This window comes from Rickettsia endosymbiont of Thecocarcelia acutangulata, assembly GCF_964263195.1.
In the GTDB taxonomy this organism is placed as follows: domain Bacteria; phylum Pseudomonadota; class Alphaproteobacteria; order Rickettsiales; family Rickettsiaceae; genus Rickettsia; species Rickettsia felis.
This window is the reverse complement of sequence record NZ_OZ181652.1, coordinates 1-57,671: the sequence shown is the minus strand read 5'-3', so window position 1 is coordinate 57,671 and position 57,671 is coordinate 1. Positions and strand designations below refer to the sequence as shown.

Genomic DNA, 57,671 nt, shown 5'->3' with positions numbered 1-57,671 from the left:
TTTATATTGGTAAAACCGAAATCTTTATAAACTTCAGTAAGTAGCTTACAGAAACTAACCGTTTCATCGGTAATTTGCTCCTCCGCACAAAATATATGGGCATCATCTTGCACTAAACTCCGTACTCTCATTAAACCGTGCAAAGCACCGGACGCCTCATTACGATGACATAAACCAAACTCCGACATACGAAGCGGCAAATCACGATAGCTCTTGATACCTTGCTTGAAAATCTGCACGTGGCAAGGACAATTCATCGGCTTCAAAGCAAGAATCTTGTCGTCTGTTTCTAACGCAAACATATCCTCGCGGAACTTTTCCCAGTGTCCGGAAAGCTCCCAAAGGCTTTTATCGACTAAAACAGGCGTCTTAACCTCAGTATAACCGTTCTTACGAATCTTTTTCCTAATATACTGCTCAATGGTATTATATATACTCCAGCCTTTATCATGCCAAAATACCATCCCTTGAGCTTCTTCTTGGAAGTGGAATAAATCAAGCTCACGCCCAAGCTTTCTATGATCACGCTTTTCGGCTTCTTCCAGCATAAAAAGATAATTGTCTAATTGCTCTTTCGTAGCCCACGCCGTACCATATATACGCTGCAACATCTCATTACGACTATCACCTCGCCAATAAGCTCCTGCAACTTTCATCAACTTAAAATGCTTAACAAAACCTGTAGAGGGAGCATGCGGACCTCGGCATAAATCAATAAAACTACCCTGCCTGTATAAAGTAATTTGCTCACCTGCCGGAATTGAAGCAATAATTTCGGCTTTATAATGCTCTCCTATCGACTTAAAAAACTCTACAGCTTTATCCCTATCCCATAGCTCTCTTGTTACTTTCTCGTTCTTCTTTGAAAGTTCTTGCATTTTAGCTTCTATAACGGCTAAATCTTCAGTGGTAAAAGGCTTATCACGAGCAAAATCGTAGTAATAACCGTTTTCAATTTCAGGACCGATTGTTACTTGAGTTTCAGGAAATAATTCCTTTACTGCTTCTGCTGTTAAATGTGCTGCATCATGCCTTATTATCTCAAGACATTCAGGATCTTTTGCGGTTAAAATACGAAGCTTGCAATCATTTTCAATTACGGTACTTAAGTCTTTAAGCTCACCGTTTATTTCAGCAACCATTGCTGCTTTAGCAAGCGACATTGAAATTGCATTTGCTACTTCAAAAGCCGTAATATTCGACTCAAACTGTTTTACGCTCCCATCGGGAAAGGAAATATTTATCATTTTTATTCTAACTTGTTTTTTAAAAACTCATAATTTTAAGGATTATAGTATAATAATAATCTATTTAAAAGGATTAAGGTAGGCAATTTTAAAAATTAATAGATGTGATATTTTTGCTTCTATTGAAAAATATGTTGCTTTAAGTAACGTTACTATCAGCATTAATATTTATAAAATTTAAAAAAATATATATGCACTAGTAAATATTTTTATATTTATAGCATTTCAACTTTTTGTGTAATTTTACACTTGCATATTATGCTGGTTTAAGTTATTAATTATAAATCAATAACAGCATATAGGAAGCATAAAAATGAAAAAACAACCATTGTGTTTTAATTTTACTAAAAATAATCTTTTAAAAATCGAACCCCCTAGAGAAAAAAGAACTCTTTACAAAGATACTAAAGAAAAAGGATTGGTACTTATAGTATCTTACGGCGGCAGTAAAACTTTTTACCTAGCCCAAATGGTAGAAGTTAAATATAAAAGGCTCAAACTATGTCGTTTTCCTGATTTACCTGTTGAAGAAGCAAGATTAAAAGCAGCTAAACTTAAATATCAAATAGCTATGGGTGAATATCCCACTAATAAAACATATTCTTCAATTAAAAATGTTAAGAAAAATTTCAAGACAAACCTTAAAGCGTCTATTGCTAAGCCTGCCGAATATCTACAACTTAAGTTGGGAGAAACGGAGATAGAAAAAAAGAGTTTACCTTTTCATAATAAAGTTTTTTCGCTTCAAGTGTATAAAAAACTGAAAAAACTTTCTGATGATTTTTCAGATAAAAAAGACTTTGCAGCAGGAAAAAAATTAGCTGATAGTATAAATACATCAATTGAAGAGGAACTATTAGAAATAAAAATACACAAACCTAAGAAAAAAACTGACAAAAGATATTTAACTCTTGAAGAATTACCTATCTTTCTTAATATATTGAAAAAGACAGCTATTTCTCAAGTGCAAGATCTTTTTCTACTACTTATTCATACGTCGGAAAAACTAACTACTTTATTATCAATGGCATGGGGTGATATCGATTTACAAAATAAGATATGGAATATATCAAATATTAAAAAAGAAAAATCACGTTCTTTATCTCTTACTGATGAGGCAATTCAGATTTTATATAGAAGAAAACAAAAAAGTAATAGCTTATGGGTATTTCCTGCAAAAAATAAAATCAATCATATGGTAAAACCTACTCCAACACTACGGAGAATTGTTAAAGAAACAGGCTATAAAGGCTTAACATTTAATAATCTGAGTAAAACCCTAGAAAAATTGACGGATCCATTAAGAGCATCAATCAAATTATAACTTAATACAATAGACTTCTTTTGAAACTCTACGTCTAGGGGTAATTTATACGTCGAGTAGGTAACCAAGTCTTCACGTACGTTTTTGTATATGCTGCGGTTCAAGATGAAGTGTCTCTTTCAAATTCCTAATTATAAGCGAATGAGTGTTCACAGATTTTTCACTGCCACCCCACGGCTTAACCATGGGTTCCAGAAAAATGGCTTCAATATTGATATAGAAGTTACATATTTGATAAAATAAATCTATAAAAAACAAGCTTTTTATAGGTTTTACTGGATTCTCGCTTCTAGCCAAGAATGACATAAAACGATCCACGCAACAATGTCGATTAAGTTAGCTAGGATGACAATTTCTCTAACTGAATAATACTTTATTATTTACCAACAACTTGTTTTCTTTCTTGCTCTATTTGAGCCATGGCATTCATAAATTCTAATACTCTAGCATCACCAAAAATCTGATCAATAGCTTTATCATTAAAGGTTAGTCCGGTATCTTTACCTTTCACGTCAACTACTAAAGATTCACCGTCTTTTAATTCAGAGTTTTTACTAAAAGCTTCTATTGCCCTAAAGCCGTATTGCTTTATTACTGAAGATTGTTTTCCTAGATTTAAAGCAAATTCCTTAGAATCTTCTATTTTATTAAGCACCGGTATTACGGCATTATCGGTATAATTCACAAAATTATTTATAAACGCATTTGGATCCGATAATTTTATTACGCTTTCTAGATTCATAGGATTCTCTAAATTAGGCATATCAATATCAATAGCAAAATTAAAATTATCCATCACAAGATTAGTTTTACCGGATAATTTTTTTGCTTCAGGATCAAACTCACCTTTTAAATTAAATTCAGAATTATTTATTTTTGCAAAAACACCCATTACTTTTTCTCCGTCTTCTTGAGTAATAGGGCTAGTTAGTTTAAAAATTTTATCTAACTCGGCTCTTTTATTTAAACCGTTACTAAAGTAGCTTCCTAAAGCTTCAACTGCTGTTTTTTGGTATGTTTCAGAAGGTTCTATAGTAGATTTAATATTTAAAGCAAAATCAAAAATTTTATCTTTTTCTATATTTAATTTATATAAATTACTTTCTATTTTTCCTTTTCTTTCAATATCGCAAGAGAATAAAAATGGTTTACCTTTTACTAATTCTCCTAACATCTGCATAAAAATAACAGCATGAATATTTTCATCTTGCTTTTGATTTAGAGAAAAGTTTTGAATTAATAATTTTCCAAGAGCTAATAGCTCATCACTATATTTAAGCTTTAATTTGGAATTGTAAGAAATAGGTAAATTCAATATATCTAACTTTGTCAAACCATACTCAAAGGAAGCAGTATCAGAGTCATTAGCTATTTTATCTCTCAAGAATTCAAAAATTTTATCATATAAATTTCTTCTGTAATTTTCAGAAATAAAAGAAACAGTATTTTCTCCATCCAAAATTAACAAATTAAGGTTATCTGATGTTTTAGTATTAGTAATTACAGAATTGCTAATATCACTTTCTGCTAATTTTTCTGCATCTAAAGAACTATAAAGAGTTGATTTATTGTCACTCAAGCTTAATTTCCAATAATCAGCCTCTCTATTAAATAAAGATTTTCTAAACCAAATTGTTGTATGATGATCAGGTGAGTAAAAAATATTTTTTTCATCTTGAGCGGTAGTAATCTTTACATCATTTCCGTAAGAATCAATTTTTGTAATATTTAAAAACGGTATATGCTTAATAACCACTTCATCATAATAAAAATCTATAGGCTTAAACATTACTTTGTTCAAAGTAACACTAAAGCAATATTTATTAACTTTTATTGAATCATAAGTTATATATTCCCCGTATTCATCAAGAATAGAGATAATATTCTCTTTACTTTGATGTTCAAATTTATAGGCAGCATATCCCCATCCCACTAAGATTAGAGCTATAAAACTTATTATAATAAATCGTATTTTCATCTTTTTTACTGTAAAAAATTATTAAAAATCAAAAATGTTTCCTTGTGTGGATACCAAATCGTCATTGCGAGGAAATTTACAATAGTAAATTGACGAAGCAATCTCAGGAATTTGTTATTATTTCATGAGATTGCCACGTCGCCTACGGCTTCTCGCAATGACGATGAAACCGAACCATGCAACAAAACCGGTACGACATCGGAGTGTTTTTCAAGCCCAAAATAGCATATATCGCTTTAAAAATATATTTATTTTTCTTTTAAACGATCAGCTATTAGCTGATATGATTCAAAAGCTTTATTAGGCTCGTTTTCAAGCAATTCAAATCCCAATTTTTCATTACTGTTAATATGCCATAACCTACAATTATCCGGACTAATTTCATCAGTTAACATAATGATAGATTCTTCACCGTTAAACACACGCCCAAATTCTAATTTACATTCAACAAGACGAATCCCGACACCGATAAACAAGCCGCTTAGAAAATCATATATACGCAAAGCTTGCTCTTTTACCGCTTTAATTTCATCCCTAGTTAACCAGCCGAAATTTAATATTTGATACTCATTAACTATCGGATATTTAAATTCACGACTTCGGACCTTAAAATCAATAATCGGTTTATCAAATACATACCCTTCGTCCATACCGAACTCTTTTACAAATCTACCGCACGCTACCGATGATATTATTACTTGTACCGGAAAAACCTCAACATATTGAATTAATTGCTCCCTCATATTTATTTTTTCAATAAAATGATTTTCAATACCGTTCATTTCCAGTTTATCCATTAGAAAGGAAGAAATATTATTATTAAGTACCCCCTTGCCTGAGACCTCAATAATTTCACCGCTTTCTAAGGTAACATTATCGGAAAAGGCCATTATAAGTAAAAAATCTTCTTCGGCGGAATATAAAATTTTACTTGAACCTTTGTAAAGTTGTGTTTTCATTTGTTATTTTCTTAAAATTCATTTTCATCGTCATTGCAAGCGGGCATTGTGACGTGGACCAATTTTTCCGTCATTGCGAGCAGTCGTAGACTGCGTAGCAATCTCATGAATCAATACTCCTGAGATTGCTTCGTCAAAATTTTCAATTTTTCCTCGCAATGACGGTATCCAAACATAACATTAAAACCCTCTAAGATCATTCGGACCGATAATTGCCGATGTAGTAATACTACTAAATATTTTATTTGCCGTATTAATAATGTCATCGGCTTTTATATTAGTAATAATTTCCATAATCTCTTCAGGAGGAATATATTTACCGAAAGCTGCATAATTTTTACCAATTTCTTCTGATTTATAAGCTACTTTTTCTTGTGCCATCAACAAATTACTTCGTAGTTGCGTTTTAGCTCTAATCATCTCTTCTTCATTAACTTTCTCAGTCATCTTGGTTATTTCGGTTTTAAGCTCTTTGTATAATAACTCCAATTTATCATGTGCGGTACTTGCATAAATAGTAAATACCCCGCTATCAGAATATGTACTATTATAACTACCCACCGCATATGCAAGACCTAATTTTTCACGAATATGCTGAAATAAACGTGAAGACATACCACCTCCGAATATTATAGCAAGTAACTGGGTTCGGTAAAGCCTTTCTAAGTTAATATAAGGCGTTCCTTCAAAACCAAGGATTAAAGTAGTCTGCTCCAAATCCTTATTGATAAAGCTATTACCTCCTATATATTTTGCAGGAAGAAAATTACTTTTTTCTCCTTGCTTTAAAGAAGAAAACAATCGCTCTGCACTACTTACTATTTTATCGTGATCAACATTACCGGCAACCGATAAATACAAATTTCCAGCGTTATAATGTTTATCTATAAAACTCAAAAAATGCTCTTTAGTAAAACTAGATAATGTTTTGCTTGTTCCAAGAATCGGTTTACCGAGCGGCTGATCCTTATAAACACTGCTATAAAACTTCTCATATATTAAATCATCGGGATTATCCTGACTATGGGCTATTTCCTGTAATATTACCTGATATTCCTTTGCTATCTCTTCTTCAGCAAAAATAGAATTTTGTATTATATCGGCAAGTATATTCAGAGCTTTATCGCAATTCTCAGATAATACTCGTGCGTAATATATTGTTTTTTCATGACCTGTATAAGCGTTAAAATGACCGCCTATTTCATCAAATTCTTCGGCTATTTGTTTTGCCGTTCTTGTTGTTGTACCTTTAAAAGCCATATGCTCAAGAAAGTGGGATATCCCCTCCTCTTCCGAATTTTCATAACGGCTTCCGACTTTAACAATTAAATTTATTGCTACCGAATTAACATAAGGCATATTATAGGTTAAAATTGTCAAGTTGTTTTTTAATTTACTAACGTTAAAATTTTCTTTCATAATTTATTTTTTATTTTTATTTCATTGTCATTGCGAGGAGGTGTTGTTGCGTGGATACCGCCCCGTCATTGCAAGAAAAAACTGTAAGTTTTGATGAAGCAATCTAGTAAAAAATTCTGTATATCAGAATTTTTTTAATTATTTTTCTGGATTGCCGCGTCGCTTCGCTCCTCGCAATGACGACTTGGTGTCCATGCAATAATGCCTATAGTCGCTCGCAATGACGTTTTTTGATTTAAGCAACGACTCTCTTAACTTAGCAAGACGTAAAAACCTTGCAAAGGCAAAAATCATTGAATCTACAAAACCGTCAAAACCGAATACAAAATAGCGTCTGATAAAAAACGCTTTAAAAAACCACCATATCATTTCAGTTGTTAAACGAAAATTTGAAAGTTTTTTTCCTTGCTTAACTAAATCTTTTGCTTGCTCGCTAGAATAAAAATTTGCTTTAGTTACCAACTGCTCAATTGAAGTACCGGAATAATGATAAGCAGCTTCATTTAATAGATAAATTTTACCTACAAAATCAACATCTTTGTTAAATACCACCGAATCATGAGTAGTACTATTTACGGTATTTGCAAAACTTGCAAATTTTTTATTATACAACCGAGTACATTTATTAAACGGAGCAAACATTCGTGGCTTTTGGTCATTACGATGCATTATTAACAGCTTTATTTGATAAGCCAAATAACGATCTTGATTATGAGAGGCAAAAATATACTCTATTTCGTCTTGTAACTCTTTAGACAACTCCTCATCGGCATCAATATTAAGAATCCAATCATTTACGCAAAGGCTCTCGGCAAAAGATTTCTGTCCTACATAGCCAAGCCACGGCTTTACTATTACCTTTGCTCCTAATTGTTCAGCGATTGCTACCGTATCATCAGTACTTTCGCTATCGACTACTATCACTTCATCAGTAATATTTTTTACACTATTTATAGCTCTTGCTATCCTTGCCGATTCATTTTTGGTAATAATAAATGCTGAGATTTTTGTCATATACTTAATAATGTCATTGCAAGAAACTTAAACCTTGTTACATATATCGAAAAACATATCTGGTGTCATTCCGTGGCTTGACCACGGAATCCATAAAAATAATAAACAAATACTAATAATTTTAGTATTTTAACTGGATCCCGTGGTCAAGCCACGGGATGACAGAGGTAAAATTGGTCCATGCAACAATGCCTAGCGGGAATGACATTACTGCACTGTAATAACAATAATTTTACCCTATCATCCTAAACACCAACTTAACTATATAAGTTAAAAGTAGCGTGGATAATAATCCGCTGAGCCATAGAATAATAAACCATTGCCACCCTTTTAGACAAGAGGTTATTTTTTTAATATATCGGATGATGAGATGATTTGCCACGGAATATATAATAACAATAGAAAGTATAGCCAAGTATGACAGGTAGGAATATCCCAGCCCCTATTAATAGTAAAGACTGTGACTCCGGTGCTGCTACTGCGGTTTCGAGCGTAACTTTATAAGGAACGATATATGGCCATATACTTATCGCAAGCCCTAAATATCCTAATAAAAATAACAAGATCGTATAAATAAACGGCTTTACTTCTTTTTTTTGCTTAACGGCTTTAATTAACTTAATAAATATTAAAGCAGTTACAATAGGTACAATCGATAAATAGTAAATATTAGGCACACTAAACCAACGATGATTTATGTGGTTATTTAAGAAAGGAACCCATAAGCTTACAATCCCCATAAAAAGTGCAACGTAAAATAAAATATATAAGGCAGATTTATAAGCCCAATCTTGTGTTTTCTTTTCTGTTTTCAGAATAAGCCAAGTAGCACCTAAGAGTGCATAACCGAATATTAATGCTATCCCCGTCATAACGGAGAAGGGAGTAAGGAAATCAAAACTCCCTCCTGCAAATTCTCGTCCTTCTATCTCTATTCCTTGGACAAACGTACCAAGCATTAAACCTTGACAAAAAACAGCAAGCATAGAACCAAAATGAAAAGCGTAATCCCAAATATAACGATGACCTATATGAGCCTTAAAACGAAACTCAAAAGCTACACCTCGAAAGATTAAGCCAAGTAACATCAATGTAATAGGAATATATAAAGCCGGCATTAATAGCGAATATGCCAATGGGAAAGCTGCAAATAAACCACCACCGCCAAGTACTAACCAAGTTTCGTTACCGTCCCAAAAAGGAGCAATAGAATTGATCATTTTATGACGGCAATCATCGGTAGGTGCAAACGGAAATAAGATTCCTACTCCTAAATCAAAACCGTCTAATAAAACATATAAACAAATAGCAGTAGCTATAAGACCACCCCAAATAAGCGGTAAATCTATATAAGGTGCAAAGTTTAACATATATTATCTTTATGTGTTTAAATATTTTATGTCATCCCCGCATGACATTGTTGCGTGGAACAATTTTATCTCTGTCATCCCGTGGCTTGACCACGGGATCCAGTTAAAATACTAATAATTTTAGTATTTTTTATTGTTTTTATGGACCCCGTGGTCAAGCCACGGGGTGACACAGTTGGTTTTACCGGTCCACACGGGAATGACATAAATCACAACCGATTACTTAATTCGATCTCTCCGTACGTTTCTTTATTATCTATCGCTTCTATACCTTTCTTTATTAAATGCATTATATAATATATACCCGCTCCGAAAATGATCACATATACTACTACAAAAGCAATTAGAGAAATAAATACATATTTGCCGAGTACCGGTGATACCGTATCTGCGGTTTTTAAAATATTATATACTATATAAGGTTGTCTACCTACCTCGGTTACAAACCAACCGGCAAGTACTGCAATAAAACCTGAAGGTGACATTAATATATACCAATATTGAAACCAGTGCGTAGTATATAATCTTTTCTTCAAGTAAAGATATAAGCCCGCAATACCTGTAAATACCATTAAGAAACCGATTCCTATCATAATACGGAAGCTAAAAAATACGACTAGCACAGGCGGGCGCTCTTCTTTTGTCCATTCTTTTAATCCTTTCACTTCACCGTCTAAGCTATGTGTTAAGATTAAACTACTAGCATACGGTATTTCTAAAGCATATTTTGTTTTTTCTTCTTCCCCATCAGGAAAGCCGATAAGATTAAAAGCTGCTCCTTTTTCCGTATTCCAAATACCTTCCATAGCCGAAACTTTAACCGGCTGATATTTAAGAGTATTTAAACCATGCAAATCGCCGATAAATATTTGAATAGGGGCAACGATTAACGCCATTAACACCGCCATAAAAAGCATAATTTCAGCATGCTCTTTATAACGATTATTTAGTAAATAAAAGCTAGCTACACCACCGATAACAAAAGAAGTAGTTAAATAAGCCGCCGTAATCATATGGAAAAAGCGATATAGGAAAGAAGGGTTAAAGATAATTTCTAGCCAATTTAAAGGAAAAAAGAACCCATCGCCTCGCAGTTCAAAACCAGCAGGCGTATGCATCCAGCTACTAGCTGCAAGTATCCAAAAAGCTGAGATTACAGTACCAACAGCAACTATTAACGTAGAAATAAAATGTACTTTTTTACTGACTTTATTAAAGCCGAATAACATTATACCTAAAAAAGAAGATTCGAGGAAAAAGGCAGTAAATACTTCAAAACCGAGAAGCGGACCGAGGACATTTCCAACCTTATCTGAAAAATTCGACCAGTTAGTACCGAATTGATAAGACATTACAACGCCTGAAACTACTCCCATACCGAAAGTAACGGCAAAAATCTTCACCCAAAATTTGTATATTTCTTGATAAACCGGCTTTTTTGTTTTTAACCATAACCCTTCAATTACCGCTAAAAAGCTTGCAAGCCCTATAGTAAAAGCAGGAAATATTATATGAAAACTTATGGTAAAAGCAAACTGAATCCTCGATAATAATACTTGATCAAATTCCATATTTAAGCTGCTGTTTTAAGATTCAACGTCATTGCGAGAAAAAATTGAAAATTTTGACGAAGCAATCTAAGGAATTTCTTATTATTCATGAGATTGCCACGCATCCTACGGCTGCTCGCAATGACGACTTGGTATCACACGGGCAATGCCCGCTTGCAATGACGAAAAAACTGAAGTACACAATAACATCAATACAATATTTGATTTAATCATCCACCTTTGCTATTATTAAATTCTATCTGATTAGTTTTAACAAATTTTCCTTTTTCGGAGTTCCAATTATAATGAACATTTACTATTCTTACTTCTGTAACATTAATATCACCATTGGGCAATTGAGTTACATCATACCCTTTTCGGATAGAATCCGTAATTAATAAACTTGCTTGACAAATATATTTTACATCAAAGAACGGAGAATCGTCTTCCTTAGACTTTTCTTGTTCTTCTAAAAAATTATTAGATAATTCTTTTTCTTGCATTTCTAATGATTTTGAAGTTATTTTCTGAATTTTGTAGCATTATTTAAGGTAAGAAGCAAGGCTTGTTTATTATTTTTCCATAGATTTAATATTTTTAGGTATATTTTTGCAAAATAATTAAATTAAAATATGCTCTGAAATAACACGAATTAATATATTATTTTAAAATTGAGGTACATTATCGTGATAAAATACCCTACTTTATCTAAATCAACATTTAGCTTAGGTATTTATTTTTTAAAATTCGATAAAGTTAAAATTACTTTATTGACTGTAATCTGTATTTTACTCGGTATGATTCCGGCAATTGATAGTATATTACTTCAGAAAATCATTGATCTAATCAAATCTTTCAGTGATAAGAACGCAAATAACCTTTTATCTTCCATGATTTACTGGGCAGTATTTTATGCTCTTTGGTGGGAGAGTATTAATATAGCATATCGTTCATATGATTATTTGTATCTAAAGACTATGCCCGTAATAAAAGGAAAAATACTAAATGAACTTTATAATTATACTCAATATCATAGCCATAAATTCTTTCAGGATAATTTAGCCGGACATATTAGCAATCGTATTACCGAAACCGCAAGATCGTTTGAGATGATTATTTCAATATTCGGTGAAAAAATTCTTCGTAAACTAGCTATTATCGTATTTGCATTAATTGCTTTATATTCCGTACATTACGTTTTTGCTACGATATTTATTTTATGGATTACGGTTTTTTTAGGGCTGAGTGTTCTTTTCTCGGATAAAATCAATAAATACTCATTAAATTATGCTAGAAGCCAATCTTTTGTTGCCGGTAGTATCGTAGATGCAATTAGCAACATTAATGCGGTTAGAATGTTTACAGCCCATAAATTTGAACGTCAACATTTAGAAACAAGGGTAGAAAATGCCGTGGCTGATGAGCAAACTATGCAATTTTTTATGTTCAAATTGCGTTATGCTCTTGGGACTTCTTGTTCAATAATGATTTTTATAATGATTTATTATTTATCTAAACTTCGTAGCGAATTATCTATAAGCATAGGTGATTGCGTATTAGTGCTAACGTTATGTATAAATGTAGCAGACGATATTTGGGATTTAACGCAAGAAATCGGTGATATGTTCGAGCAGGTCGGGGCATTTAATCAAGGCTTATCTTTAATGGCACCGCATATTATAACGGATATTGAAAACGCTACTCCTTTAGATATCAAAGAAGGGGTTATCGAATTTAGAAACGTTACGTTTAATTATCATCATAATAACAATTTATTTTATAATAAATCGGTATTAATACCTAGTAAACAAAAAGTAGGACTAGTCGGGTTTTCCGGTTCAGGAAAAACCACTTTTATTAGTTTACTCACTAGATTACATGATATAGAAGAAGGAATGATTTTAATAGATAATCAAAATATTAAAAACGTAACTCAAGATTCTCTAAGAAAAGCTATTAGCCTTATACCGCAAGAACCGGTACTTTTTCACCGTACTATTTTGGAAAATATCAGATACGGGAAAAAAGAAGCTACTCTTGAAGAGGTTATAATTGCTGCAAAAGCTGCACATATTCATGATGTTATCGATAATCTACCGGACGGTTACGATACTATGTGCGGAGAGCGAGGAAATAATTTATCCGGCGGTCAGCGTCAAAGAATCATTATAGCAAGAGCCATCTTAAAAAATGCTCCTATTTTGATTCTTGATGAAGCAACAAGTAGCTTAGATAGCGAGACTGAAAGCCTGATTCAAGAGTCAATGGATTATTTAATGCAAAATAAAACCGTGATAGTCATTGCTCATAGATTATCTACTTTACTCAATATGGATAGGATTTTAGTTTTTGAAAAAGGTAGTATAATCGATGATGGTAGCCACGCAGAATTACTGAAAAATAGTAAGCTATATCAAAAATTATGGAACTCCCAAGTTAAAGGATTGATAGTGTGAGGATGTGTTGCCTGCGTGGATACCGCCCCGTCATTGCGAGGAGCGAAGCGACGTGGCAATCTTGTCAAGCATCCTGAGATTGCCACGGCGTCCCAAAGAACGCCTCGCAATGACGACCTTTAGTATACACGCAAGCAAACCTTACTTGACATAATACCGACCTCAACCTTTAAACTAAGTCAATATGCCCTTCTGCTTCTCCTGTTACTTGAACTTGAAACCCGTTTTTTTCAGTAAATCCAGTGCAGTATTATACGTTAACTCATCATCAAATGTTATCGTACCTTCAACGCTACCTCTAATAATATCTGCAACTTTTTTTACGATGCATTTTATTAGCGGTTGTTTTATAGACTCCTCTTCCACTTGTTTTGAAAATTTATCTAGTTCTAATAGGCTTTTGATATACTCATCTTTAGAAGCATTTTTTTCAACCGGCAATATTCCTGATTTCCATTGAACAAATGCTACTAAATCTTTCTTATTAATAGATTTAATTTCCTTATAATCATTCTTACGAAATGCGGATTCAAGCGTTAAAAGAGTTCTCAGAGGTTTATAAATTGTTTCATCGTCACGAACCGCTTTACCACCAAGAGTGAGTATATCCGGATTAGCACCATACTGTAAAAATACTTTTATGATATTCATTTTAGCTTGATTACCCGTAGCATTTATAAAATAACCCATTAATCTTTGAAATAGAGGTCTTCCATGTGTTTCAAATTCCATATTAGCACCGTGAGCAAGTAACGTAGTTACTAAAGATACATCTTGTTTTGCAAAAATCGCTATATCTAAACAAGATCTATCGTTCTCTCCAATATTAGGATCAGCATTATTTTCAAGAAGAAATTCTACAATATCTTGGTGCTTATCGTTTATAGCGTCAAATAAAGGCGTTGTATCTCGCGTACTAAGAAAGTTTATATCTGCTCCTTTTTCAAGCAAAAGCTTAGCTATTTGTTTATTATTCTTACGGCAAGCAACTTCTAAAAAGGTGCTATCTGTATGTTTATTAAATTCTGTATTTGGATCAACTTCTAAACTTGTTAATAAAGCTTCCACTAAATTAATATCATTCTTTATGATTGCATTATATATAGCATTTACCGGATCATTTACTATTCTAGAAATTTTAGAATATGCATCGCTATCTACTGAACGCAGTGAATCCCCAGAATTAATTGAATTTTTTACTTCTTGAACAAAGCTCTCTCTTAAAAATTCATATCTTTTTACTTTATCTATAAACCCCATAATTTGTTGTTCTTCTATATCTTTACCGCTTAATATCTCATCAAACTTATTCTTAATTATATCATCGGTTATTTCTATTGTTTCTGCTTGTGCTTTCATAAATATTTCTTTAATTATTCAATTAATAGTATTTTGTATCGTACAGAAAAAAATCATTTTATCAACAAATAATTTATTTATTAGTAAATAATCAATAAACTAAAATATTATATTAAATATCGTAATATGCTGTTATAGTAATTTCTTTAACTGCTAATATTCTATAATGAAACTATCTGATTTTGACTTTAATTTACCAAGCGAGCTTATAGCACAATATCCATCTAGCGAACGTGATAACTCGGATTTACTAATTGCGGCTATGCCGCCTATTAAAATCAAATTCTACAATATAATAGATTACTTAAAAGAAGGGGATTTATTAGTCTTTAATAATAGCAAAGTGATAAAAGCAAAGTTAAATTTAGAGAGAAATATTACAATAAATTTGAATCAAAAATTATCGGATGATAGTTGGTCGGCTTTTGCTAAACCGGCTCGAAAACTTAATATAGGCGATGAGTTTTATTTTGATAATCATAAGGTAATAATTACCGAAAAACTTGCAATGGGTGAGATTAAAGTAAAATTTGAACTTGATAATATTTCGGTATTTGAATTTTTGGACAAATACGGTGAGATGCCGCTACCGGTTTATATTAGACGTTCTAAACGTCATTGCGAGGAAGAAGAGAGTTCTGACGAAGCAATCTCATCACAAAATCCTGAGATTGCCACGGAGTCCAAAAGGACGCCTAGCAATGACGATAAGCTAGACTCTCTACGCTATCAAACAATCTATAGTCAAATAGAAGGTTCGGTTGCAGCACCGACGGCAGGGTTGCACTTTACAAAAGATATACTTGATAAACTCAAAATAAAAGGCGTACATGCCGCTTTTGTAACCTTACATGTAGGAGCTGGAACTTTTTTACCTGTAAAAACTGAAAATATTCATGAGCATAAAATGCATACCGAATATTGCTCTATTACTCCTGAAACTGCTGAAATCATCAATAAAGCAAAGCAAGAAAGGAGGCGTATTATCGCAGTCGGCACTACCACGCTTAGAACTCTTGAGAGTGCTTGCAATAACGGCATTATAAAAGCAGGTAGCTTTGAAACTGATATCTTCATAACTCCCGGCTTTAAATTTCAAACGGCCGATATGCTGCTTACCAATTTCCATTTTCCGAAATCCACTTTATTTATGCTTATATGTGCTTTTGCCGGATTTAAAGAGATGCACGAATTATATAAATATGCTATAAAAGAAAAAATGTGTTTTTTCAGTTATGGCGATGCAACAGTTTTGTATAGGAAATGATAATCACAATCGTCAAGAAAGAGCGAAAGGGGTTGTCGCATGGCTCTTCTATGTCATTCCCGCGTAGGCGGGAATCTAGAAAAAGCATACATACAGCAAACTTTTGAAATTAAAAGCTCGATTTATCTCGCTTTACGCTGGATTCCTGCTTTCGCAGGAATAGCATAAGAGCCATGATGCAATAACACCTTTAGTTAATAAATATTATAATATAAACATGCAACAAACTTTTAACTATTTAAATCAAAGAATTGTACTGCTTGCAGAAGTTATTCATGCTTCTGAAACTAACAAAAACGACTATATGTACGATGCTGCATTATTAAGATTCAGGTTCGTAATAGAACTATTTTGGAAAGTTTTAAAAAAATATTAACTTACGAGGAGATTGATAGTACTAATCCAAGGGATGTAATGAGTAAAGCCTTTCAATTTAACATAATTGATGATGAACAAATGTGGCTCGAAATGCTTAAAGATCGAAATGTTACCTCTCATGTTTACAAATATGAAGATGCAAAACAAGTTTTTCAGAATATAAAGTTATATCTGCCGATTTTAGAAAAAACCTATAACAAATTAGATAAAAAATATTTTGGATGAGCAAATCCTCTACTTCATTAATACTGGACGAAAAACAGACTGCGTTATTAGAAGAACTAAAACAGTTAGCAGCAGAACTTAATAAGCCTAAAAGCTTATTCAAATTCTTTAATCAAAACAATTTAAAAAGCGGAATTTATTTATACGGTCCGGTGGGCAGCGGTAAGACTATGCTGATGAATTCTTTTTTTGAAGAGATAAGCATACCTAAAATCATTATCCATTATCAGAACTTTATGCAGGAAACTCATAAATCTATGCATAAATTACAAACAGAAAATCAAAAAGATATCATCCCTAAAATTGCTAAAAACTATGCTAAACATACTAAACTGTTATGTATAGATGAGTTTGAAATTAAAGACATTACCGATGCAATGATAATAGGTAGATTATTTAATGAATTAATAAAGCAAAATATTTTTATTTTTATAACCTCTAACACGAGTCCCAATAATCTTTACAAAGACGGATTACAACGAGAATCTTTCTTACCTTTTATAAAGATAATCAATAATACATTTTACGTTAAATATCTAGATAATCACCATGATTATCGATTTGATAAAGCATTAGGAGTTAAAGGGGCAAGGATAATTTATCCCTTAACTTTAGAAAACCAAAACAAACTTGAAAAAATTATCACAGATATTAGTGATAATAATCTCGTTTTTCAAAATATACAGGTTCTAGGTAGAGAAATATCCTTTCAAAAAGTACATAAAAGAATATTAGTAACAGATTATAATGAATTATTTACAAGAGACTTAAGCTATATCGATTATGTTAATATTTGTCAAAATTTCAACGTTATTATAGTAGGGAATGTTCATACTATCGATGCTAATGATACAAATACAGCCGTTAGATTTATCAACTTTATCGATAATGCCTATTTCTATAAAATACTTTTATTTATGAGCCTAGAAGATAAGCCGAGTAAAATATATCAAGGTTCAGCACGAGCCGCAGAATTCAAACGCACTATTTCAAGACTAAATGAAATGAATAGCGAATCTTATTTATTAAATAATGATTTTAAGAATTAACTTCCTTAAGAGATTGAAATATGAATATTTTCCCTTCAAAAATCTTATCAATTTTCGCTAAAAAGCTCTTTAATTACTAATTAAAATTTATTTACAGATAGACCTAAGAAATTTAATAAATTCATCAATATTGATTTTTATATCATCTTCTAAATGTTCTTCTGTTGTCTGTTCTACATAGAAAGGATAATAATCACATGACATATAATTTGCCATTCTTTTATAAAAACTTCTAGGAGGAGTTGTGCCGTGATCAATCTCTACTAGTTTACATTTTGGAGCTGCAAAAATAAGATTAGCAAATCCTGATCCATGCGGTCCAACTATTATTTTTGCTTTATTAAAAAGCTGGGCTTGTTCATACGGAGAATATAGCTCTAGATATATTGCCTTAAAACCAAGTTTCTCAATTTTTTCTATTAATTTTTCTTCATTAACTATTTTTCGGGTAGAAGCGTATTTACGAGAAATATATATTTTATCGTATACTTTACTATTATCTTTAATAAAAATATTTCTTAAATCTTTTTTTAACCATAAAGGCAAAATTGTACCTTTTACCGGAATAAACGGTACAGATGGAACAATTAGTCTAGTAGCTTGAATTATACAATCGCTATTTACTACAAAAAGCTTATCTTCCGGTATATTTAAATAATTTAATACTATTTCTAATGACTTAATTTGCCATGAATATTTTAAATTATTAATATAGATACGGTCATATTCAAGATCCGATTCTTTTAATATAATTAATCTAGGCAAAATTTGTAGCAGCCAATGATACCAATTTTCAGAACCAGAAGATGAAATTACTGCTAATTTTCCATTAAAATATAAAGGATTTTCTGTATTAATATCTCGTTTCTTATTTAATAAACGATGTTGATCACCTAAGCTTGTTTGAGTATCTTGTAGAATATAACCTTCTTGAGTTAAAATTCCACCTTCATTAATTACTGTGCCATTTGGTAACTCTAAAATAAATTGTTCAGTATTTTCTTCTTTAAATAACTTTTTAATTTCTATGTTAGATTTTAGCGATTCTATGGAAATAAGTTGATGTTTATTCTTTAATGCATAAGCATTACTAATATAGAAGAGGATAAGAATTATGAATATACAATATCTCATAAAGAGAAAAAAAGATAATTAAAAATTTGCATTGCAAGCTTGGCAGCGACTTACTCTCCCATGCCTTATGACATAGTACCATTAGTGCTATGAAGTTTCACGTTCGAGTTCGGGATGGGATCGTGTGTTTCACTCATGCTATAACCACCAAGCTAGCAATACAAACTTTTAAAAAAATAGATTTGTATGGCTTGCTGTTAATGTTGTTGCATGACTAAATTTGTCATTCCTGCGGAAGCAGGAATCTAAATATTAAAAATTTTTCTAGATACCGTGGCGGGACCACGGTATGACATTATTAGCTGTGCAACAACATTTTTATTCATTGATAAAGCTAATTTAACCTGATAACTTTGTGAGTTGATACTACATTTTTATAGAATTAACACTATATGCATATGTAATCTCACAGCAAAGTAAATCAATCGAGCTATTAGTATCGGTTAGCTACACGCATTACTGCACTTCCACACCCGACCTATCAACGTGGTGGTCTTCCACGGCTCTAATGGGGAAGTCTAGTTTTGAGGTGGGTTTCCTGCTTAGATGCATTCAGCGGTTATCCCTTCCGTACTTAGCTACCCAGCTGTGCCGTTGGCACGACAACTGGTCCACCAGGGGTACGTCCACCTCGGTCCTCTCGTACTAAAGGCAGTTCCTCTCAAACTTCCTACACCCACGGCAGATAGGGACCGAACTGTCTCACGACGTTCTAAACCCAGCTCACGTACCACTTTAATCGGCGAACAGCCGAACCCTTGGGACCTTCTCCAGCCCCAGGATGTGATGAGCCGACATCGAGGTGCCAAACGATTTCGTCGCTATGGACGCTTGGAAATCATCAGCCTGTTATCCCCGGAGTACCTTTTATTCGTTGAGCGATGGCCCTTCCACTCGGGACCACCGGATCACTATGACCGACTTTCGTCTCTGCTCGTCTTGTCAGACTTGCAGTCAGGCTAGCTTATGCCATTGCACTCTAAAAGTTGATTTCCGACCAACCTGAGCTAACCATCGCACGCCTCCGTTACTCTTTGGGAGGCGACCGCCCCAGTCAAACTACCCACCATGCATTGTCTCGGATCCTGATTCAAGGATCTCGGTTAGATGTCAAGAACCAAAAGGGTGGTATCTCAAGGGTGACTCCACAAGGGCTGACGCCTTCGCTTCGTAGTCTCCCACCTATCCTGCACATCTGATTCCTAACACCAGTGCAAAGCTATAGTAAAGGTTCACGGGGTCTTTCCGTCTGACCGCGGGAACTCCGCATCTTCACGGAGAATTCAATTTCGCTGAGTCGATACTGGAGACAGTGGGGAAATCGTTACGCCATTCGTGCGGGTCGGAACTTACCCGACAAGGAATTTCGCTACCTTAGGACCGTCATAGTTACGGCCGCCGTTCACTGGGACTTCAATTCAGAGCTTGCACCCCTCCTTTTAATCTTCCAGCACTGGGCAGGCGTCAGACCCTATACGTCGTCTATTGACTTTGCAGAGCCTTGTGTTTTTAATAAACAGTCGCTACCCCCTAGCTTGTGCCACCTGCACATGGTTGCCCATATACAGGTCATCTTTCTTCCGAAGTTACAGATGCAATTTGCCTAGTTCCTTCAGCATCGTTCTCTCAAGCGCCTTGGTATACTCTACCTGTCCACCTGTGTCGGTTTCGGGTACGGTCTTTATGGACCTCTCACATAACTTATTTTTAGAGACAATTTGTGCGTCACCCCTCAACTCAAATCCTCACGTACGCTTATGTACGCTGCGGTTTTGCGTTTCGTGTCTCCTACAAATTTCTCTCTATAAAGTAAGCTATGTGAGAGGTCCATGTGAAGGTGTTATTTCCTGGAAAATATTCACTGCACAATCAATCCAATAAGACTGTACAATTTACTATTTTCGTCACATCCTTCAGGTTCAGGAATATTAACCTGATTCCCATCGATTACGCCTTTCAGCCTCATCTTAGGGGCCGACTAACCTTGCACAGATTAACTTTACGCAAGAACCCTTGGACTTTCGGCGAGAATGTTTCTCACATTCTTTATCGCTACTTATGTCAGCATTCTCACTTCCGATACCTCCAGCAAACCTTACGGTTCACCTTCGCAGGCTTACGGAACGCTCCGCTACCACTCACGCTTAGAGTGAATCCGCATCTTCGGTACATGACTTGAGCCCCGTTACATTGTTGGCGCAAGAAAACTTACTTAGACTAGTGAGCTATTACGCTTTCTTTAAATGATGGCTGCTTCTAAGCCAACATCCTAGTTGTTTTGGTCTTCTCACATCCTTTAACACTTAGTCATGATTTAGGGACCTTAGATGGCGGTCTGGGCTTTTTCCCTCTCGACTATGGACCTTAGCACCCATAGTCTGTCTGCTATGCTGTACTCGTCGACATTCGGAGTTTGATTGAGTTTGGTAAGTCTGTGGGACCCCCTAGCTCATTCAGTGCTCTACCTTCGACGGTAATCGCTATAACGCTCTACCTAAATAGATTTCGCGGAGAACCAGCTATATCCGAGTTTGATTGGCCTTTCACCCCTAACCACAGCTCATCCCCTACTTTTTCAACAGTAGTGGGTTCGGTCCTTCAGCGGATTTTACTCTGCTTTCAACCTGGCCATGGCTAGATCACCCGGTTTCGGGTCTAATTCATCTAACTAAAACGCCTTATTCAGACTCGCTTTCGCTACGCCTACACCTAACGGCTTAAGCTTGCTAGATAAACTAAGTCGCTGACCCATTATACAAAAGGTACGCCGTCACAAGACATATAAATATGCTTGCTCCGACTGCTTGTAAGCATTTGGTTTCAGATACTATTTCACTCCCCTTATCGGGGTACTTTTCACCTTTCCCTCACGGTACTTGTTCACTATCGGTCACTAGAGAGTACTTAGGCTTAGAGGGTGGTCCCCCTATGTTCAGACAGGATTTCACGTGTCCCGTCTTACTCAAGGACTTCAAACTTTTTACCTATACGGGACTATCACTCTCTATGGTCAACCTTTCCATGTTGTTTTAGTTATTTTTTTGAAGCCACTGGCCTGGTCCGCGTTCGCTCGTCACTACTAACGGAGTCTCGGTTGATGTCCTTTCCTCCAGCTACTTAGATATTTCAATTTGCTGGGTTTGCTTCATATAGCTATGTATTCACTATACAATACCTAATAAATTAGGTGGGTTTCCCCATTCGGAAACCTTCGGATCAAAGTTTATTCGCAACTCCCCGAAGCTTATCGCAGCGTATTACGTCCTTCATCGCCTTCTAATGCCAAGGCATCCACCAAATGCTCTTATTATATTTACTTACGCTTTTTACTTGAGATTACACGATGCATACAGAATTAATTTCACAATTATTTTCAGTATCTACTCACAATATAAATTTTTATTATCGCGGTGTATTTAGTTTTTAGCTTTATCAACTTTTTAAACAGCTACAAAGTTTTACTTATTCAAACTTTGCGTGATGATTTTATATCTATATTTTCAAAGCTTGTCAAACACTAATTTCAAATAATTTTAATTTTATTTCTTACTAGGTGGTTTAAAGTTATTTTAATCTCTTTTTAGAATAGGCTTTGTCGGCTTTTTGTTTAGATTTTCAGTCCCTAATTTTGTATTTACCTTATCGCCTAAATCTTCAAAAAAGAATCTGCCTTTTTGTAAAACATGATTTACCGCTTTCATTTCTCCTTCTCTGTTTATCAAACCGCTTTGAGTTTTAACAAACAATAATTTACCGTCTTTTCTAAAGACTAGATTTTCATCAATTTCAAAATCTTTAGTTATACTTAAATTACCGTTCTTATCAAATTTACCTAAAATATTTTTCTGTAAATCAGCAAATTCGGCATGAGTGTATAATTTTGAAATTTCTTTTATTTGCTTTGGATCGTTTATATGTTCGCCAGCTTTGTTAATAAAGTCGCTAATTTCATATTGAGATGTTTTACCGTGTGGAGTTTTTTTCACAAGAAATTGAGTTTCCGTAAGTAGCTTAGTTTGATTCTCTACTTCATCATCTAATATATTAATTACTTTCCTTTTTATAGAATAAATATCACTATTCTTTTCAAGCTTTAAGATAAATTCCTTAATGTCTAAATCATCATTAAACCTAACTTCTTTTTTATCTTTACCCATAATTAATACTCTTATTTTAATATTGTATCTTTTAAAATATTTGTACCACGTAAAAATTCTTCTATATTCAAAGCTTTTTTACTCTCTTGCTGAAGTTTTTTCACTCGTAATATACCTCTTCCACAAGCTATTTCCAGCTTATCGCTAATAACGGTGCCGGAAGTAAAGTGATGCTCCGCATTTAAATATTCTGCTTCAAGGATTTTAATTATTTTATCATTATAACTAAAATATGCTCCGGGCCAGGGATTCATCCCTCTTATTTTACAATCTATTTTATATGCGGATTCATGCCAATTAATTTTTCCTTCTTCTTTAGTTAATTTATGAGCATACGTAACACCATCACTTGACTGTTTTATCGGTACTATATTATCAATATTTGCAAGTGTTTTTATTAGTAATTCAGCTCCTAAATTAGCACATTTATTGTGCAATTCTTCCAATGTTGTCCTTTCTTCTAAATCAAAATCTTCTTTCATCAATATATCACCCGTATCAAGCCCTGCATCCATACGCATAATACATACGCTACTTTTCCGATCACCCTCTATAATAGTACGCTGCAGAGGAGCCGCTCCTCTGTGACGAGGCAAATCGGATGGATGGATATTAAGACAGCCGTATTTTTTAGCTTCTAATATAGCTTTCGGCACAATAAAACCATATGCAATAACAACTATAATATCAGCATTACTCTTATTAATTAGATTTATTATTTCATCATTACGAAGAGTAGAAGGAGTATAAACAGGAATTTGATGCTCAAATGCTAATTGATGTATTGGAGATTTAGCTAAGTTAAGCCCTCTGCCCTTAGCTTTAGGTTGCTGGGTAAAAACAGCTTTAACTTCATGATGAGTTATAAGTTTTTTAAGAGCGGGAACTGCAAATTCAGGCGTTCCCATAAAGATTACTTTCACACTATATTATTTTTGAGTTTCTTAAGCTTACGAAGCACCACATCTCGTTTTAAATTACTTAAATAATCAATCATGAGCTTACCTTCCAAATGATCATACTCATGCTGGATAACTCTTGCAAGCCAATCATTTGCTTTAAGCTCTTGCGATTTACCATGATAGTCTAAATACCTAATCTTTATAGATTCCGGTCTTGCCACCTCAATACGTTGCTCCGGTACTGATATACAACCTTCATTAGCCGTAATTAGCTCTTCTGATTTTTCTATTATTTCAGGATTCACTATAAAAAGCGGATAAAAATCCTTTGGTCTTTCTACCGGATCATGATCTTTTATATCAATTACTAAAATACGTTTCAATACCCCTACTTGTACTGCTGCAAGCCCTGCACCGTCTTCATGGTACATAGTTTTAAGCATATCATCCATAAATTTTCGTGTTTGATCTGTAAACTCTAAAACCGGCTGAGATTTCTGCTTTAATCTTTCATCAGGTGCCGTTACTATCAGTAATATTGACATAATTAAATCTTAATATTTTATTTTAATATACCATAAAACCACCAAAATGTAAAGAAAGTAAACCCGCCTAATTCCGGCAATAGTTGCATAATAAACTCACCTATTTGCAATAATTTGTCGAATTAATAATTATTTAGTAAAAAATAATAGCAAATATCAGATAACATGTTAATAAATAAGGCTTGCATAAAATTAAGGAGGAATAGCAATGCATTGGGGTGATATTGAAGAAATTGCCGAACAACTCGAAGAACATTGTAGCGATCAGTATAATGAAAAAAAAATTTCATTATTAAAGCTAGAGAAACTGATTAGAGATTTAAAGGACTTTGAAGATGAAGAGAAAAAAGTCGAAGAAGTTACATTAGAAGAAATTTTAGACAAATGGGAAGAATTACGGGAAAAAATTAGAGAAATCGATTAAGTAGCTTTTGAGTTATTTTCAGGCATTTATAAATTAACTTTATAAAAATATATTATAATCAATAACAATATAGCAACTGCCTGAAAAAAAACTCTTAAAGTCATTAACTTTGAACTAAATTTCTTATCAAACTTTCCTCCGATAGCCATCGACACTACCCCTATAATAAGAACCGAAACGGTTAAACCAATAGCAATTAATAACCACATCATAATTTATTACTCAATATATAATTTCCTACACAAAGATTATATGCTTTTTCTCTTTTAAATCAATTATCTAATTAATATTTGAGATCCAGTTCAAAAATTAACTAATTCTTCACAAAAAATAACAATTCTAGGGACACAAATATCTCATTTATTAAATATAGATAATTCAACAATTACTTTAAAAGAAAAAGAGATATTAGGTTCTTGCGTTCTTATTAATTTCCGCTTAAAAATATCTAAAAATACAAATAATTTAATTTTCCGCACGCAAGAACCTAGAGTATTTTGAGAAACCTAATCTAAGCTTTCTGAGTTATACTATATATATTATCTATCAGTTTAACAAAAGCACCATTTCCTAAAACATTAGCACAAGTGATTACAGGATCAAACAAGATATAAAGAGCTGTAATCAGAGACATCATATTAGTATTAAAACCTAGATATTGTTCAAGTATAGGAAGCATTACAATAATTCCTCCACCTGGTATAGCTGCTACTAAAAATTTTGCCAATACAAAATAAAAAGTAAAAATAAGATAATTAAATAAAGTAGGCTCAGCTAATCCATAACTTTTTATTATAGCATAAGCCAAAATTGGTATAGCGAAACAATCGCCCACAAGATGAATATTTACTGTTATTGGTACAACGGTACGAGCGAGTACTTTATTATTTGTATTATTTTCCGCTCCTATTATACTAAGTGGCATACTTATAACACTAGACATAGCACTAAATACACTTATAGATGCTGGCATCATATTACTGAGGCTAGCTATGAATTCCTTAACTCGACAGTTACTTAAAATAAAATAAGCAAGAAAGATATAGCCAAACTGAGCAAATGCGATTGTCCCAAAAATGAACATATAATCTTTAATAATTATACCTAATACTTCATCAAACTGTAGTTTTACGATAAAGCCCATTATAAATAAGGGAATTATATAGATAAACAATCGCAATATTTTTGCAACAAATGCTTCTATCTTGAAAGCCAATCCAATTGCAATCTCAGCACAAAATTTTGAGGATATAAAGCCTAAGATAATACTACTAAATACGATTTTATCATTAGAAATAATATTAGGAAAATTAAGCAACCATAAAGGCTTTAAACTATCATTTTCTATAGGAGAGATCATTGATAAATTGAATTGATATATGTATATACCTACATAATGACTTATGAAAGTAGAACAAAAATTAGACCCACATACTAGTAATAATATTAAGAAAACTATACGTGTTGCATCTTTGGCTAGCATTACAACAGATTTAAAAAGTAAGCCAAAAATAATTAAAGGAAGAAATAATCCAATTATAGATTTAATAGATAGACTTATTGAATATAATAACCTTTTTACTTCTAAACTCATTAGTGGGTTGAATAATATGATAGCTATGATAATAGCCATTAAAATAAGTGGCATTTTACGAAACATAAAACTTACCTAATAATAATTAGTTAATTTAAAGTGGTGGATATAATTAAAAGAAAGATATAGAGATATTGTTACCGGCTTGAACCGGTTGTAGTAGTAAAGAAAGACTGAAAAGTTAATATGTGCATATTCATAAATTCAATATACAGTTATTATAGAGAGAAAAATTAGTGTTGCAATACTTCTCTAGAAGTTCTTTGGGAGGTATTGCTAACTAAAAGCAGAGTAGTTAATAAATTAACGTCATTGCGAGGAAAATTACGAAATAATTCGACGAAGCAAGGAAGAAAAAAATTCTAGTTTACAGAATTTTTTTATTATTTTTCTGGATACCACGATCAAGTCGCGGTATGACACTGAGTAGGTTTGCCGATCCACGCAACAACGCCTTAACTAAAAACAACATCACCATTATACTTCAAAGTAAAATGAACAGTAGTATACGAAGATCAACTTCAAAAAGAGCAAGGAATCCACAAAGCGAGGAGCGGAGTGTATACTTAATACGTGAGCACCACAGCTCTTGTAGGATGACGTAGCCAATTTTTGAAGTTGATCAAGTATACACCTCTTCAGATTGTTCTAATCCCTCTTCCTCTAACTCACTATCTTCTTCGCTTTCAGAAGTTTCAGCAATTAAAGAGACAGATACGACTTTTTCACCGTCATCTAGCTTAAATAGGATTACGCCGCTAGTGTTACGTCCCGTAATACGCACTGACTCAAGTTTACAGCGAATTAACTTACCGCTATTGGTGATCAGCATTAGCTCATCATCCATTTTAACTGGCATAACACCGACGACTAAACCGATTTTGTCGTTAATATCCATATTGATTATACCGCTGCCACCACGGTCAGTAATTCTATAGCCATAAGCCGAGCTTCTTTTACCAAAACCGTTCTCTGTAACCGTCAAGATAAATTCTTCGGAATTTGCCATTTCTAAAATAGAATCTGCAGTCAAAGTTACACTTAACTCTTCAAGGTTAAACTCCTCACCTTTAGCAATCTCAAGCCTTTTTTCCCATGGCACTGTTAAATAAGCATCTCTATCCTCTTTTGTACTGCTAATGCCTTTAAGCACAGTCATAGAAATTACAGAATCCTCCTTGGCAAGTTTCATACCTCGCACTCCGTCGGAAGTACGGCTCTTAATAACACGCAGCGATTCAACAGGGAATCTTAAAGCTTTACCGGCTTTGGTAGCAAGTAAAATATGCTCGTCTTCTTTACATGGTTTTACGTCTATTAATTTATCGTCCTCATCAAGCCTAATAGCAATTTTACCGTTCGACTGAATTTTTTTGAAATCTAATAAATCGCTTCTTCTGATGTTACCCTTAGCAGTTGCAAACATAATATTTAAATTATCCCACTCATCCTGATTTTCAGGTAGCGGCATAATATTCGTAATATGCTCATTTTCTTTCAACGGTAATATATTAACCATTGGTCTTCCTTTACCTTGCGGATTACTTAAAGGTAATTTATATAGTTTTAAACTATAAACCTGACCTATATTTGAGAAGAACAACATTGGCGTATGAGTACTACCGACAAAAACTTGTGTGGTAATATCTTCATCACGCATTGAAAGCCCTGATCTTCCTTTACCGCCACGTTTTTGCGAACGATAGCTACTTAGAGGTACACGCTTGATATACCCACCAAGCGTTACGGTTACTACCATTTCTTCACGCTGAATTAAATCTTCTATATCTTGATCAAATTCGCCGAATTCAATTGAAGTAAGACGAGGAGTCGCAAATTCTTCTTTAACTTTAATTAGCTCTTCCTTTAAAATCTCAAGTAACCTTATACGAGAGCCGAGTATATTAAGATACTCGGCAATTTCCGTAGCAAGGTTTTTTAAATCCTCTTCAAGCTTGTTTTTCTCCATAGCGGTTAGACGTTGTAGCCTCATTTCTAAGATTGCCTTAGCTTGCACCTCAGTAAAGCTACATTTGCCTTGCTCATTTAACATTGCTTTATCATCAACTAGCTTCACAAGAGGTAGAATATTTAACGTATCCCAGCTGCGTGCCATTAATTCTTGCTTAGCTGCATTCGGGTCATTTGAAGCTTTGATAATACGTATTATTTCATCGATATTACTAACGGCAATGGTTAACCCTAGTAAAATATGTGCTCTATCTCTTGCTTTATTTAGCAAATATATAGTACGGTTAGTAATTACCACTTCCCTAAAACTAACGAAAGCTGCAATTACTTCTTTCAAATTCATCATTTTCGGTAGCCCGTCTTTAAGAGCAAGCATAATAACACCAAAGCTAGTTTGTAGCTGCGTACATGCGTATATTTGATTTAAGACTACCTCAGCAACTACATCTTTCTTTAATTCAATAAAAATTCTTACACCGTTTTTATTCGATTCGTCACGTAAATCACTTATACCCTCAATACGTTTCTCTTTAACCATCTCAGCAATCTTTTCAACAAGCCTTGCTTTATTTACCATATACGGTATTTCGGTAATAATAATTGCTTGACGGCTATTACCGATATTCTCAATCTCGGCTCGACCTCGCATAATTATACTGCCTCTACCGGTAAGATATGCCGATCTAATACCGCTAATGCCTAAAATCATTGAACCTGTAGGAAAATCCGGTCCTTTAACAACTTCTAGTAAATCTAATATTTCTATATTGTTATTATCTATATATAAACAACAAGCATCGATAACCTCACCTAAATTGTGCGGAGGGATATTAGTTGCCATACCGACCGCAATACCTCCGCTACCGTTAACCAATAAATTAGGAAACATTGCAGGAAGTACGGAAGGCTCTTCTTCAGAACCATCGTAATTAGGGTTAAAGCTGACAGTCTCTTTATCGATATCCTCTACGAGCTTATGCGAAACTTTGGCCATTCGAGATTCGGTATATCTCATTGCCGCCGCCGCATCACCGTCCATCGAGCCGAAATTACCCTGCCCGTCTACAAGCGGTAAACGCAAGGAAAAATCTTGTGCCATACGTACTAACGAGTCGTAAATAGCACTGTCACCGTGCGGATGGTATTTACCCATCACGTCACCGACAATTCTTGCAGATTTTCTATAAGGTTTGCTAGCATGATTACCGGCTTCATACATAGAATAGATAATTCGGCGATGCACCGGCTTTAAGCCGTCCCGAACATCCGGTATAGCTCTACTTACTATAACACTCATAGCATAATCAAGATAAGATACTTTCATCTCATCTTCGATATTTACCGGTACTAAATTAGAAAAATTTTGATCAGTCACGATTACTTAGCCTTAAATTTAATTTAATGAATTATATTTAATAATAGAGACATAATAAATTTCTTTCAAGGATTGCTTGTATTTACTTTGTACTTTGAAAGGCAGTATTAAAATTCTTTTAGAAAGGAGTTTTAAATAATGTGTAGCCAAGATAAAAGGAGATTTTTATTTTGGCTACTAATTTAATTTTATCCTAAAATTTCTACACAATTATTATTTTCTATACTAGTATCACTTTGAAACTCATAGAATGGATTAGCCAAACTTATTGCTTCATATAATAGGTTATTCTCTGATTCTATGTCTAATTCCTTATTGATGAACCACTCATTTATATTTTCGTTATAGATAAATAAATCTTTAGCTGATGATTCTAATTCATTTAAATCATCGCTAGAGAATCCAATTTTACTTAAATCATTATTAATTCTATTAATTAAATATCCTCTTTCTATTAATAGCTTTAGCAAGCCATATTCACCAAATAAGTGTGCTGTTCCTACACAACATACAATATCTTTATTATATTCTTTAAAGTAATGATCTATTTTAGTTATCCATGCTGTGTTACGTTGTTTAATGAGCAGTGCATCATCTGATGGGATCATATCTGTCAACATATGCCCTTTCAAATATTCTAAAGATATGATATTCATCTATCTTGGGTCTTCTATACAGGAAATAACATAATTCTCAAGGTATTGTATGTCCATACCTTGCATAGTATTCGTGTCATCTAAGTTTTGCACTAACTTTCCTTCTTGACTGTAATGTCTTGCTAACTCCGAATCCATACCTTTATGTCCTTCCTGTGCAGCAAACATTATAACCCCTTCATGAGATAAATCATGTAATTTAAGATTCAATTCCGATTTATGAGATAAAGCTTTTGCTGCTATCTTTAATATTCTTGGATCAATATCATCATGGGTACTATCAGCATTTTTATTTAGCAATTTTAAGTCTGATAAGAGTTGTAATCTCTCTGAAACAGATTTTTCTCCATCTCCTTCGGTAATAAGTATTTTCTGTTTCAATAAAAATTCTTTTGCTACCTTTGGCAAGAAATCTATGCTTAAAAAATGTACTGACCCTAATAAATAAGCCGATTTATTATCACGACTAAATTCAAATAAAAACATATCAAACCTCAAAGATTAATTAATTTTAACTAAATATAAGGTAATATATTGAGCTGATTTTTATTTTCAATCAGGATTATTGTTTTTATGGACCTAGTTAGCAAGCCACGGAGTGACACAGTGGATTTTACCGGTCCACGCAACAATGCCTGCTTGCAGTGACGACTTAGGTATCTACGCAACAAGCTCTTTAGTCACTTGCAATGACGACATCAACCGTTTCTAGGTAATGACATAATCGTAAGAGTTAACAGACTTATATTATATATTAGAATTATTTTATACTTTCTAAATATAATGAACATTGCTCTATTCTTTTTATATCATCTAATGTTACCTGTTCTTCTAACCTTTGTTTAAACTTAGCTCTTAGTTTTTCTATAGTAAACTCAGCTCCATTTTGTGACAGACGTGAGGAGCGAAGCCTATAATAATAGGCGAAAGGGCGGACAACGAAGCACAAAGTGGGGATCAGTTTACTATAATCTTTATTTTTCTTAGAAACCGGTAATATTTTAGACAATAATTTATTATTTTTGTTGAACATGTAATTACTCTCATGATTAAACTTAAATTGCTCAAGTTTCAACCACCGAAGAGAAATATCCCTTGGTGGTCGGGGGAGTTCAAAGAACCGCCTAAGACAGCTACAATAGCCTTTAAGCTTAAAGCAATGCTTTAAGCTCTGTACATAGCTATTATCTCCCCGACCGCGATGAAGTCGAGGATTATACCATTTATACGGCTGATAATACCGCTTAGGAGTGAGGCTTTGAAACCCCAGAATAACGTTACCGCTATTCTTGCAAGAGATTTTACTCAATTTTTTTGAAAAGTCAATTAGCTATCTATACAACAAGACTTATATTAGATTAAACTAACAAACCTCTATAAGGCTATGGTGAGAATCACCAATCAATATCCCGAGACCTTCCCCTCCATTATCATTATGATCAAAATGATTGTAATTAAAATCATTTTTAGGACAACACAATTTGAATCTAATATCTTTAATAAACATTGTATCTATATAACTTGATTTAGTATCATATATCTATAAAACTTCTGCTCCATCCCAAACAACTTTTTTCTCATCCGATAACCTTATAGCTTTATAATTTTTAACTTTTAATCTATTAAGTATAGTAGGAGTCAAATCATCTGTAATAATTTGAGGTCCAGCTCTAAGCGAAATCCTTGCCGCATCATTTGAAAAAGGAACTGTACCTATATCGGTATACGAAGTACCGGCAAAAGTAAGTGTCCTACCGTTTTCTACTTGTATTAAATTAATTATGGGGTTATCTATAATAACACGCACTCCATTCGCCGAAGAAGCCATTGCTTCGTTAGCTAAAATATTATAATTCATATCGGAAGAACTTACAAATGTAGTGATAGTGTCGCCTATTACTATATCTTCTCCGTTAAGTGTCAATGTAACTGTAGTAGCAGGTTCTACCGGCACTATATCTTCCATGCTAAATGTAATTCTAGTAGCTGCTCCTATAGTAGTTGTTGTACTTTCCAGCATAATTTTTACCTAATTTTCTGTTAAAAAGCTATTATACACAAAATTATAAATGAGTAAAGAGAGTATTAATAAATTAATGCCTCGCTTACTTATTGTTGCAAGCGGCTAAAAATTTTGTTGCATGGATAGCTTTACATTGCCGCAGAAGCGTTGCCCGCGTGGATACCGATGTTATTCCTAGCTAAAAGCGGGAATCCAGTACTTTTAGCTGTCACCCCGTGGTCAAGCCACGGGATGACATCCGTTTTATCTATCCATGCAACAACGCCCGTTTGCAATGACGTATTTTATTTACTTTTCTCCTCCTGCTGTTTATACCAGAGTTCTGCGTAATAGCCTTTGTGCTGTAGCAAGGTTTTATGGTTGCCTCGTTCTACTATATAGCCATTATCTAAAACGATAATCTCGTCTGCATCGATAATAGTTGATAGTCTATGAGCAATGATAAGAGTAGTATGATACTGTGATATTTCTTTAAGGCTTGCTTGAATTAGCTTTTCGGTTTTAGTATCAAGCGAGCTTGTTGCTTCGTCAAAAACATATATTGCCGGATTTTTTAGGATGGTTCTTGCAATTGCAATACGCTGTTTTTCGCCGCCTGAAAGCTTTAAGCCTCTTTCGCCTACCTGCGTTTCATACCCTTCGGGTAGCGTGCTAATAAACTCATGGATATGAGCATTTTTTGAGGCTGCTATAACTTCATCATAGCTTGCTGCATTATTACCATATGCGATGTTGTAATATATCGTATCGTTAAATAGTACGGTATCTTGCGGAACGATTCCAATAGACTTACGAAGTGAGCCTTGAGTAACTTCTCTTATATCTTGATCATCTATAGTAATATTGCCGCTATTAATATCGTAAAACCTAAAAAGCAAGCGTGATATAGTTGATTTCCCTGCCCCGCTACTACCTACCACCGCTAAAGTTTTACTGCTTCCTATCGTAAAACTTATATTATGCAAAATCGGACGTTCCTGATTATAAGCAAAACTAACATTATCGAAACTAACCTCACCTTTTGAGATAATTAACTCCTTAGCGTTCACGACATCTTCTACTTCTGCCGGTATGTCTAAAAGATTAAACATATCTTCCATACTAACTAGAGCGTTTTTAATTTCTCTATAAGCAAAGCCAAGTATTGAAAGCGGAATTGATAGCTGAAACAAGTAAGTATTAACCATTATTAAATCGCCGACGGTCATTTTATTCTGATTAATAGCATTTGCCGAAAGTATCATAAGGCTAACAAGCCCTAAGGATATTATAACATCCTGTCCTATATTTAAAATCGATAGGCTGTTAGTGATTTTAGTAGAAGATTCTTCATAATTTTGCAAGGCCTCATTAAACCTTACTGCCTCATATTCTTCATTACCGAAATATTTAATAGTCTCAAAATTTAGTAAACTATCTATTGCAATATTATTAGCGGTGTTATCACTTTTATTTACTTCTCTTACGAACGAAATTCGCCAAGTACTGATCTTGAAAGTATAAACCACATAAACTATCATCGTTATTAAAATAGTTACGGCAAACCAAATACCGTAAACATACCATAACATTCCACTTACAAGGATTATCTCTAGGCTTGTCGGGAAAATATTAAATAATGAATAACGTAATATTGCTTCAATACCTGTAGTACCACGCTCTATTGACCTACTTAAGCCTCCTGTTTTTCGGGTAATATGAAAACGCATACTTAAATTATGCATGTGCTTAAAGACATTTAGAGCAACTAAGCGAGTCGCCTGATGTCCTACTTTTGAGAAAATAATATTTCGCAGCTCACTAAATATTTGTACCAATATTTTAGTTCCGCCATATGCAACAATAATCCCTATAATAACAGAAAGAGCAAAATTTTTATTTAGCCCATCTATTATATATTTATAAACAATCGGAACGAAAATATTTATTACTTTAGCTATGACTAGACAAATAAGAGAAGTAACAATACGCAGGCGTATATCAAAATCCTTCGACCATAAATAAGGCAGAAGTAAATAGAATGAATTTTTATGATTGTTGTTTTTGGACATTTTTGAAGTTTTTGCAAGTTTGTATGGCTTTGTCATTCAAGAAGAATGTAGGCATGGCTCGGTGTCATTCCAGCAACGGCGGGAATCCAGAAATACACTTGCCTAAATCTTCCCATCTAGGATTAATTTTTTCTATTAATTTTATTTTCCAACTACGATTCCACTTTTTTAATGCTTTTTCTCTAGCAAGAGCTTCTTTAATATCAGCAAATTCCTCGGTATAAACAAGTTTTATAACATTATATCTTGTCGTAAAACCCTTGATTATTTTTTGCTTATGTTCATAAGTACGGCGTAGTATATTATTAGTAATGCCAATATACAAAGTACCATTGCGATCAGAACATAATATATATACCCAATACATTTTTATTATTTATTTTTTCTGGATTCCCGCCTACGCGGGAATGACATAAACGAGCCATGCAACAATACCCTACGTTCGCTCGCAATGACGTTTTTATTAATTATGCCCCGGCTGCAGGCGTCTTCTTCGGTTGCCCTTCCAGCAACTTATCTAGCCTTCCCTCTTTTTCAAGATCAAACAGAGCATCACAGCCGCCAATATGCATATTATCTATAAATATCTGCGGGACAGTCTTTTTTCCACCGGATTTCTTAATAAAATTTTTTTTCTCTTCCTGAGTAAAATTACTTACTTCAATTTCCTCATAAACAACATTTTTCTCATCAAGCAATGCTTTAGCTTTTATACAATAAGGACAACTAGCGAGAGTATAAATAATAATTGTGTGTAATATAGCTTTATTCATAATATTATATTTTTTGTTAGATTTTAATATATTATCTTAAACTATAGTTTTTAAAGCAAGTAAAAATACATGAATAATTTTTCTATTATCTCAGAATATAAACCGGCAGGCGATCAGCCAAAAGCAATAGACGAAATTATAATAGGATTAAATAACAAGAAACGCTCGCAAATGTTGCTTGGTATTACGGGGTCAGGCAAAACTTTTACTATGGCGAATATTATAGAGAGAACTAATCGCCCTACTCTGATAATGGCACATAATAAAACTTTAGCTGCTCAAATTTATTCAGAAATGAAGTCGATTTTTCCAAAGAACGCCGTTGAGTATTTTGTCTCATATTATGATTATTACCAGCCCGAAGCTTATATAGCACGTACCGATACTTTTATAGAAAAAGACTCATCAATTAACGAGCAGATTGATTTAATGCGTCATTCTGCTACAAGATCGTTATTAGAGCGTCGTGACGTTATAGTAGTTTCTTCCGTTTCCTGTATTTACGGGCTTGGCTCTCCTGATTTATATTATCAGATGACGGTTAATCTAGAACCTGGTAAAAGCTACCCTCGTGATAAACTATTAAACGATTTGATAAATCTACAATATGAGCGTAACGATATCGGGTTTGAACGCGGCTGTTTTCGGGTTAAAGGCGATAACATCGATATTTTCCCCTCACATTATAGCGATAAAGCTTGGCGTTTATCGTTTTTCGGTAATGAACTTGAATATATACATGAATTTGATCCCCTAACGGGCGAGAAACTTGCTAAGCTCGATAAAGCTATAGTTTTTGGTAATTCACATTTCGTGATGCCGCAAGAAACGGTAAATAGTGCCATATCAGCTATTGAAGAGGAGTTACAAAAACGCTTAGAGTTCTTAAAGTCGCAAGATAAACCGCTTGAAACGCAAAGGCTAAATCAACGTACTCAATATGACCTTGAAATGCTGACAGAAACCGGCAGCTGTAAAGGCGTTGAAAATTATTCGAGATTCTTTACCGGTCGTAATGCCGGTGAGCCGCCACCGACATTATTCGAGTACCTACCTGAAGATGCGTTATTATTTGTTGATGAAAGCCACGTATCCGTACCACAAATTAGAGCGATGTATAACGGCGATCGAGCAAGGAAAGAAGTATTGGTAGAGCATGGGTTTCGTTTGCCTTCTGCTCTTGATAACAGACCTTTAAAATTTGAAGAATGGGAAAAATTTAGACCGCAAACCGTTTTTGTATCAGCAACCCCGGGACCATTTGAGCTAGAAGAAACCGGAGACACTGTAGTAGAGCTGATTATCAGACCTACGGGACTGCTTGACCCCGAATGTATTATCAAGCCTGCTACTAACCAAGTTGAGGATTTAATTGGCGAGATTCAGGCTACTATAGCTAAAGGTTTTCGTGTTCTAGTCACCACCTTAACTAAAAAAATGGCAGAAGATTTAACCGCCTATTTGCAGGAGCTAAAATATAAAACTTCTTATTTACATTCTAACGTTCATACGCTTGAGCGTATCGAGATTTTACGAGATTTACGACAAGGTACTATCGATATTTTAGTAGGTATTAACCTATTAAGAGAGGGGCTTGATATCCCTGAATGTGCCTTAGTTGCTATACTTGATGCAGATAAAGAGGGATTTTTACGGTCGGAAGTATCGTTAATACAAACAATCGGAAGAGCTGCAAGAAATAGTGAGGGCAGAGTTATACTTTATGCCGATAAAATGACTAAATCTATTGATAAAGCCATGAGCGAAACTTTGCGTAGAAGGCAAATCCAACAGGAATATAACGAAAAACACGGCATAATTCCAAAGACTATCAACCGTACTATTCACGCTTTAGCAGAACTTGAGAAAGTTGATAGTAAGCTTGATAAAAAACAAGCTCATACTTTATTTGATAACCCTGCTAAGTTAAAAGCCCATATTGAAAAATTAAAGAAAGACATGCTTAAAGCCGCAAGTAATCTTGAATTTGAACAAGCCGCAAAACTTCGTGATCAGCTAAAAACTTTAGAAGAGGCGGCACTTGAGTTGAGCTAAACCCGATTGTCACCCCGTGGCTTGACCACGGGGTCCAGTAAAAAAATATAAATATAACAATTTTTTAAAACTAAAAGCTCGATTTATCTCGCTTTATGCTGGATCCCGTGGTCAAGCCACGGGATGACACCCAGCAGGTTTTTCGATCCATACAACAACGTCTATTAACAACACTTAAAACTTCTTCTATGATACGGTGATAAGCCATGTATATTAATAGCTTCGATATGTTCACGAGTGCCGTAGCCGGAATTTTTATGCCATAAATATTGTGGGAATTCAGTACTTAAATCTAGCATCAAACGATCCCTAGTAACTTTTGCAACAATAGAAGCCGCAGCAATCGATAACGATAAATTATCACCGTTAATTATACTAACAAATCTTTTATCCTTAAACGGCATATTACCGTCAACTAAAACTATTTCCAGCTTAAGGCTAAGATTTGCCGCAGCAATAGAACAAGCTTTTTTAGTTGCTTCTAATATATTAATTTCATCAATTTCGGTATGAGAAATAATAGCGGTCGACCAAGCATAATTACTAGTTATTTGCTCATATAATAATTCTCTCTTCTTTTTAGAAAGTTTTTTAGAATCTTTAATACCCGGTATAATATTAGTGTTATCTATTATAACGGCACTTGCTACTACCGGACCTGCTAGCGGTCCTCTACCTGCTTCATCTATACCTGCTATAATATAGTTATGATATTTTTTTTCAAAATGTAATAGATCTACTTCCATAATTGTATTTTTTTAATTTTTAATGTATATAATATATAGTCTTTGTTGTATGAACGCCGAGTCGTAATTGCAAGCGACTGCAAGGAGCGTGGCAATCTCATGAAATAATAAACTCCTGAGATTGCTTCGTCAAAACTTATAGTTTTTCCTCGCAATGACGATAAAAATCAATCTATGCAACAAAACCTAAAATAATATAGAATTATAAAGTGCAAAATTATTTTCAATTATTAGGACTTCCGCAAGATTATAATATTGATTTAAAGATATTAGAAAAGCAATATTTTGCTATGCAGGTAAAATATCATCCCGATAAAGCAAAAACTTTGCAGGAAAAGGAACAAAATCTAATTACTGCGGCTGAATTAAATAACGCTTACTCTACTCTTAAAGATGCCTTAAAGCGTGCTGAATATATGCTGCTTTTACAAAATATAAATTTGAATGACGAAAAGACACGTAGTTTACTTTCGCCTCTAGAATTAAGCATATTCTGGGATGAAATGGAAATAATCGAAAATACAATCTTATTTAGTGATTTAGAAAAAATAAAAGATAAATATGAATTAATGAAAAAGCTTGAGATTGATTCTTTAAAACAAGCTTTTGAAGAACAAAATCTATCAGATGCAACTATAAAAACTAGCAAGCTTAAATATATTGGGATATTGCTGCATAAACTGCAAGAAAAAATAAAATCATGCAAATAATAGAAATTACAGAACCGGAGCAAGCTGATTTTAAGCAAGAACGGCAAATAGCAGTCGGCATCGATTTTGGCACTACTAACTCATTAATAGCTATTGCAACTAATAGAAAAGTTAAAGTTATTAAATCTAGAGATGATAAAGAACTAATCCCAACTACTATAGATTTTACAAACGAAAATTTTATAATAGGTAATAATAAAGGGCTGCGTTCTATTAAAAGACTATTCGGTAAAACATTAAAAGAAATTCTAAATACTCCGGCACTTTTTTCGTTAGTTAAAGATTATCTAGAGGTAAATAGTAGTGAGCTTAAATTAAACTTTGCAAATAAACAACTGCGAATCTCTGAAATTGCAGCAGAAGTTTTTATTTACTTAAAAAATCAAGCAGAAGAGCAATTAAAGACTAATATAACTAAAGCAGTTATAACCGTACCTGCACATTTTAACGATGCAGCAAGAGGCGAAGTAATGCTTGCGGCTAAAATAGCAGGTTTTGAAGTATTAAGGCTAATTGCCGAACCTACTGCAGCTGCCTATGCTTATGGCTTAAACAAAAATCAAAAAGGCTGTTATTTAGTATATGACCTAGGCGGCGGCACTTTTGACGTATCTATTCTTAATATACAAGAAAGCATTTTTCAAGTTATAGCAACAAACGGCGATAATATGCTTGGTGGCGACGATATAGATGTAGTAATTACACAATATCTTTGCAATAAATTTGATTTACCTAATTCTATAGATACTTTACAACTTGCAAAAAAAGCAAAAGAAACTTTAACATATAAAGATAGTTTTAATAATGATAATATATCAATTAGTAAGCAAACATTAGAGCAATTAATTTTACCTTTAGTAGAACGTACTATCAATATAGCTAAAGAATGTTTAGAACAAGCAGGAAATCCAAATATAGATGGCATTATTTTAGTTGGCGGTGCAACCCGCATTCCTTTAATAAAAGACGAATTATATAAAGCATTTAAAGTGCAGCATATTTCCAAAAGGTTCAGACAAGATGAATTTAAAGGCGAGCCTGCGGAGCGTATAAAAATACGTGAGCACAGGCAAGTCCTGCAAAATTCGCTTGTATCAAACTTTATGGAATATGCTGTAGATATTCTATCAGATATTGATCCTGATAAAGCAGTCGTATGGGGAGCTGCATTACAAGCAGAAAATTTAACAGCACCCCATACAAATTCATTATTGATTGATGTAGTACCTTTATCGCTGGGTATGGAATTATATGGCGGTATAGTTGAAAAAATCATTATGCGTAATACTCCGATTCCTATTTCGGTAGTAAAAGAATTTACGACTTATGCCGATAATCAAACCGGTATACAATTTCATATATTGCAAGGCGAACGTGAAATGGCTGTAGATTGCCGTAGCTTGGCTCGATTTGAGTTAAAGGGGCTTCCTCCTATGAAAGCAGGAAATATTAGAGCTGAAGTTACTTTTGCTATTGACGCAGACGGTATATTATCCGTTTCCGCTTATGAGAAAATCAGCAATACGTCACATACTATAGAAGTAAAGCCAAATCACAGTATTGATAAAACGGAGATTGATATTATATTAGAAAACGCTTATAAAAATGCTAAAATAGATCATACTACAAGATTATTACAAGAAGCAGTAATTGAAGCAGAGGCTTTAATCCTTAACATAGAACGTGTTATAGCGGAATTAACAACTTTATTATCGGAAAGTGAGATATCTATAATTAATTCTTTATTAGATAATATAAAAGAAGCCACACACGCTAGAGATCGGACCTTAATTAATAATTCTATTAAAGATTTTAAATCCAAAATAAAAAAATCTATGAACATAAAGCTTAATATAATAATTAATGATTTACTAAAAGGCAAAAATATCACTCAAATAAAATAAGGAAAAATAAGAAGAATGTCAGGAAAAATAAAAGTAACATTTATTATAAACGACGGGGAAGAAAAAACAGTAGAAGTGCCGATAGGGCTTTCTATTTTAGAAATTGCTCATGGTAACTCTATAGACCTTGAGGGAGCTTGTGAAGGTTCGCTTGCTTGTGCTACTTGTCACGTTATTTTAGAAGAAGAATTTTACAACAAATTAAAAAAACCTACGGAAGCAGAAGAAGATATGCTTGACTTAGCCTTCGGTCTTACCGATACTTCTAGATTGGGATGCCAAATTATTTTAACCGAAGAATTAGACTGTATAAAAGTACGCCTTCCTTCTGCTACTCGTAATATAAAATTATAATGGATTAAAAAAGTGATACGTAAAATACTTCTTTTTGTGTTTTTAGCCTTTACTATAACATGGTTTGCAATTGCATATACTATAAAAAATAATGTTGTAAGTTTAATTAAAAATTCTGAATCCGATAATCTAAAAATATCTTATAATGCAGTTAAGTTTTCAGGCTATCCTTTTAATTGGAAAATTACCGTAACAGATCCTAAAGTAAAATTAATTGATCATGTAAATTCTAAAGAATTTACTAGTGAAAATATTGTCCTAAATATAGCTTTTAGTACTAAAAGAGCCGCTCTTAATTTCGGTCCTTTTATTAGAGAAGTTGATAATTACGGCGATAAAACATTTACCTATGATGTACGCAGCGATGATGATATAAAAGGTATAGGAAAATTTAATAAACCTTTATATAAAATATCAAAAGATGATAATTTAAAAGAAATATTAAAATCAACTCAGTTAAATAATAAAGCATTATCGATATTTAAAGATAATCAAGAAATCTTTAAAATTAATGATTTAGCATTTCTTATAAGAAAACAGAATTTAGCAACTGAGGAAAATATATCCTTATTTTTAAATATGAATTATTATTCAGAAAAAGATATTTTGAATTTTAAAAATGCTAATTTAGATATTGCTGCTTCTTTAAAATTTGCTGAAGACGGAGAAGATTCAGCTATTTTACAAAATTTTAATATAGAAAGATTTATTTTTACTTGTGATAATGATTCTAAAGTTAATTTAAACGGTGCTTTACAATTCTTTGCCAATAAATTACCGGAAGGAAAACTATATTTTGAGCTGGAAAATTATAACTCCATAGTTGATAAATTATTACCGAATAATATTATTTTTTCTAAGAAAATAATTAAAACAATTATTGCTAAAGCAATTAATAAAGCTTCCGACGAACAATTAAATATAGATCAAAATGATTCAAATTCAGCTTACAACAATATAGAAAAAGCTAAGTTTGATATTGAGTTTTCAGATAAAGGAATAAATATCGGCTCTATTAATTTATTAGAACTAAAACTTGGTGAACATAAAGAAGACCAAAACACCGAAAATAATTCAAATTAGCCAAAAATAATTTAAATTAGTTTTATGAATAATTTTAAACTAGCTACTATTATTAGCATATTTCTTATTTGTAGTAGTATTTATGCTGCTCCAAAAGTCATTAAAATCGGTACCGGCTCTATTTTAAAAGGATATTATGCTATTGGACTTGATTTATGCAAGACTATTACAAATGATGATAAAAATAATGAACATATTAAATGTGAAGTTGTTGCAACAAACGGCAGTATAGAAAATTTAAAATTATTACAACAAGGCAAAATTGATTTAGCTCTAGTGCAAGCTAATATTGCAGTAGAAGCATATGAGGGCATAGGTTATTATCACGATCAAGAAAAAATGCAAAATTTACGTCAGGTACTTAATCTACATGATGAGTTTTTTACGGTTATTGTAAAAGATGAAGATAAAATAAAAGTTTTTGCTGATATTGACGGAAAAAAAATAACTAACGGTCCGGCATTTTCCAGTAGTAATATTACTTATGATGCCATACGTTCTTTATATAAATTTTCTAAAGAACCTGAAGAGCTACATATTAATTATGAAGATTCTATTGATAAATTCTGTAATAAGGAAATAGATGCTATAATAATGATGGTTGGACACTCTAACCCCTTAGTAAATTTAATAGCTAATAAGTGTGAAGTTGATTTTGTTTCAATTGAAAATGATAAAATAGCAGAATTAATAAAACAAAATAGAGCGTTTCATAAAGCTATACTTCACAAGGGCTTATATCCAGGGATTACCGATGATCAAACTACAGTAAAAGTATCCGCAATCCTAGTAACTAGAGATGAGGAGAATCGTGATATTTTAGATAAATTTATCGGAGCTTTTCATAGAAACGTAGCAAATTTTAAACTTTCTAATTACTTATTAAATAACCTCGATATTAACTATTTTGCCGATACTAAAAATTTTGTTCTACCAAAACATGATTCAGTAAGAAATAAAAACTAACAATATCTTATGTCTGAAAATACTATATTTAAAAATATACTTATACCTATAGATTTAAATGATAAAAAATCTATAAAAGGTATTCTTTCTAAGGCTTTAATGCTTGCAACGAACTTTCAAGCAAAATTACATTTTATGTATGTAATTCCTGAATTCGGTACGAAAATGTTTGAAGATTATTTACCTAAAAATTGGAAAACGGAGAAAAAAGAAAAGTATCAGACTCAAATTAAAGAGCTTATCAAACAATATATTCCTGATGAAATTGAAACAGATTATTATATAGGTAACGGTGCCGTTTATGATGAAATAATTAAGCACTCTAATGAAATTAAAGCCGATTTAATAATAATCTCTGCAGTCAGACTACAATTAAAAGATTATATGCTTGGACCTAATGCTTCTAAAATCGTCCGTCATTCAGATATATCAGTTTTAGTAGTACGAGACGAGTAATAAGTATTATTATGGTTCTTACGTCATTCTCGCATGGCATTGCCCGCGTGGGTCAATTTCACCTCTATCATCCCGTGGCTTGACCGGTCTTGTTGCATGGCTCGAAAAAAACGTACGATGTCATTCCCGCAAAAGCGGGAATCCAGCATAAAGCGAGATAAATCGAGCTTTTAATTTTAAAAACTTGCCGTATTTATGTTTTTTTACTGGATTCCCGCCTACGCGGGAATGACATAAACGAGCTAGGCTTGACCACGGGATCCAGTTAAAAATACTAAAATATTAGTATTTTTTATTGTTTTTATGGACCCCGTGGTCAAGCGAACTAGGTGACACCGTAGATTTTACCGATCCACGCAACAATACCATGCGGGATGACATTCATTAACTATACATGAAATAATAATAACTTACAATTTCACTTTCAACTTCACAAAGCCTTGATGGCTTTGATATTTCTTCTGTAAGTGGCAGTTATACTCTAAAGTCACGCTTATATTACCTTTTTCAGTTAAAACGCTAGCACCGATATTATAACCAACTTTAGGCTGTTTTGGTAATGCGATAGTTTCATTAACTTCTCTATCTTTCAATTTTACTTTAGCATTAAGTTTTTTACTCTTATTGTTAAAGTAATTTTCTACAGAAGCTTGAAGTGCAGGCGTAATACTTAAGCCTTCACTATCTTTTGTGAGGCTAAAGCTACTTTAGTGCCTAAAATACCGCTCCATAAATGCTGCTTTTTAGAAGCAATACTCAAATGCTGGATACCTACATCGCTTTCTTGATAAGAACCGTCTTTAGAGTGACCGTATCTTATACCAAGATTTGGAGTAAGAATAATACCGCCGTTCATAAGATGATTATAACTTAATAAGGTTTCAAAGTTATAATTATTATTCTTATATTTACCAATTGCAATAGTACCTAAACGATTGATTTTACTCTTTACTATATTATGATTGTAAGCAAACATAGCTTGGATCATAAAGTTTTTCGGTAACTCTTTTTGACCATATAGAGCTAATATATGGCTATCAACGGTAGTATTTGACCTGCTACCGCTAGATTTAAACTTTGAATCTAGTTTAGTATAAGCAATACCGACTAAATCTTTGTAGTTATCAGAACCAATATCAAAACCTATAGTTTCGCCTGAAGCATGACCTTTATAACCGCCTAAACCTTTCTGTTTATTAGTACCAATAGTACCTGCAATCCACAACCTTTATCTAACGCTTTTTCATCTTCATCACCCGCAGCAGCACTAGAGAGCATTCTATGTACTGCAATATTACAGCCTATTTTAGCGATATCATGAATCGGGTTATATATTGCTCCAATCATCTCTGCGTCTTGTTTTACCGCATTTTGCATTTCTGCAACTTCAGCAGCTTCAACTCTTACGGCTTCAGCAATTCTTGCTTCTTATGCCTCCTTTATAGAAGCAGCTAATTTTGCTTCCTCTTGTTTCAGGTTTTCAAAACTATCTTCAGAATCCTTAGACTCGGTTTTATTTACAACTACTGTAGTGCTACCGGATACTTCTAGTTTTGTTTGCTCTTGTATTATATCGTCCTCATCATCAAAATCTTCAATATCGCCCTCTACAGGCACAATCCTATCTATATGTCGAACAATCATAATTTCTGCATCAGCCTGCGGTGCTTCTTCCACCGGCGGCGGAACTACCACTACATCTTCCATATTGATTTCCGGTGCTGCAGGAACAGCTACTTCTTCCGGGTCTTCTTCTAGGTCTGCCGGTAAAACTAACGGGGCAACAGGAGCTACGGGAGCAGTAGCAGGAGCTACTACAACTACTCCGCCATAGTTTACGTCTCCGTTTGCTACTGCTTGTGCTGCTGCCGACTCAGGAAGTCTTGTAGCAACTTCTTCTTCATTGACAGCTGCCGCTTCTATAATTGCTGCTAACCTAGGATTATTCGTTTTAAGTTGCTGCATTAATCCTGCATCTTGATTCATTCTAACACATAGATTTCTTGTTTCTTGATCTATACCGCTTTCTACTTCTCTTTTAGGACCTATGAACTCAATATTGGTTCCTTCTTTTATAGCTTGAGCTAATTGATTTATATCGCCATCAAGTACATCTGCATTTTTAGTTGTATATTTCTCAAAAACTTCCTCTACAATTAATGCTTTTAGTTTTTCTTTTCCTTTAGTCTTTATTGCCAACTCTTTTTTAAACTTATCATCTGAAGCTGCTATAACTTTCACGGCATCTTCATATTTTTTTCCTAATTCAGAAGTAGGAGCAATATAAACCACTTCACCTGCATCTGCATCGGGTTTTTTAGGAAAAAGATTTTCGATAGGCTTTAAAATATTCATCTTTCTAACTAGACCATCCATACCAAGCCCATTATATCCTATCACCCTCGTAGGCAGCGGTGGTGGTGGCGGTCCACCTGCTACCACTATTATCGGTGCAGCAACAGGGGCACTAGCAGCTTTTGCTGTTTTTACTTCTTTTAATACCGCTTTTATTTTCGCATAACTTATTACGTTAAGAAATTTTACAATTTGCTCTTTTGAGAAATCTTTAGTACCGGGCGTTAAAGCTTTCATTTTTACATTGAAATTATTCTGTACGGCATCTGTTATATTTTTTTCTGTAATATTTTTAGAAGCTTTGGATAAATCGGCTGCATTATCGGCTAAAACTTTTTTAGTAATTTAGCTTTAGTATCAACTCCTATTTCATAAATTTTTGATAATATTGCCGGGGCAGCTTTATTTTGTAAAGATGTTAAATCCGCTTTATCTAATTTACCTTTTCCATTACCTAAACTATCATCCACCGTTAAATTAACAATATTATTATTAATCCAATTATTTACTTGAATATTTACTTCGTTTGCTTTAGTAGTAAGGGTTATATTATCGCGTACATTTTCTTTATTAAGAGCAATATCTAGTATATCGGATAATTTTAAACTATTAAAATTATCAACAATTCTCTCTATTTCATTATTTAAAGAATTTGCTCCTAAAACATTTTCATTTTTAGCAATATAATCTATTCTTGATATAATTGTTTTCTTACCTTGTAGTTCATCTTTTATTTTTATTTCATTACTTTTTGCCGTAATATGATTTTGTAAGTCCAGCGGTAATTTACCAAAAGTATAATTTAAACGGTCTATTGCATTATGCTCTTCTTCGTTGAACAGTTCTTCAAAAAATGTACCGTTTGCTATTTTATTATTTAAAGTTAAAGCTTGCCTTGAAGTTTGCTTTATTAAATCATCATTTTTTAGTCTATTCCAAATATTCTTAGCTTTTATTATTAGTTGTGCTTTATCAGGATTTGCCTCTGAAAATAATGCTAAAGACTCATGTGGAGCTTTTCTTTCTTCTAAAGTTAATAGAGTTCTTATTGTAATTCCTAAATCATTTTCTGCTCCTAATGTTCTTACTTCTAGCTTTTCAGGATTTTTTGTATTTTTAACTAAATACATCTCATTATGAAATGTGCCTTCATCAGTATTTGGAGCTACAAGAGCTTCTTCAACTGCTCTTCCTATAACCGGTGCAGGTCCTCTTACTACGGGAGCAGCCTCTTCTTTCGCTTTTAGATCATGACCTGCTAATTTTAATTCAGGATTAAGATCGGCTATCGCATCTAGATTATTTAAATTTCTAACCGGTCTAGTGCCTGTTCCCCGAAACGGTGGCATTGTATTATTAAGCCCTACTAAACGCTCATTATCTGTTTTTATTTCACCTACAGTCTTTGTTAGAACAAGTGCTAAATCACTCATTGTTAAAGCATCGAAATTATCTATCAATGCTTGCATTTTCTTACCGGTCAAATCTTTAGTTATTAAACCGGCATCTTTTAAAATCTTGTTATAATTCTTTAAACCAGCTTTATCAAGTGGCTTACCCTCTTCATTAACTACCTTCTTCTTACCGTTATCGATATATGACGTCTTTAATTCAGCCATTTTCTCTAAATAAGTAACTAATCTTGCAGGATCGGCTAGTTTTATTATAGCCTGTTTTGTAGGAATATTAGATTTGTTAGCTTCAAGTTCAACTAAGTTTTGAGTAACATAATTTTCAAATTGATTTAATAATTTACGCTTTGTTTCCGGAGTCGCTACACTTTTAAACTTTTTTAATAAATCACTTTGTCCCGGTTTATAATAATCAGGTGCAATATCTGCATTTCTTACAGTAGGATCAGTAATATTAGTGCTAAAATATATATGTTCAAAAGCTTCTTTTGTTAAAGTGGCTTCAACGTAATTATTTACAACTTTTAAGTTATCGTTAGCATCTACACCGCCTGACATAGTTATATATTTTAACTGCTCCAAAGGTGTATTTAAATTTTCTATGTTATTAAAATGTATAGCCTTTTTAATTTTATCGTTAACGCTTACGGCATTTGCCCCTTCAGCTTTACCAAGAATTTCTAATACTTGAAGCCTATTTTCTAGAGCCATCTCTTGCTCGTTACGTCCTGTTTCTATTGCCGTATTACCTATTAAATCAACAACTTCAACACCGGCTGCACGTGCTTCTCTTCTTTCTCTAGCACCGTTAAGCACGGGAGCAGCTGCTTAAAGTTTCTTGACTTCTATTATTTCGTTATTGAATAATCTTCTTTCCCCCGGCATAAGATCATTAAAAAGATCGCCAAAATCTTCACGAGCTTGAATCCCTTTTATAATATTAAGCTTTTGTGCAGGGGCTAATGCTTCATACTCAGGAGTATGATTCAATATATCATAGATCTCTATATCTGCTCTTGCTTCTCCGACCATAGCAGTCATGATTGCCGCATTAGCACAGCTAAGTAAGAATAATTTTGTAAGCTTAGAATTTATATTTTTTGCCATAATATCTAATTCTCCTTTAATAAATATTAATATTTAATTTGTTATTAAAGTTAATGATACACGAAAAAAATATTATGTCAAGAAATTTATATTGATGGGTTATAAGGTAGAATAGTAGCGTAGATTTTATATGATAATTTAATATTTATAACAATCGTAATGTTTATCGTAATGTTTAATTTTTGTTAACGATTAGTTAATTTATTAAAACCTTGTGGTGCACAATATGATATTACTTCTATATATGCAAGCTATATTATTAAAATTTTCATTATTTTTAAAATGCTTTATAATGATTGTTGAGTGCGGTCTCAACGTCATTGCGAGAAGAATTACGCAGTAATAAGGGCGAAGCAATCTCAGGAGTTTGTTATTGCCGCACAGCCTACGGCTGCTCGCAATGACGGTTTGGGTATCCACGCAACAACATCTATGCAACAATGACATAACAACTATAAGGTACATAAATTGTCTCTCAAAACCAAATTACTTTTTATTACAATTATCGGCATTATAATATTATATTTTGCTATTCCTCCTGCTCCATTGCTTAAAGATATAAGCTTCTCACAAAGAGTATTTGACCGAAACGGCGAGTTAATGCGTATTTCGCTTTCTAAAGACGATAAATATAGGATATTCACTCCTATAAGTGAAATACCGGCAAGTTTTATAGAAGCAGTATTGTTATATGAAGATAGACATTTTTACAAACATTTCGGCATTAACCCCGTTTCTTTAGCCAAAGCTTTTTATTCTACTTATTTACAGAATAATCGTAAAATAGGCGGCTCTACTATAACAATGCAAGTAGCACGTTTAAGATACGGAATAAGCTCTTCTACTATTCTTGGTAAAATCCATCAAATCATTAAAGCTATTCATGTAGAGCTACATTATTCAAAAAATGAAATCCTAGAAGCTTATCTAAACCTAGTGCCTTACGGTAGTAATATAGAAGGGATAACAGCCGGCAGTTATATTTACTTCAATCGTGACCTAAAAGATTTAAATTTGCTCGATATTCTAAGCCTTGCAGTAATCCCACAAAATCCTCTTAAAAGAGGCGGGAATGATATTAATATTTTTAAAGCACGTAAATATCTATTTACCGAGTGGCTAACGACTCACCCACAAGATATTATTTATAATAAGTTAATTAGTTTGCCGATTAAATTTAATCAAAATAAAAATCTTCCTTTTATCGCACTGCATTTCACTTTAGATATTCTGGCAAATAATGATAGTCCTATTATACGTACTACTATAGATAAGAATCTGCAAACTACTATAGAAAAGCAAGTCCGGCTATATATTAATAACCTGAAAAAATACGGCATTAATAATGCTTCCGTAATTCTTATTGATTTTACTACTATGGAAGTGCTTGCAAGCGTTGGTTCAGGTGATTTTTTTAATAACGATATTTGCGGACAGATTAACGGCACCAAAAGTCGAAGATCTCCAGGGTCAGCTTTAAAACCGTTTGTCTATGCACTTAGTTTTGATCAATCGCTAATACATCCGTTAACTTTACTAAAGGATACGCCTACTTACTACGATCATTATAAACCGGGAAATTTTGATAGCAGATTTACGGGAGGATTAAGTGCTAGAGAATCGTTAATAAAGAGCCGTAACGTACCTGTAATATTTCTGGCGTCTAAGTTAAAAAACCCGAATTTTTATGAGTTCTTACAACAAGCAAAAATTAGCGGCTTACGAAAACCTGAAAATTACGGCTTATCTATAGTACTCGGCACAGCAGAAATTACTCTTGAAGAGTTAACTACTCTTTATGCTATGCTTGCTAATTTCGGTACTTATAAATCACTTAGGAAAGTGTTAGATCCTCTTATGGATTCCCGCTTTCGCGGGAATGACATTGAGGGCTGCGAGGAAGACACAGACAAAACTGATTCTAAACTACAGCTAAATTCAAAAGGCTTCAGACAAGATGAATTTAAGGACGAGTCTGCACAGCGTATATTAATACGTGAGCACAGACGAGTTCCGCAAAATTCGCTTGTATCAAGCCTTTTGAATGACGCTGTATTACTATCCCCCGAGGCAAGCTATCTAACACTTGATATTATAAAAGATACGACTCGTCCTATTACCTATAACAATACAAAGCATAACTTACCAATTTATTGGAAAACAGGTACTTCTAGCTCATTTAGAGACGCACTTAGCGTAGGCATATTCGGAAAATACGTACTTACCGTTTGGGTTGGGGATTTCAAAGGTCAAACTCACGGAACATTTACGGGTAATATTTCTGCAGCCCCTTTATTCTTTAATATTATCGAATCAATAGCCCAGCCAAATAAAGATGAGGATTTAATCCTTTCAAAAATTAATGAACTAAATATTACTAAAGTAAAAGTTTGTGCAGATACGGGAGATATCGATAACGATATGTGTCCGATTAAAGCAGAAGCCTTATTCATTAAAGGCAAATCACCGATAAAACAATCCGGTATTTATAGAAAAATGTTGATAGATTTAAAAACCGGTATGCCTGCTTGCAACTTTATTAAAGGACAAACAGAATATAAAACAGTAAATTTATGGCCGACGGATATGCTTTCGGTTTACCAAAAAGCAGGAATACATATATTACCGCAACCGATACCCACAAACCATTGCAATAGGTTGATAAATTAGCATCATCAGAAACCTAAAATTATATACCCGTTAAGAAATTCCATACATTCAATTAAAGATAGTGATAATATTACTTTTAGTGCGATTAGCGATAATAAAACCAATAACGTTTTTTGGTTTGTAGATAATGAATTAATAGCAACCGCAAAATCAAACGAACCTGTAATATGGAAAGCAAAAACCGGTGAATTTATTATTAGAGCTATAAGTGATAGCGGCGAAAACGACAGTATAAAAATTTATATTAAAGAATAAATTAGTGGTTATATATGAAATCTAAAATTCCCACAGAACTTAATATTAAATCTTTAACAGAAGAAGAAACTGCTCTTGATTCTTTAAAAGAAAATATTCTAAATGGATTGACTGAAGTTAATTATTCACTAATACAAGCAGGAAAAACATCAGAAGCTACAGTAGTAATAGGATTTACCTTATAGCGGAAAAAGCACATTTTTAAATGCTCTTGAAAACAACCTCAAGATTATCGAAAACGGTGAAGAATTTACATTTGATAAATTATTTGATTTTGAAACAACGCCGGAAATTAAGCATAAATATGAACCGGCTATATATTATCCCAAAAAATTTGAAATTGCAGAAAAAGTATTTTGGGAATGCTCTAACGGAGCACCCGATCCAGTTCAAGAGTTAATCAATGTATTTTTCATTAAAAAGCTAATTCAAATGACCGATAAATTAAAATTTATCATAGTAGCAAAAGAAGAGACCGTAAAATCCCCTAGTATCTTTAACAGGATCATAGAAGACTTTAAAAAGTTTTTCCCTTTAGAAGAATACAAAAAATTAAAAGGAAATTTTACATGCGTAATAACCCAACATAATGAAAATAATCATGAAAACATTATATCAATGTTACAAAATAGCATTGCTAGTAACAAAGATATATTAGAATCCTCTAAGATAAAATTTTTCTATAAACCTACTTCTCAAGATGAAGAAATAAAGCTCACCCTAGAGCTAAAAGATCTAGAAGAGATAGCAGGAGTACAAAATTTAGAGATAAAGAATCTAAGTTCATTTCTAAAGGAACAAGACAGTCTTATAGAAAATTTATATATACAAATACAGATAAATGTAGAATATATAATTAATACTATCCAATCAATTTTCAGAGATTTTAATATATCTACATCTCTTAACTGTGTAAAATTTTCAGATAATAATAACTATGATGAGTATGTTAAACCATATTTACCAAGTTCTTCAATACAATATCCAGATATAAAAAAAACTCTTTCTTATTTTGAAGGATTAACACAATTATCGGAACTTCAAACTATTATATCAAACAAACAAGATAATAACCTTATAGAGGCAATATTTCAAATTTTAGACTCTATTGAGAAGTTCACTGATAATAACCAGGTTATTCAAAAGCCTACCGATATGTATTAAACCTACAAATTAAAGAATTATCATTATTTGAAGAAATGTTACCTACAACATGGTCTAGGTCCAATGATTGCTATAGTTCCTTAATTGAAATATGTGATTTATTCGTACAAAATAACTATCTATCTTCTATAAAAAATATAAAACCTGAAAATAATAAACCGGTGCAATATTATCAAGAAGCTATAAAGTGGTTAAGTAAATATCCTGACAAGACGGAAGTAATTAAAACTATAGCTAGATGCTATTCTAAAATAGGCGATATATTGAGCGAAGAAGCAGATTATAAGGGAGCTTTAGCTGCAGCCCTAACATGTAATGAAGAGCTTAAAGAAATGTACGATAAAATCGGCGATATGCTATTTAACTTAGGACGTGAAGATTCAGCTATCATATTTTATAGAAAGAATAATAAATTAGACTCTATATTAGAATGTTATACCAGTCTTATAGATAAGGCTGAAAAGCCTATAAAAAAATATGATTCATATATGGACCAAGGAAACAAACTTCGCTTTCAAAAACAACAGGAAGCAGATGCTGCAGAATCATATTTTAAAGCAGCCGGCGTTGTACATGATCCTCAAAAACAACACAATTCAGTACTTACGGCATATAATACTTTCTTAGGAAACCCCAATAATAATGCAATTCAACAAACAGATATTTCAGAACAACAACAAAGAAAGGAGTATTTTAAAGATATAATAGGCGATATTATTGATCCGTGACCGTTCTAGTGTTGAGCTACTTATTATTCCTCTTTGTCATCCTGTGGTCAAGCGGACCTTGTTGCATGGTTCCTATGTCATTCTTAGCTAAAAGCAGGAATCCAAAAAAAGTATAAATACAGCAAATTTTTGAAATTAAAAGATGAGGTTATCTCGCTTTATGCTGGATTCCTGCTTCCGCAGGAATGACCACCGAGTACTTTTCTTGAGCCATGCAACAACACTGGTCAAACGAACTAGGTAACAGTGAACGGTCACCTTAACAAATCATTAATGCTTACTTTAGATCTAGTAGTTTTATCGACTTGCTTTATGATGACTACGCAGTAAAGGCCAGGCTTACCTGCTTCCTTAGCAGGTAATACTCCTGGAACTACAACAGAATAAGCCGGAATTCTACCGTAAATAATTTCACCTGTATCTCTGTATATTATTTTTGTAGAGCTACCGATAAACACTCCCATACTAATTACTGCTCCTTCTTCTACTATTACCCCTTCTGCTATTTCCGATCTTGCACCGATAAAACAATTATCTTCAATGATAACAGGCTTTGCTTGTAGCGGTTCAAGCACCCCTCCTATTCCCGTACCACCTGAAATATGGCAATTCTTACCGATTTGAGCACATGAGCCGATAGTAGCCCATGTATCAATCATTGTTCCCTCATCTATATAAGCACCTATATTAATGAAAGAAGGCATAATAACGACCTTTTTAGCTATATAAGTACCGGTTCTAACAACAGCTCCGGGAACTTTACGTATAGCTGCTTCTTTGAATATATTTTTATCAGTATCCGCAGAAAATTTAGGAGCAACTTTGTCATACCAACTATTATAATTGTTATTATAAAGTTGCGATTCCGTAGTGATAAAATATAGCAATATAGCTTTCTTTACCCATTCATTAACTTCCCAACTATTTTCTTTCTTTTCACAAACACGAATTGTACCTTGATTTAAGCTTTCTATAATATCATTAAGTGTTTTTTTAAATGTTATAAGCTTTGAAGAATCTTGAAGAAGCTTGTCCTTAATTTGCCAAGCTTCTTCAATTTCTTTAATAAGAGAGGACATATCTTTTAACTGTTTTATTGCCAAAAATAATAAATGAGATTATCATGAAGTCAAACATAATAATTATAATTAACTATGTATATTACTTGCCCAAATTGCCAAACAAGATTTATCGTTACAAGCAATCAAATAGGTATTAACGGACGACGAGTAAAATGTTCCAAATGTAGCCATTTGTGGTATCAAAAATTAGACTATAATACTAGTAAATTAAATGACTTTAAAGATAAAGTAAACACGGAAACTATTAAAAATCATTATAATACTAATGTGCCGGTTATTTTACCGTATATTCCTACTAAGAAAAAATATAATATATTTCCAATATTATGGACTAGCTTTATAATTTTTTGTTTAGTGATATTACTAATAGATAGTTTTAAATTTTTAGGTAAATATGATCAATTAAAGATAGAAGAAATTAATTTAGGAAAATCTCATCATATAGGCGGTATGAAGATATTTTATAAATTATCTAATCAGTCTGATTATTTAATTTCTGATCCTATAATCAAAGTTAGAGTAATGGATAGTAATACTCAAGCTTTAGATGAATATGTATCAATTACAAAACTACAAACAAAAATCCCTGCAAAACAAGCAATATATCTAGAAATGAATATTGAAGGAATCCCTGTTACAGCAAAATATATTGATATTGCTATAGGTAATAGATTAGGGCTTTTATTTAAGTAAAGACGGTTGCGTGGATCAATTTCGCCTCTGTCATCCCGTAGTCAAGCCACGGGATGACACTGAGCCGTCATTGCGAGCGACTGTAAGGAGCGTGACAATCTCGTCAAACATCCTGAGATTGCTTCGTCAAAACTTACAGTTTTCCCTCGCAATGACGACTCGGTAACCACGGCAATGCTTAGGCTATGTAACAACGTCACTTAAAAATAAAAATACCCATAAGCCGAAACTTATGGGTATTACTAAAGATATAATAATTTTTATGCGTATTAGGAAACACCACAATTTGAGCTATTAGTATCACTTGATACCATATTAACAATATCTGGAGCTTTAAATAATATAATGATTGCAGTAACTACTACTAAAGCTACTTCCCACTGCAATTTTCCTCTTAATGTTTGAATTCCTAGAACAATTATACCGACAACAGCTATACCTTTTGCAGTATTGCCTCTGAATACTTTAATTAACTTACACAATGCATCACCTACAGGATCGCCGACGCTACTACCTAAGCTATCAAAAGCTACCATAATAATAGCCACGCTTAGAATAGTAAATAGTATGCGTAATGATAGATTATAATCGATTAATTCTTCGTTTAATTTACGAATAGGAAAGTTCATATGTTTTACCTCAATAAAATATTAGCATTTTAAAAATAATGTATAATTTATTTATATATAAATCAACTCCTAAATATATGTAATTTTAATTAATATGCAAAAATATTTTAAAAACACTTATTTTAAGTAACATTATAATCACATATAGTATAATTTAGCTTCCAAATATATAAACAAACGTAAATAAAAATAACCAAACTACGTCCACAAAATGCCAGTACCATGCAGCAAATTCAAACCCTAAATGTCCATTACCTTCTGTAGTAAAATCCCCTCTTTTTGCTCTAAAGTAGCAAACTATTAGAAATATAGTACCTATAATTACATGAGCTCCATGAAAACCCGTGGCTAAATAAAAATTAGAAGCATATATACCATCTATGAATTTAAACGCCGCATGATAATATTCATATGCTTGCATAGTTGTAAAAAATATTCCAAGCAATATGGTAAGAGCAAGTGCAGTTACGCAATCTTTTTGATTTTTTTCTTCTAAGGCATAGTGAGCCCAAGTAACGGTAGTACCCGATAAGAGTAGTATTAAAGTATTGATAAAAGGAATATCAAATGGATCAAAAGTTTTAATTGTAGGTGGAGGCCAAATTCCCTGCTTTACAACCCATACACCGTCTAAAAGACCTACGGGTGATAGACTTGATTTAAAAAAAGAAGCAAAAAATACACCAAAAAATACTATTTCCGTTAAAATAAATAACGCCATACCTATTTGTAAACCTTTTCTAACAGGACTAGTATGCTGATGTTCGACTATTCCTTCTTTCACTACATCTCTCCACCAAGAATATAAACAGTAACCTACTGAAATAACTCCTGCAGATAAAATATATATATTAAATTTGTAGCCATGCATGAACGAGACGCCGCCTATAACCAAAAGAAGTAAAGCAAAAGAGGTTAAGACGGGCCAAGGACTTGGGCCTACTATATGGAATAAGTGTGATTTAGTCATAGGATGTGAATTTGGATTCATATTTTATTTTATCATTTTCTAATTATACTTACGAATAGATATACGAAGATCAACTTGGAAAAGAGCAAGGAGTCTGTAGGTCGAGGAACAGAACGTATAGCAATATGTGAGCGTCCAAGGTCTTACAAAGACGAGATAGTCAATTTTTCAAGTTCTATCTTAGTATATAAATAAATATAAATTATTATTGATGTAAAAGCAAATTCTAGAAGCAGATTATATAGAAAATATACCTCGTAATTCAGAATTACATTATTTATTATTAATGACAACTAAAATCTCTTGGCTCTTTATATTATTCAACTAATATATAGACCGTTAATAATGTTTAAGCTCCATTGTTGCAAGACCAATCTGTCAAAACTTAATATTAAGTTATGCCAGGGGTCTATTATTATAAGTGAGTAAAATCATGAAGTATAATGGAGGTTGTTGTCTTACAGCAACGGAGCTTAACCCCTGGCACCTTTGTTTATTAATTCTAGATTAGGTTTAGGCATAAATTAAATAAAGGAATTGCGAGTAGTATTAGCTTATGTTTAATAAAAATAAAGATTTATTAATTCTAAAAAATACAAACGCAAAAAATAAAGAAAAAATTAGAAAAAAGTTTTTCTTTTCATCACCGTTTTTAATAATATTATTAATGTTTTTTTATTATCTTCTTAATATCTTAGAAATAAAATATTTCTAGATTTTTCAACTAATTAAGCTGTTAACTCTAAATTTTCTTACTTAAAATTATAGAGATACGACAAATTATCTTCACTATTTTACTAGTTATTTCTGCAAATACTGCCTCAGTACTATCATTCATTATAGCAATATTTTTATGTTCAATTTCATCAAGTCGAAATTTAATAATATTATTTAATAATTCCGGCTCAACATTTTTATTTTCTAAATAATTTATTTGCTGTTCATAATGTTTTTTTATTACTTCTTCTACACTTTCGGTAACAAGCATCGCTGTTTTTATTCCCATCAACGAAGATAAAGCACCAAGTAAAAATCCGTAATGATGCCAAAAAAATAATAAAAACGTGGGTCTTACTTCTTTTTCTAGTAATTTTTTTTCAAAATAATTTAAATGTACCTCTTCGTGTTCAAG

52 protein-coding genes, 2 rRNA genes and 3 pseudogenes (1 of these 57 running past the window's edge) are annotated in these 57,671 nt (G+C 33.1%); 21 read left to right on the top strand and 36 right to left on the bottom strand.

Annotation, left to right across the window (positions count from 1 at the left end):
* A protein-coding gene (gene thrS / locus ACE38Q_RS00285; protein WP_500189631.1) for a threonine--tRNA ligase crosses the window boundary here: on the bottom strand, positions 1-1,247 show its 5' portion. Its footprint begins 661 nt before the window's first position; only the first 1,247 of its 1,908 coding nucleotides appear in the window; it begins with the start codon at positions 1,245-1,247; the stop codon falls past the left edge of the window.
* 313 nt (positions 1,248-1,560) lie between these two features.
* Between thrS and ACE38Q_RS00280 the strand changes: the two genes are divergently transcribed.
* Complete coding sequence (locus ACE38Q_RS00280) at positions 1,561-2,571, top strand: tyrosine-type recombinase/integrase (RefSeq protein WP_500189630.1); 1,011 nt, start codon at positions 1,561-1,563, stop codon at positions 2,569-2,571.
* Positions 2,572-2,947: 376 nt separating this feature from the next.
* On the opposite strand, the gene ACE38Q_RS00275 is transcribed toward ACE38Q_RS00280, so the two are convergent.
* The 7 genes from ACE38Q_RS00275 to ACE38Q_RS00245 form a co-directional block, all read right to left on the bottom strand.
* Entirely contained in the window at positions 2,948-4,549 is a 1,602-nt protein-coding gene (locus ACE38Q_RS00275; protein WP_500189629.1) for a phosphoribosylaminoimidazolesuccinocarboxamide synthase, read from the bottom strand.
* Between the two features lie 248 nt (positions 4,550-4,797).
* Complete coding sequence (locus tag ACE38Q_RS00270; RefSeq protein WP_040257149.1) at positions 4,798-5,508, bottom strand: phosphoribosylaminoimidazolesuccinocarboxamide synthase; 711 nt, start codon at positions 5,506-5,508, stop codon at positions 4,798-4,800.
* 180 nt (positions 5,509-5,688) lie between these two features.
* Positions 5,689-6,927, bottom strand: coding sequence for a M16 family metallopeptidase (locus tag ACE38Q_RS00265; protein ID WP_500189628.1), 1,239 nt, complete (start codon positions 6,925-6,927; stop codon positions 5,689-5,691).
* A gap of 138 nt (positions 6,928-7,065) precedes the next feature.
* On the bottom strand, positions 7,066-7,941 hold the full coding sequence (locus ACE38Q_RS00260; RefSeq protein WP_500189627.1) for a glycosyltransferase family 2 protein: 876 nt from the start codon (positions 7,939-7,941) through the stop codon (positions 7,066-7,068).
* Between the two features lie 350 nt (positions 7,942-8,291).
* Positions 8,292-9,311: a cytochrome d ubiquinol oxidase subunit II gene (cydB, locus tag ACE38Q_RS00255; RefSeq protein ID WP_500189626.1), complete on the bottom strand. Its 1,020-nt coding sequence runs from the start codon at positions 9,309-9,311 to the stop codon at positions 8,292-8,294.
* 209 nt (positions 9,312-9,520) lie between these two features.
* Positions 9,521-10,882: a cytochrome ubiquinol oxidase subunit I gene (locus ACE38Q_RS00250; RefSeq protein ID WP_500189625.1), complete on the bottom strand. Its 1,362-nt coding sequence runs from the start codon at positions 10,880-10,882 to the stop codon at positions 9,521-9,523.
* A 209-nt stretch (positions 10,883-11,091) separates the two neighbouring features.
* The gene (locus ACE38Q_RS00245) at positions 11,092-11,364 is read right to left on the bottom strand and encodes a DUF2671 domain-containing protein (protein WP_010976947.1); all 273 of its coding nucleotides are present in this window, start codon (positions 11,362-11,364) and stop codon (positions 11,092-11,094) included.
* 183 nt (positions 11,365-11,547) lie between these two features.
* Between ACE38Q_RS00245 and ACE38Q_RS00240 the strand changes: the two genes are divergently transcribed.
* On the top strand, positions 11,548-13,317 hold the full coding sequence (locus tag ACE38Q_RS00240) for an ABC transporter ATP-binding protein (protein WP_500189624.1): 1,770 nt from the start codon (positions 11,548-11,550) through the stop codon (positions 13,315-13,317).
* Between the two features lie 204 nt (positions 13,318-13,521).
* On the opposite strand, the gene ACE38Q_RS00235 is transcribed toward ACE38Q_RS00240, so the two are convergent.
* Positions 13,522-14,676, bottom strand: a complete 1,155-nt coding sequence (locus tag ACE38Q_RS00235) for an ankyrin repeat domain-containing protein (RefSeq protein ID WP_500189623.1) — start codon at positions 14,674-14,676, stop codon at positions 13,522-13,524.
* Positions 14,677-14,842: 166 nt separating this feature from the next.
* Here ACE38Q_RS00235 and queA point away from each other — a divergent pair, with 166 nt between their 5' ends.
* The 5 genes from queA to zapE are packed head-to-tail and all read left to right on the top strand — an operon-like array spanning position 14,843 to position 17,595.
* Entirely contained in the window at positions 14,843-15,943 is a 1,101-nt protein-coding gene (gene queA / locus ACE38Q_RS00230) for a tRNA preQ1(34) S-adenosylmethionine ribosyltransferase-isomerase QueA (protein ID WP_500189622.1), read from the top strand.
* 39 nt (positions 15,944-15,982) lie between these two features.
* Positions 15,983-16,111: a hypothetical protein gene (locus ACE38Q_RS00225; RefSeq protein WP_500189621.1), complete on the top strand. Its 129-nt coding sequence runs from the start codon at positions 15,983-15,985 to the stop codon at positions 16,109-16,111.
* A gap of 49 nt (positions 16,112-16,160) precedes the next feature.
* Positions 16,161-16,319 (top strand): hypothetical protein, encoded by a 159-nt coding sequence (locus ACE38Q_RS00220; protein WP_500189620.1) that lies wholly within the window; start codon positions 16,161-16,163, stop codon positions 16,317-16,319.
* A complete protein-coding gene (locus ACE38Q_RS00215) occupies positions 16,295-16,546 on the top strand; it encodes an HI0074 family nucleotidyltransferase substrate-binding subunit (protein ID WP_500189619.1) in 252 nt (83 codons plus the stop codon). Before ACE38Q_RS00220 ends, ACE38Q_RS00215 begins: the two co-directional genes overlap by 25 nt.
* Entirely contained in the window at positions 16,543-17,595 is a 1,053-nt protein-coding gene (gene zapE, locus ACE38Q_RS00210; protein ID WP_500189618.1) for a cell division protein ZapE, read from the top strand. The genes ACE38Q_RS00215 and zapE overlap by 4 nt, the downstream gene beginning before the upstream one ends.
* An 87-nt stretch (positions 17,596-17,682) precedes the next feature.
* Here zapE and ACE38Q_RS00205 read toward each other — a convergent pair whose 3' ends face one another.
* From ACE38Q_RS00205 to def, 6 genes are all read right to left on the bottom strand, one after another.
* Positions 17,683-18,729 carry a glycosyltransferase family 61 protein gene (locus ACE38Q_RS00205; RefSeq protein ID WP_500189617.1) on the bottom strand — a complete coding sequence of 349 codons (1,047 nt, stop codon included), beginning with the start codon at positions 18,727-18,729 and terminating at the stop codon, positions 17,683-17,685.
* 37 nt (positions 18,730-18,766) lie between these two features.
* Positions 18,767-18,881: ribosomal RNA gene (rrf, locus tag ACE38Q_RS00200) — 5S ribosomal RNA — on the bottom strand.
* A 260-nt stretch (positions 18,882-19,141) separates the two neighbouring features.
* Positions 19,142-22,048 (bottom strand): 23S ribosomal RNA (locus tag ACE38Q_RS00195).
* A gap of 250 nt (positions 22,049-22,298) precedes the next feature.
* Positions 22,299-22,715, bottom strand: a complete 417-nt coding sequence (locus ACE38Q_RS00190) for a hypothetical protein (protein WP_500191170.1) — start codon at positions 22,713-22,715, stop codon at positions 22,299-22,301.
* Positions 22,716-22,897: 182 nt separating this feature from the next.
* Positions 22,898-23,809 (bottom strand): methionyl-tRNA formyltransferase, encoded by a 912-nt coding sequence (gene fmt, locus ACE38Q_RS00185; RefSeq protein WP_500189616.1) that lies wholly within the window; start codon positions 23,807-23,809, stop codon positions 22,898-22,900.
* Positions 23,806-24,333 carry a peptide deformylase gene (gene def, locus ACE38Q_RS00180; RefSeq protein ID WP_500189615.1) on the bottom strand — a complete coding sequence of 176 codons (528 nt, stop codon included), beginning with the start codon at positions 24,331-24,333 and terminating at the stop codon, positions 23,806-23,808. The genes fmt and def overlap by 4 nt, the downstream gene beginning before the upstream one ends.
* A gap of 208 nt (positions 24,334-24,541) precedes the next feature.
* Between def and iscX the strand changes: the two genes are divergently transcribed.
* On the top strand, positions 24,542-24,757 hold the full coding sequence (gene iscX / locus ACE38Q_RS00175) for a Fe-S cluster assembly protein IscX (RefSeq protein ID WP_500189614.1): 216 nt from the start codon (positions 24,542-24,544) through the stop codon (positions 24,755-24,757).
* Between the two features lie 26 nt (positions 24,758-24,783).
* On the opposite strand, the gene ACE38Q_RS00170 is transcribed toward iscX, so the two are convergent.
* From ACE38Q_RS00170 to grxC, 11 genes are all read right to left on the bottom strand, one after another.
* Positions 24,784-24,969, bottom strand: coding sequence for a twin transmembrane helix small protein (locus ACE38Q_RS00170; RefSeq protein ID WP_040257119.1), 186 nt, complete (start codon positions 24,967-24,969; stop codon positions 24,784-24,786).
* Between the two features lie 144 nt (positions 24,970-25,113).
* Positions 25,114-25,236, bottom strand: a complete 123-nt coding sequence (locus ACE38Q_RS00165) for a peptide deformylase (RefSeq protein WP_081427741.1) — start codon at positions 25,234-25,236, stop codon at positions 25,114-25,116.
* A 32-nt stretch (positions 25,237-25,268) separates the two neighbouring features.
* A complete protein-coding gene (locus ACE38Q_RS00160; protein WP_500191167.1) occupies positions 25,269-26,351 on the bottom strand; it encodes a cation:dicarboxylate symporter family transporter in 1,083 nt (360 codons plus the stop codon).
* Positions 26,352-26,973: 622 nt separating this feature from the next.
* Entirely contained in the window at positions 26,974-29,697 is a 2,724-nt protein-coding gene (gyrA, locus tag ACE38Q_RS00155; protein ID WP_500189613.1) for a DNA topoisomerase (ATP-hydrolyzing) subunit A, read from the bottom strand.
* 188 nt (positions 29,698-29,885) lie between these two features.
* On the bottom strand, positions 29,886-30,305 hold the full coding sequence (locus ACE38Q_RS00150; RefSeq protein ID WP_500189612.1) for a TraB/GumN family protein: 420 nt from the start codon (positions 30,303-30,305) through the stop codon (positions 29,886-29,888).
* A 48-nt stretch (positions 30,306-30,353) separates the two neighbouring features.
* On the bottom strand, positions 30,354-30,839 hold the full coding sequence (locus tag ACE38Q_RS00145; RefSeq protein WP_500189611.1) for a hypothetical protein: 486 nt from the start codon (positions 30,837-30,839) through the stop codon (positions 30,354-30,356).
* 274 nt (positions 30,840-31,113) lie between these two features.
* Complete coding sequence (locus tag ACE38Q_RS00140) at positions 31,114-31,386, bottom strand: hypothetical protein (RefSeq protein WP_500189610.1); 273 nt, start codon at positions 31,384-31,386, stop codon at positions 31,114-31,116.
* Positions 31,387-31,893: 507 nt separating this feature from the next.
* Positions 31,894-32,373: a hypothetical protein gene (locus ACE38Q_RS00135; protein WP_500189609.1), complete on the bottom strand. Its 480-nt coding sequence runs from the start codon at positions 32,371-32,373 to the stop codon at positions 31,894-31,896.
* A 287-nt stretch (positions 32,374-32,660) separates the two neighbouring features.
* A complete protein-coding gene (locus tag ACE38Q_RS00130; protein WP_500191165.1) occupies positions 32,661-34,427 on the bottom strand; it encodes an ABCB family ABC transporter ATP-binding protein/permease in 1,767 nt (588 codons plus the stop codon).
* 64 nt (positions 34,428-34,491) lie between these two features.
* Entirely contained in the window at positions 34,492-34,794 is a 303-nt protein-coding gene (locus tag ACE38Q_RS00125) for a GIY-YIG nuclease family protein (RefSeq protein ID WP_500189608.1), read from the bottom strand.
* A 100-nt stretch (positions 34,795-34,894) separates the two neighbouring features.
* A complete protein-coding gene (gene grxC / locus ACE38Q_RS00120) occupies positions 34,895-35,200 on the bottom strand; it encodes a glutaredoxin 3 (RefSeq protein WP_500189607.1) in 306 nt (101 codons plus the stop codon).
* Positions 35,201-35,269: 69 nt separating this feature from the next.
* On the opposite strand from grxC, the gene uvrB reads away from it, so the two are divergent.
* Positions 35,270-37,255 (top strand): excinuclease ABC subunit UvrB, encoded by a 1,986-nt coding sequence (uvrB, locus tag ACE38Q_RS00115; protein ID WP_500189606.1) that lies wholly within the window; start codon positions 35,270-35,272, stop codon positions 37,253-37,255.
* Positions 37,256-37,419: 164 nt separating this feature from the next.
* Here uvrB and rnhB read toward each other — a convergent pair whose 3' ends face one another.
* A complete protein-coding gene (gene rnhB, locus ACE38Q_RS00110; RefSeq protein WP_500189605.1) occupies positions 37,420-38,001 on the bottom strand; it encodes a ribonuclease HII in 582 nt (193 codons plus the stop codon).
* A gap of 209 nt (positions 38,002-38,210) precedes the next feature.
* Between rnhB and hscB the strand changes: the two genes are divergently transcribed.
* The 6 genes from hscB to ACE38Q_RS00080 are packed head-to-tail and all read left to right on the top strand — an operon-like array spanning position 38,211 to position 43,474.
* Positions 38,211-38,711 carry a Fe-S protein assembly co-chaperone HscB gene (hscB, locus tag ACE38Q_RS00105; protein ID WP_500189604.1) on the top strand — a complete coding sequence of 167 codons (501 nt, stop codon included), beginning with the start codon at positions 38,211-38,213 and terminating at the stop codon, positions 38,709-38,711.
* A complete protein-coding gene (hscA, locus tag ACE38Q_RS00100) occupies positions 38,702-40,615 on the top strand; it encodes a Fe-S protein assembly chaperone HscA (RefSeq protein WP_500189603.1) in 1,914 nt (637 codons plus the stop codon). Before hscB ends, hscA begins: the two co-directional genes overlap by 10 nt.
* 15 nt (positions 40,616-40,630) lie before the next feature.
* Entirely contained in the window at positions 40,631-40,969 is a 339-nt protein-coding gene (locus ACE38Q_RS00095; protein WP_500189602.1) for a ferredoxin family 2Fe-2S iron-sulfur cluster binding protein, read from the top strand.
* A gap of 12 nt (positions 40,970-40,981) precedes the next feature.
* Positions 40,982-42,052: an RP198 family tick cell line-upregulated protein gene (locus ACE38Q_RS00090; RefSeq protein ID WP_500189601.1), complete on the top strand. Its 1,071-nt coding sequence runs from the start codon at positions 40,982-40,984 to the stop codon at positions 42,050-42,052.
* Positions 42,053-42,076: 24 nt separating this feature from the next.
* On the top strand, positions 42,077-43,018 hold the full coding sequence (locus ACE38Q_RS00085) for a TAXI family TRAP transporter solute-binding subunit (protein ID WP_500189600.1): 942 nt from the start codon (positions 42,077-42,079) through the stop codon (positions 43,016-43,018).
* 9 nt (positions 43,019-43,027) lie between these two features.
* Complete coding sequence (locus tag ACE38Q_RS00080) at positions 43,028-43,474, top strand: universal stress protein (protein WP_011271379.1); 447 nt, start codon at positions 43,028-43,030, stop codon at positions 43,472-43,474.
* 410 nt (positions 43,475-43,884) lie between these two features.
* On the opposite strand, the gene ACE38Q_RS00075 is transcribed toward ACE38Q_RS00080, so the two are convergent.
* From ACE38Q_RS00075 to ACE38Q_RS00055, 5 genes and pseudogenes are all read right to left on the bottom strand, one after another.
* Positions 43,885-44,067, bottom strand: coding sequence for a hypothetical protein (locus tag ACE38Q_RS00075; RefSeq protein ID WP_500189599.1), 183 nt, complete (start codon positions 44,065-44,067; stop codon positions 43,885-43,887).
* A 77-nt stretch (positions 44,068-44,144) separates the two neighbouring features.
* The gene (locus tag ACE38Q_RS00070) at positions 44,145-44,699 is read right to left on the bottom strand and encodes an autotransporter outer membrane beta-barrel domain-containing protein (RefSeq protein ID WP_500189598.1); all 555 of its coding nucleotides are present in this window, start codon (positions 44,697-44,699) and stop codon (positions 44,145-44,147) included.
* Positions 44,654-44,851, bottom strand: coding sequence for a hypothetical protein (locus ACE38Q_RS00065; protein WP_500189597.1), 198 nt, complete (start codon positions 44,849-44,851; stop codon positions 44,654-44,656). The genes ACE38Q_RS00070 and ACE38Q_RS00065 overlap by 46 nt, the downstream gene beginning before the upstream one ends.
* A 51-nt stretch (positions 44,852-44,902) precedes the next feature.
* Positions 44,903-46,066 carry a hypothetical protein gene (locus tag ACE38Q_RS00060; protein ID WP_500189596.1) on the bottom strand — a complete coding sequence of 388 codons (1,164 nt, stop codon included), beginning with the start codon at positions 46,064-46,066 and terminating at the stop codon, positions 44,903-44,905.
* Positions 46,067-47,850: 1,784 nt separating this feature from the next.
* Positions 47,851-48,273, bottom strand: a pseudogene (locus ACE38Q_RS00055) (cell surface protein); the annotation flags it as partial.
* A 543-nt stretch (positions 48,274-48,816) separates the two neighbouring features.
* Between ACE38Q_RS00055 and pbpC the strand changes: the two are divergent.
* The 4 genes and pseudogenes from pbpC to ACE38Q_RS00035 all read left to right on the top strand — a co-directional run bounded on the left by pbpC (position 48,817) and on the right by ACE38Q_RS00035 (position 53,165).
* Positions 48,817-51,273 (top strand): annotated as a pseudogene (gene pbpC / locus ACE38Q_RS00050) (penicillin-binding protein 1C).
* 14 nt (positions 51,274-51,287) lie between these two features.
* Positions 51,288-51,458: a hypothetical protein gene (locus ACE38Q_RS00045; protein WP_500189595.1), complete on the top strand. Its 171-nt coding sequence runs from the start codon at positions 51,288-51,290 to the stop codon at positions 51,456-51,458.
* A gap of 247 nt (positions 51,459-51,705) precedes the next feature.
* Positions 51,706-51,931: pseudogene (locus ACE38Q_RS00040) on the top strand (hypothetical protein).
* 541 nt (positions 51,932-52,472) lie between these two features.
* On the top strand, positions 52,473-53,165 hold the full coding sequence (locus tag ACE38Q_RS00035; protein WP_500189594.1) for a hypothetical protein: 693 nt from the start codon (positions 52,473-52,475) through the stop codon (positions 53,163-53,165).
* 254 nt (positions 53,166-53,419) lie between these two features.
* On the opposite strand, the gene dapD is transcribed toward ACE38Q_RS00035, so the two are convergent.
* Complete coding sequence (gene dapD, locus ACE38Q_RS00030) at positions 53,420-54,244, bottom strand: 2,3,4,5-tetrahydropyridine-2,6-dicarboxylate N-succinyltransferase (RefSeq protein WP_500191162.1); 825 nt, start codon at positions 54,242-54,244, stop codon at positions 53,420-53,422.
* Between the two features lie 75 nt (positions 54,245-54,319).
* Between dapD and ACE38Q_RS00025 the strand changes: the two genes are divergently transcribed.
* The gene (locus ACE38Q_RS00025; protein WP_500189593.1) at positions 54,320-54,940 is read left to right on the top strand and encodes an MJ0042-type zinc finger domain-containing protein; all 621 of its coding nucleotides are present in this window, start codon (positions 54,320-54,322) and stop codon (positions 54,938-54,940) included.
* 269 nt (positions 54,941-55,209) lie between these two features.
* Here ACE38Q_RS00025 and ACE38Q_RS00020 read toward each other — a convergent pair whose 3' ends face one another.
* Together ACE38Q_RS00020 and ACE38Q_RS00015 are read right to left on the bottom strand one after the other, a co-directional pair.
* The gene (locus tag ACE38Q_RS00020) at positions 55,210-55,569 is read right to left on the bottom strand and encodes a TrbC/VirB2 family type IV secretion system protein (protein WP_011271386.1); all 360 of its coding nucleotides are present in this window, start codon (positions 55,567-55,569) and stop codon (positions 55,210-55,212) included.
* 154 nt (positions 55,570-55,723) lie between these two features.
* Positions 55,724-56,560 carry a cytochrome c oxidase subunit 3 gene (locus ACE38Q_RS00015; RefSeq protein WP_500189592.1) on the bottom strand — a complete coding sequence of 279 codons (837 nt, stop codon included), beginning with the start codon at positions 56,558-56,560 and terminating at the stop codon, positions 55,724-55,726.
* Between the two features lie 535 nt (positions 56,561-57,095).
* On the opposite strand from ACE38Q_RS00015, the gene ACE38Q_RS00010 reads away from it, so the two are divergent.
* The gene (locus ACE38Q_RS00010; RefSeq protein ID WP_500189591.1) at positions 57,096-57,254 is read left to right on the top strand and encodes a hypothetical protein; all 159 of its coding nucleotides are present in this window, start codon (positions 57,096-57,098) and stop codon (positions 57,252-57,254) included.
* A 27-nt stretch (positions 57,255-57,281) separates the two neighbouring features.
* Here ACE38Q_RS00010 and ACE38Q_RS00005 read toward each other — a convergent pair.
* Positions 57,282-57,671, bottom strand: a 390-nt coding sequence (locus ACE38Q_RS00005) for a demethoxyubiquinone hydroxylase family protein (protein ID WP_500189590.1), incomplete at its 5' end; no start/stop codon positions are given.

What these genes read in the sequence shown, in the direction of transcription:
- zapE (WP_500189618.1), top strand. Translation starts at nt 16,543, where the DNA reads ATGAGCAAATCCTCTACTTCATTAATACTGGACGAAAAACAGACTGCG.
- iscX (WP_500189614.1), top strand. Translation starts at nt 24,542, where the DNA reads ATGCATTGGGGTGATATTGAAGAAATTGCCGAACAACTCGAAGAACAT.
- ACE38Q_RS00150 (WP_500189612.1), bottom strand. Translation starts at nt 30,305, where the DNA reads ATGATCCCATCAGATGATGCACTGCTCATTAAACAACGTAACACAGCA.
- grxC (WP_500189607.1), bottom strand. Translation starts at nt 35,200, where the DNA reads ATGAATAAAGCTATATTACACACAATTATTATTTATACTCTCGCTAGT.
- ACE38Q_RS00065 (WP_500189597.1), bottom strand. Translation starts at nt 44,851, where the DNA reads ATGCAAAATGCGGTAAAACAAGACGCAGAGATGATTGGAGCAATATAT.
- ACE38Q_RS00250 (WP_500189625.1), bottom strand. Translation starts at nt 10,882, where the DNA reads ATGGAATTTGATCAAGTATTATTATCGAGGATTCAGTTTGCTTTTACC.
- ACE38Q_RS00080 (WP_011271379.1), top strand. Translation starts at nt 43,028, where the DNA reads ATGTCTGAAAATACTATATTTAAAAATATACTTATACCTATAGATTTA.
- ACE38Q_RS00025 (WP_500189593.1), top strand. Translation starts at nt 54,320, where the DNA reads ATGTATATTACTTGCCCAAATTGCCAAACAAGATTTATCGTTACAAGC.
- ACE38Q_RS00280 (WP_500189630.1), top strand. Translation starts at nt 1,561, where the DNA reads ATGAAAAAACAACCATTGTGTTTTAATTTTACTAAAAATAATCTTTTA.
- ACE38Q_RS00015 (WP_500189592.1), bottom strand. Translation starts at nt 56,560, where the DNA reads ATGAATCCAAATTCACATCCTATGACTAAATCACACTTATTCCATATA.
- ACE38Q_RS00010 (WP_500189591.1), top strand. Translation starts at nt 57,096, where the DNA reads ATGTTTAATAAAAATAAAGATTTATTAATTCTAAAAAATACAAACGCA.
- ACE38Q_RS00035 (WP_500189594.1), top strand. Translation starts at nt 52,473, where the DNA reads ATGTTACCTACAACATGGTCTAGGTCCAATGATTGCTATAGTTCCTTA.
- rnhB (WP_500189605.1), bottom strand. Translation starts at nt 38,001, where the DNA reads ATGGAAGTAGATCTATTACATTTTGAAAAAAAATATCATAACTATATT.
- ACE38Q_RS00135 (WP_500189609.1), bottom strand. Translation starts at nt 32,373, where the DNA reads ATGCTGGAAAGTACAACAACTACTATAGGAGCAGCTACTAGAATTACA.
- ACE38Q_RS00260 (WP_500189627.1), bottom strand. Translation starts at nt 7,941, where the DNA reads ATGACAAAAATCTCAGCATTTATTATTACCAAAAATGAATCGGCAAGG.
- def (WP_500189615.1), bottom strand. Translation starts at nt 24,333, where the DNA reads ATGTCAATATTACTGATAGTAACGGCACCTGATGAAAGATTAAAGCAG.
- ACE38Q_RS00265 (WP_500189628.1), bottom strand. Translation starts at nt 6,927, where the DNA reads ATGAAAGAAAATTTTAACGTTAGTAAATTAAAAAACAACTTGACAATT.
- ACE38Q_RS00020 (WP_011271386.1), bottom strand. Translation starts at nt 55,569, where the DNA reads ATGAACTTTCCTATTCGTAAATTAAACGAAGAATTAATCGATTATAAT.
- ACE38Q_RS00220 (WP_500189620.1), top strand. Translation starts at nt 16,161, where the DNA reads ATGCAACAAACTTTTAACTATTTAAATCAAAGAATTGTACTGCTTGCA.
- ACE38Q_RS00235 (WP_500189623.1), bottom strand. Translation starts at nt 14,676, where the DNA reads ATGAAAGCACAAGCAGAAACAATAGAAATAACCGATGATATAATTAAG.
- ACE38Q_RS00270 (WP_040257149.1), bottom strand. Translation starts at nt 5,508, where the DNA reads ATGAAAACACAACTTTACAAAGGTTCAAGTAAAATTTTATATTCCGCC.
- ACE38Q_RS00205 (WP_500189617.1), bottom strand. Translation starts at nt 18,729, where the DNA reads ATGAGATATTGTATATTCATAATTCTTATCCTCTTCTATATTAGTAAT.
- ACE38Q_RS00045 (WP_500189595.1), top strand. Translation starts at nt 51,288, where the DNA reads ATGAAATCTAAAATTCCCACAGAACTTAATATTAAATCTTTAACAGAA.
- uvrB (WP_500189606.1), top strand. Translation starts at nt 35,270, where the DNA reads ATGAATAATTTTTCTATTATCTCAGAATATAAACCGGCAGGCGATCAG.
- ACE38Q_RS00145 (WP_500189611.1), bottom strand. Translation starts at nt 30,839, where the DNA reads ATGTTTTTATTTGAATTTAGTCGTGATAATAAATCGGCTTATTTATTA.
- ACE38Q_RS00275 (WP_500189629.1), bottom strand. Translation starts at nt 4,549, where the DNA reads ATGAAAATACGATTTATTATAATAAGTTTTATAGCTCTAATCTTAGTG.
- dapD (WP_500191162.1), bottom strand. Translation starts at nt 54,244, where the DNA reads ATGTCCTCTCTTATTAAAGAAATTGAAGAAGCTTGGCAAATTAAGGAC.
- ACE38Q_RS00160 (WP_500191167.1), bottom strand. Translation starts at nt 26,351, where the DNA reads ATGAGTTTAGAAGTAAAAAGGTTATTATATTCAATAAGTCTATCTATT.
- queA (WP_500189622.1), top strand. Translation starts at nt 14,843, where the DNA reads ATGAAACTATCTGATTTTGACTTTAATTTACCAAGCGAGCTTATAGCA.
- ACE38Q_RS00225 (WP_500189621.1), top strand. Translation starts at nt 15,983, where the DNA reads ATGGCTCTTCTATGTCATTCCCGCGTAGGCGGGAATCTAGAAAAAGCA.
- ACE38Q_RS00130 (WP_500191165.1), bottom strand. Translation starts at nt 34,427, where the DNA reads ATGTCCAAAAACAACAATCATAAAAATTCATTCTATTTACTTCTGCCT.
- ACE38Q_RS00140 (WP_500189610.1), bottom strand. Translation starts at nt 31,386, where the DNA reads ATGTTCAACAAAAATAATAAATTATTGTCTAAAATATTACCGGTTTCT.
- ACE38Q_RS00060 (WP_500189596.1), bottom strand. Translation starts at nt 46,066, where the DNA reads ATGAAAGCTTTAACGCCCGGTACTAAAGATTTCTCAAAAGAGCAAATT.
- cydB (WP_500189626.1), bottom strand. Translation starts at nt 9,311, where the DNA reads ATGTTAAACTTTGCACCTTATATAGATTTACCGCTTATTTGGGGTGGT.
- ACE38Q_RS00170 (WP_040257119.1), bottom strand. Translation starts at nt 24,969, where the DNA reads ATGATGTGGTTATTAATTGCTATTGGTTTAACCGTTTCGGTTCTTATT.
- ACE38Q_RS00085 (WP_500189600.1), top strand. Translation starts at nt 42,077, where the DNA reads ATGAATAATTTTAAACTAGCTACTATTATTAGCATATTTCTTATTTGT.
- ACE38Q_RS00095 (WP_500189602.1), top strand. Translation starts at nt 40,631, where the DNA reads ATGTCAGGAAAAATAAAAGTAACATTTATTATAAACGACGGGGAAGAA.
- hscA (WP_500189603.1), top strand. Translation starts at nt 38,702, where the DNA reads ATGCAAATAATAGAAATTACAGAACCGGAGCAAGCTGATTTTAAGCAA.
- ACE38Q_RS00245 (WP_010976947.1), bottom strand. Translation starts at nt 11,364, where the DNA reads ATGCAAGAAAAAGAATTATCTAATAATTTTTTAGAAGAACAAGAAAAG.
- ACE38Q_RS00125 (WP_500189608.1), bottom strand. Translation starts at nt 34,794, where the DNA reads ATGTATTGGGTATATATATTATGTTCTGATCGCAATGGTACTTTGTAT.